The following is a 54,131-nucleotide window of genomic DNA, read 5'->3' as shown; positions in this document are numbered from 1 at the left end:
AATAAAGCCTGGTGGCCGGTTCAGTCAGCTGAACCGGCCACCAGGCTATCTATCGTGACTGGCGTTTGTGGTGGTTCGCCTCATTCAGGCTGGCACATTAGAGGTTTTCTGGACTGCGCTCGACGTTTCAACCGGTTTGACGGCACTGACGGCAGCGGGCGAAATGTTGACTGCATGCAAGCCCTTGGGCCCCTGAATAATCTCAAAATTCACCGGCTGACCAGCCTTGAGTGTTTTGTAACCTTCCATGTTGATGGCTGAATAATGGGCGAACAGATCTTCATCCCTACCGTCGGCAAGGATAAATCCATAGCCTTTTGCATTATTGAACCACTTGACTTTACCACTGAGCATAGCCATATCCCTCTGCAAAGGACTCCGTCTGGAGTATCATCCACCTCAATCCGCCTGACCGAGAAAAAATTTTGGTTGACTGCGCGGACCCTTTTTACCCAATGTGGGCTCTATTGTTTGTAACACCGTTTAGCTGATAGTCAAGGTCATGCGGCAGTCCATGTCATGAAAAACCGGTTGGACGACGGCCAGTTGCTATCAGCTCAATCCGACCTTCTCGAAATGAACGTTCTTTTCCCATGCATGCAATCAGCAAGATTCGACTAACCTTCAGTCAGGATGGTCCTCGGTCAAACGAGGATGCACACGAGGACGATGCGTCGGGCGTAGCGGTACAGGACGCAAAACCGACTCTGCAGGCGCCACCGATGTATAAGGTGGTTTTGTTTAACGATGATTACACTCCGATGGATTTCGTTGTCGAAGTACTGGAGGTGTTTTTCAACCTGAATCGTGAGCTGGCCACCAAGATCATGCTGGCCGTCCATACAGAGGGACGGGCAGTCTGCGGATTGTTTACCCGCGACATTGCCGAGACCAAGGCGACGCAGGTCAACCAATACGCCCGGGAGAGCCAGCATCCGCTACTCTGTGAGATCGAGAAGGACGGTTAAACGCCGACCACTTGGGTATGAGGTGAAGCTATGTTAAACCGTGAGCTCGAAGTCACCCTCAATCTGGCCTTCAAGGAAGCGCGTTCGAAGCGTCATGAGTTCATGACCGTCGAACACCTTCTGCTGGCTTTATTGGACAACGAGGCTGCAGCCACTGTCTTGCGTGCCTGCGGCGCAAACCTCGATAAGCTCAAGCGTGATCTGCAGGAGTTCATCGACTCCACCACCCCGTTGATCCCGGTTCATGACGAGGATCGCGAGACCCAGCCAACGCTCGGGTTCCAGCGCGTGCTGCAACGCGCCGTATTCCATGTGCAAAGCTCCGGCAAGCGTGAAGTCACCGGCGCCAATGTGCTGGTAGCAATCTTCAGCGAACAGGAAAGCCAGGCCGTGTTTCTGCTCAAGCAGCAGAGCGTGGCCAGGATCGATGTCGTCAACTACATTGCCCACGGAATCTCCAAGGTTCCAGGGCACGGCGAACACTCTTCCGAAGGTGAGCAAGATATGCAGGACGACGAGGGCGGTGAGGCTTCTTCCTCAGGCAATCCTCTGGATGCCTATGCCAGCAACCTGAACGAGCAGGCGCGTCAGGGGCGTATCGACCCCCTGGTGGGTCGCGAGCCCGAGGTCGAGCGCGTCGCGCAGATCCTCGCCCGTCGTCGCAAGAACAACCCGCTGCTGGTCGGTGAGGCCGGTGTCGGCAAGACCGCCATCGCCGAAGGCCTGGCCAAGCGTATCGTCGACAACCAGGTGCCGGACCTGCTGGCGAGCAGCGTCGTCTATTCCCTCGATCTGGGGGCATTGCTGGCGGGCACCAAGTACCGTGGCGATTTCGAGAAGCGCTTCAAGGCGCTGCTCAACGAACTGCGCAAGCGTCCCCATGCCATCCTGTTCATCGATGAAATTCACACCATCATTGGTGCCGGTGCGGCGTCCGGTGGCGTCATGGATGCCTCCAACCTGCTCAAGCCGCTGTTGTCGTCGGGTGATATCCGTTGCATCGGCTCGACCACGTTCCAGGAATTTCGCGGCATCTTCGAAAAAGACCGTGCCCTGGCGCGTCGCTTCCAGAAGGTCGATGTCTCCGAGCCGTCGGTCGAAGACACCATCGGTATTCTGCGCGGGCTCAAGGGCCGTTTCGAGCAGCACCACAACATCGAGTACAGCGATGAGGCGCTGCGTGCAGCCGCCGAGCTGGCCTCGCGTTACATCAACGATCGCCACATGCCCGACAAGGCCATCGATGTGATCGACGAGGCGGGCGCCTATCAGCGTCTGCAGCCGGTCGAGAAACGTGTCAAACGCATCGAGGTCCTGCACGTCGAAGATATCGTGGCCAAGATCGCGCGGATCCCGCCTAAACACGTCAACAGCTCCGACAAGGAACTGCTGCGTAATCTGGAACGTGACCTGAAACTGACTGTATTCGGTCAGGATGCAGCCATCGACTCGCTGTCCACCGCCATCAAGCTGTCGCGTGCGGGCCTCAAGTCGCCCGACAAACCGGTCGGTTCGTTCCTGTTCGCAGGTCCTACCGGTGTCGGCAAGACCGAAGCGGCGCGTCAACTGGCCAAGGCGCTGGGTGTCGAGCTGGTGCGTTTCGACATGTCCGAGTACATGGAGCGTCACACCGTATCGCGACTGATCGGTGCGCCTCCGGGCTATGTCGGTTTCGATCAGGGCGGTCTGCTCACCGAGGCCATCACCAAACAGCCGCATTGCGTGCTGCTGCTCGACGAGATCGAGAAGGCGCATCCCGAGGTCTTCAACCTGCTGCTGCAGGTCATGGACCACGGGACGCTGACCGACAACAACGGTCGCAAGGCGGACTTCCGCAATGTCATCCTGATCATGACCACCAACGCCGGTGCCGAGACCGCTTCACGGGCCTCGATTGGCTTCACTCACCAGGATCACTCTTCCGATGCCATGGAAGTGATCAAGAAAAGCTTCACGCCCGAGTTCCGCAACCGTCTGGACACCATCATCCAGTTCGGCCGCCTCAGTCATGAAGTCATCAAGAGTGTGGTGGACAAGTTCCTCACCGAGCTGCAGGCGCAACTGGAAGACAAGCGGGTTCTGCTCGAAGTCTCCGATGCGGCGCGCAGCTGGCTGGCGCAGGGCGGTTACGACGCGGCCATGGGGGCAAGGCCGATGGCGCGCCTGATCCAGGACCGCATCAAGCGCCCGCTGGCAGAAGAAATCCTGTTCGGCGAACTGTCCGATCACGGTGGTGTGGTGCATATCGACATCAAGGATGGCGAGATCACTTTTGACTACGAAACCACCGCAGAAATGGCCTGATGCTGCATGGCCCGCCTCGCAAGAGGTGGGTCGCAGGCCTGCGTAAAGGCAATCTACAGAAACGACAAAGCCCGGCAATGCCGGGCTTTGTTGTCTAAAGCGTGCGTACTTAACGAGCGCGGTAGGTAATGCGCCCTTTGCTCAGGTCGTAAGGCGTCAATTCAACGCGCACCTTGTCGCCGGTCAGAATGCGGATGTAGTTTTTGCGCATCTTGCCGGAGATGTGCGCAGTTACGACGTGCCCATTTTCCAACTCCACACGAAACATGGTGTTGGGCAGGGTGTCGACGACAGTGCCTTCCATTTCGAAGCTGTCTTCTTTCGACATGCAGTAAAGCCCTCGGGTATCAAATGAGTGGCCCGGTGCAAGTGGCGCCAGGCAAAAGCGGCGTGCATTGTGCCCGAAAAATGCCTGTTACGCCAAGGACTTCAATACAGAGTGACCCATCTTTGATTGGTGAGCAGCTCGATGGGGCGATATTGCGTCTTGTAATTCATCTTTTTGCAGTTTTTTATCCAGTAACCCAGGTACACCGCATGCAGATTCAGGCGAGCGGTTTCGGCGATTTGCCAAAGAATGGCATAGCGGCCCAAGCTGCGGCGCTCTTCGTTGGGCTCGTAGAAGGTGTACACCGCCGAAAGTCCGGTGGGTAGCATGTCGGTGGCGGCGATCGCCAGCAGGCGGCCTTCGGCACGAAACTCGTAAAAGCGTGAAAATGGCAGGTCGCGGACCAGAAAAGTAATGAACTGGTCGCGACTGGGCGGAAACATGTCGCCATCGGCATGGCGCTGCTCGATGTAGCGCTGGTAGAGGTCGAAGTATTCCTGCGTGAACGTCGGCTTGACGCTGCGCACCTGCAAATCGGCATTGCGCTTGATGATGCGCTTTTGCTGGCGATCCGGCACGAACAGCTCTACCGGTATGCGCGCCGGTATGCACGCGCTGCAATTCTGGCAGTGCGGCCGGTATAAATGATCGCCACTGCGGCGAAAACCCATGTCCGACAAGTCGGCATACACTTGCACATCCATTGGCTGACTGGGGTCCAGAAACAAGGTTGTGGCTTGTTCGTCAGGCAGGTAGCTGCAAGCGTGGGGTTGAGTGGCATAAAACTTGAGCCGGGCCAGCTCTGTCATGATCGCCCCCCATTCAATTAACCGTTCATCAAGAGTGTAAGCCAGCCTGTCAAACTCGCCTAGGCAACCAGTCGGCGTTATTTTCGACATCCAGGTGTTTGTGCAGGTAATCGGCAAAGGCCTGGCGAGAAATCGAGCGCGCACCCAGGCTTTGCAGGTGCTGGGTCGGCATCTGACAGTCGATCAGTACAAAACCCCAGGCAGTGAGGCGTTCGACCAGGGTGGCAAAGCCGACCTTGGAGGCGTTATCGGCGCGGCTGAACATCGACTCGCCGAAAAACAGCTGCCCCATGGCCAGGCCGTACAGGCCACCGACCAGCGCATCGCCGTCCCAGACCTCGACGCTGTGGGCATGACCTTGCTCATGTAAAAGTCGGTAAGCGTCCTGCATCTGCCGGGTAATCCAGGTTTCCTGCGCATAGCTGCGTGGCTCGGCGCAGGCCTGAATGACCGCAGCGAAATCCTGGTCGAATGTCACCCGGTAACGCTGCTGGCGCAGCAGCTTGCCAAGGCTGCGTGAGACATGCAGCTCCGCGGGAAGCAGTACGGTGCGCGGGTCGGGCGACCACCACAGAATTGGCTGGCCATCCTGAAACCATGGAAAGCAACCATGCCGATAGGCCCGGACCAGACGCTCTGCCGACAGGTCGCCGCCAGCGGCCAGCAGGCCGTCAGGCTCGCGCAGGGCCTTGTTCAGGGGTGGAAAATCCAGGCTGTTGCGTTGTAACCAGGTCAACATGGTGTCAGGGTTTCTCGCAAGGGAAGGGGAGGGCGGCGTCGCCTGTGCAACTCTGTACCGCAAAGACGGTCACAAGCAGGCCATTCTGGATGGGTTGTACGTCATAAGCCTTTGTCACGAAAGAGAATGCATGCTCAAATTAGGCCTTCTTGGCGGTGCCTGACGATGCCTGACAGACCCGCAAGCAGGCAAAGCCGTACAATGCCCACTTTGCGCGTTATCATTCAAGTCTCTGTTCGTGGTCGTTCAATCAGAGTTGTTCGCGCGTTTGCGCAGGAAATAAAGCGTTTTGAAGAAATCCACTCCAGCACCCGCAGCTGTACCCCTCTGGCGGCAGCAGTTGCATTATCGGCTCAAGGAAGGGGCATTGATCGCCTTCGGCTTCCTGTGCCTGTACCTGATGATGTCGTTGCTGACCTACGATCAGAGCGACCCCGGCTGGAGCCATACCAGCAGCAATAGCAGCGAAGTGCAGAATGCAGCAGGTCGCGCAGGCGCCTTCAGTGCCGACATCCTGTTCATGGTTCTGGGCTATTTCGCCTACATATTTCCTTTGCTGCTGGCCATCAAGACCTGGCAGGTGTTCCGTCATCGGCACCAACCCTGGCAGTGGAGTGGCTGGCTGCTTTCCTGGCGGACCATTGGCCTGGTGTTCCTGGTACTGGCGGGGGCTGCTCTGGCGCATCTGCACTTTCATTTTGCCGCAGGCTTTCCGGGGTCCGCCGGTGGCGTGCTGGGCGAGGTTCTGGGTGACCTGGCCAAGCGTGCGCTGAACATTCAGGGCAGCACCCTGTTGTTCATTGCCCTGTTCCTGTTTGGCCTGACCGTGTTTACCGACCTGTCGTGGTTCAAGGTCATGGACATGACCGGCAAGATCACTCTGGACCTGTTCGAACTGCTGCAAGGCGCGGTCAGTCGCTGGTGGGCCGCGCGCGTCGAGCGCAAGCAAATGGTCGCCAAACTGCGTGAGGCCGACCTGCGCGACGCAGTACGTGCCCCGGTGGTGGCCGAGCGCCGTGAACCGCAAGTCAAGGCGCGCGACAAGGTCTTCGAGCGCGAACAGCCGGTCAGCCGTCCTGTGCCGCCCATCTCGATGCCCGCAACCGCTGCTGCGGCCCCTGTCGTTGCGCCTCCAGTGATGGCGCCTGTGGCCGCCCAGTCACTGGCCAAGCCTGCGCCTGTCGCGCAAGAGCTGCCTGTAGAACGCGCCAAGCCTGCACCGGCAATCATTCCGCCGGCACCGCCCAAGCCGCTGGAGCCTGCACCGCGTCCAGCGCCTGCGCCGTCGTTCATCGACAGCGCTGTGGCCGGCACGCTGCCGCCGCTGTCGATTCTCGACCCGGTAGAAAAGAAGCCGCTCAACTACTCGCCGGAATCGCTGGACGCGGTGGGCAAGCTGCTGGAAATCAAGCTCAAGGAGTTCGGCGTCGAGGTCTCGGTGGACTCGATCCATCCCGGCCCGGTGATCACCCGTTACGAAATCCAGCCGGCCGCAGGCGTCAAGGTCAGCCGCATCGCCAACCTGGCCAAGGACGTTGCCCGTTCACTGGCGGTAACTAGCGTGCGGGTGGTCGAAGTGATTCCCGGCAAGACCACTGTGGGTATCGAGATTCCCAACGACGACCGGCAGATGGTGCGCTTCTCCGAAGTGCTGTCGTCGCCCGAGTTCGAAGCGGCCAAGTCACCGGTGCCGCTGGCACTGGGGCATGACATCGGTGGGCGTCCGGTCATCACCGACCTGGCCAAGATGCCGCACTTGCTGGTCGCCGGTACCACCGGTTCCGGTAAGTCGGTGGGCGTCAACGCGATGATCCTGTCGATCCTGTTCAAGTCCGGTCCCGAAGACGCCCGCCTGATCATGATCGACCCGAAAATGCTTGAGCTGTCGATCTACGAAGGCATTCCGCACCTGCTGTGCCCGGTGGTGACCGACATGAAGGACGCCGCCAACGCCTTGCGCTGGAGCGTCGCCGAGATGGAGCGGCGTTACAAACTGATGGCAGCCATGGGCGTGCGTAACCTGGCCGGCTTCAACCGCAAGATCAAGGACGCCGAGGAGGCCGGCACGCCAATCGGCGACCCGCTGTATCGCCGTGAAAGCATTCACGACGAAGCGCCGCTGCTCAGTACCCTGCCGACCATCGTGGTGGTGGTCGACGAGTTCGCCGACATGATGATGATCGTCGGCAAGAAGGTCGAAGAACTGATTGCCCGTATCGCCCAGAAAGCCCGGGCCGCCGGCATTCACTTGATTCTCGCCACCCAGCGACCATCGGTGGATGTGATCACCGGTCTGATCAAGGCCAACATTCCGACGCGCATGGCCTTCCAGGTGTCGAGCAAGATCGACTCGCGGACCATCATCGACCAGGGCGGTGCCGAGCAATTGCTTGGTCACGGTGACATGCTCTACATGCCACCGGGCACCAGCCTGCCGATTCGCGTACACGGTGCCTTCGTGTCCGACGAAGAAGTGCACCGCGTCGTCGAAGCCTGGAAAATGCGTGGCACGCCGGACTACAACGAAGATATTCTGGCCGGCGTCGAAGAGGCCGGCAGCGGCTTCGAGAACGGCGGCGGTGGTGGTGATAGCGACGACAGCGAAAGCGATGCGCTGTACGACGAAGCGGTCAAGTTCGTGCTCGAAAGCCGCCGGGCCTCGATTTCGGCGGTCCAGCGCAAGCTCAAGATCGGTTACAACCGCGCCGCACGGATGATCGAGTCGATGGAAAACGCCGGCGTCGTCACGCCGATGAACACCAACGGTTCACGTGAGGTCATCGCACCAGCGCCTATGCGCGACTGATCCGAGATCTTGCAAGCAGGCTTTACAACGCCGACAGCGTGCTGGCCACGCTGTCGCCATTTCAGCGAATCCAACGAGGAATCCCATGCGTCTTATCCGCATGTTACTGGCCACTGCTCTGACCTTCTCCACCGTGGCGGCGCATGCCGACAGCAAGGACGTGGCACGCCTGACCCAATTGCTGGAAAAATCCCAGACCCTGACCGGGCGTTTCTCGCAAATGACCCTGGACGGCAGCGGTACCCAATTGCAGGAAACCACCGGCGAAATGACCCTGCAGCGTCCTGGTCTGTTCAACTGGCACACTGACGCACCGCAGGAGCAACTGATGGTCTCCGATGGCAAGAAAGTCTCGCTGTGGGACCCGGACCTGCAACAAGTCACCATCAAGACCCTCGACCAGCGCCTGACCCAGACCCCGGCCTTGCTGCTGTCCGGTGACGTCTCGAAAATCAGTGAAAGCTTCGACATCACCGCCAGGGAAGCCGGTGGCGTGCTGGACTTCACGCTCAAGCCCAAGAGCAAGGACACGCTGTTCGACAACCTGCGCCTGTCGTTTCGCAACGGTCTGATCAACGACATGCAACTGGTCGATAACGTTGGCCAGCGCACTAATATCCTGTTTACCGGAGTCAAGGCCAATGAGCCGGTGCCGGCCAGCAAGTTCCAGTTCCAGGTGCCTAAAGGCGCAGACGTCATTCAGGAATAAGAGGCTTTAACCCAGGACCATGGACCTGTTCAGTCGTGAACCCATCGCCCAGCCCCTGGCCGCCCGTTTGCGGGCGACCAATCTGGACGAATATGTCGGTCAGGAGCATGTGCTGGCCCACGGCAAGCCCCTGCGCGAAGCACTGGAGCAGGGCGCGCTGCATTCGATGATCTTCTGGGGGCCGCCGGGCGTGGGCAAGACCACCCTGGCACGGTTGCTGGCCAAAGTTTCCGATGCGCATTTCGAAACCGTCTCGGCGGTATTGGCCGGCGTCAAAGAGATTCGTCAGGCCGTCGAAGTCGCCAAACAGCAAGCGGCGCAATACGGTCGGCGCACCATCCTGTTCGTCGACGAAGTGCATCGCTTCAACAAGTCGCAGCAAGACGCCTTTTTGCCCTATGTCGAAGACGGCACGCTGATTTTTATCGGCGCGACCACCGAAAACCCCTCGTTCGAACTTAACAACGCCTTGCTCTCCAGGGCGCGCGTCTATGTGCTCAAAAGCCTGGACGAAGCCGCCCTGCGCAAGCTGGTACAGCGTGCACTCAGCGAGGACCGTGGCCTGGGCCAGCGGCACCTGCGCCTGAGCGACGAAGGTTTTGCCACCTTGATGGCCGCTGCCGATGGCGACGGCCGGCGCATGCTTAATCTGCTGGAAAATGCCTCCGACCTCGCCGAAGACGGCAGCGAGATCGACAACGAATTGCTGCAAAGCCTGCTGGGCGACAGTCGGCGGCGTTTCGACAAGGGGGGCGAGGCGTTCTACGACCAGATCTCGGCGTTGCACAAATCGATTCGTGGCTCCAGTCCCGATGCCGCGCTGTACTGGTTTGCACGCATGATCGACGGCGGGTGCGACCCGTTGTACCTGGCGCGTCGCGTGGTGCGCATGGCCAGCGAAGACATCGGCAACGCCGACCCGCGCGCCTTGCCGTTGTGCATGTCGGCCTGGGACGTACAAGAGCGCCTGGGCAGCCCGGAAGGCGAGCTGGCCGTGGCCCAGGCCATCGTCTACCTGGCCTGCGCGCCGAAAAGCAACGCGGTGTACATGGCCTTCAAGGCGGCGATGAGCGATGTCGTCGAAAACGGCTCGATGGAAGTGCCGCTGCACCTGCGCAATGCGCCGACCAAGCTGATGAAGCAACTGGGCTACGGTGAAGAATACCGCTATGCCCATGACGAACCCGACGCCTACGCCGCTGGCGAAGACTACTTTCCCGATGAGCTGGAGCCACGCCAGTACTACCAGCCAGTGCCTCGTGGCCTGGAACTGAAAATCGGCGAAAAGCTGCGTCATCTGCATGCTTTGGACGCCTCCAGCCCCCGGCAGCGGAGAAAGTCATGATTCAGACCATTCTTGCGGTGTCGATTGCCGGCATCGCTGGTACATTATTGCGCTTCGCAACCGGCAACTGGGTCAGCGCCCACTGGCCACGGCACTTTTATACAGCCACTCTGGCCGTCAATCTGGTCGGGTGCCTGATTATCGGCGTGCTGTATGGCCTTTTTCTGATTCGTCCGGAAGTGCCGATCGAGATTCGCGCCGGCCTGATCGTCGGTTTTGTAGGGGGTCTGACGACCTTTTCATCCTTTTCACTGGATACGCTGCGCCTGCTTGAAAGCGGGCAGGTACCGCTAGCCTTCGGCTATGCCGGTATCAGCGTATTTGGCGGCCTGCTCGCCACCTGGGTGGGCCTGACTTTGACCCGACTTTGATAGACGAGAGAACGATATGCTCGATTCCAAACTGCTGCGTACCCACCTTCAGGACGTAGCGGATCGCCTGGCGTCCCGTGGTTTCACCCTGGATGTAGCCCGTATTGAAGCGCTCGAAGCGCAGCGCAAGGTCGTCCAGACCCGCACCGAACAGCTGCAGGCCGAGCGTAACGCCCGTTCCAAGTCAATCGGCCAGGCCAAACAGCGTGGCGAAGATATCGCGCCGCTGATGGCCGATGTCGAGCGCATGGGCACCGAGCTCAACGACGGCAAGGTCGAACTGGACAACATCCAGGCCGAGCTGGACGGCTTGCTGCTGACCATCCCCAACCTGCCCGACGCGTCGGTGCCGGTGGGTGAGGACGAAGACGGCAACGTTGAAGTGCGCCGTTGGGGCACGCCTGCCAGCTTCGATTTCCCGATTCAGGACCACGTCGCGCTGGGCGAGAAGTTCGGCTGGCTGGATTTCGAAACCGCCGCCAAGCTGTCCGGTGCCCGTTTCGCCTTGCTGCGCGGGCCTATTGCCCGTCTGCACCGCGCCCTGGCGCAGTTCATGATCAACCTGCACATCAACGAGCACGGCTACGAGGAAACCTACACCCCGTACCTGGTACAGGCCCCTGCATTGCAAGGCACCGGCCAGTTGCCGAAGTTCGAAGAAGACCTGTTCAAGATCAGCCGCGACGGCGAAGCCGACCTGTACCTGATCCCGACAGCCGAGGTGTCGCTGACCAACATCGTTTCGGGTCAGATCCTCGACAGCAAGCAACTGCCACTCAAGTTTGTCGCCCACACGCCATGCTTTCGTAGCGAAGCCGGCGCTTCTGGCCGTGACACCCGCGGCATGATCCGCCAGCACCAGTTCGACAAGGTCGAGATGGTCAAGGTGGTAGCGCCCGAGCAGTCGATGGACGAGCTCGAATCGCTGACTGCCAACGCCGAGCGCGTTCTGCAACTGCTCGAACTGCCGTATCGCGTTCTGGCGCTGTGCACCGGCGACATGGGCTTCAGTGCGGTCAAGACCTATGACCTTGAAGTCTGGGTGCCGAGCCAGGACAAATACCGTGAAATCTCCTCGTGCTCCAACTGTGGCGACTTCCAGGCGCGCCGCATGCAGGCCCGCTGGCGCAACCCTGAAACCGGCAAACCTGAGCTGGTCCACACCCTGAACGGTTCGGGTCTGGCCGTCGGTCGTACCCTGGTTGCCGTGCTGGAAAACTACCAGCAGGCTGACGGTTCGATCCGTGTACCAGAAGTGCTGAGGCCGTACATGGGCGGCCTTGAGGTCATCGGCTAAATGGAATTTCTGCCACTGTTTCACAACCTGCGTGGCAGTTGGGTGCTCGTCGTCGGCGGCGGTGAGATTGCCTTGCGCAAATCTCGCCTGCTGGCCGATGCCGGCGCGTTGCTGCGGGTGGTTGCGCCTGAGATCGAGCCCCAGTTGCGCGAACTGGTTGAACGCGGTGGTGCCGATATTCGTCTGCGCGGCTATCAGCCGGACGATCTCGACGGCTGTGTACTGGTCATCGCCGCCACCGACGACGAACCGCTCAACGCGCAAGTCTCACGGGACGCCCGCCAGCGTGGCATGCCGGTCAACGTGGTCGACGCGCCCGCGTTGTGCAGCGTGATCTTCCCGGCCATCGTCGACCGTTCACCCTTGGTGATAGCGGTGTCCAGCGGCGGCGATGCACCGGTGCTGGCGCGGCTGATTCGCGCCAAGCTGGAAACCTGGATTCCGTCGACCTACGGGCAACTCGCAGGTCTGGCGGCGCGTTTTCGTCATCAGGTCAAGCAGCTCTACCCGGATGTCCAGCAACGCCGGGCGTTCTGGGAAGAGGTGTTTCAAGGCCCGATCGCTGACCGGCAACTGGCCGGGCAGGGTGCCGAGGCCGAGCGCTTGCTGCGCGCCAAGGTCGACGGCGCACCGCCGCATGCGCCGGGTGAGGTGTATCTGGTCGGCGCCGGCCCCGGTGATCCCGACCTGCTGACCTTTCGCGCCCTGCGCCTGATGCAGCAAGCCGACGTGGTGCTTTACGACCGATTGGTCGCCCCGGCGATCCTTGAGCTGTGCCGGCGCGATGCCGAGCGCATCTATGTCGGCAAGCGCCGCAGCGAGCATGCACTGCCGCAAGAGCAGATCAACAAGCAACTGGTGGACCTGGCCAAACAAGGCAAGCGGGTGGTACGCCTCAAGGGCGGCGATCCGTTTATCTTTGGTCGCGGTGGCGAAGAGATCGAAGAACTGGCCGCCCACGGCATTCCGTTCCAGGTGGTACCCGGCATCACCGCCGCCAGCGGCTGCGCCGCCTACGCGGGCATTCCGCTGACCCACCGCGACTACGCGCAATCGGTGCGCTTCATCACCGGGCACCTGAAAGACGGCACTACCGATCTGCCCTGGCAAGACCTCGTCGCGCCGGCGCAGACCCTGGTGTTCTACATGGGGCTGGTGGGGCTGCCGACCATTTGCGAGCAACTGATCGCGCATGGCCGCGCTGCCGATACCCCGGCGGCACTGGTTCAGCAAGGCACCACGGTCAACCAGCGAGTCTTCACCGGCACGCTGGCCGACCTGCCGAAACTGGTCGCCGATCACGAGGTGCATGCACCGACGCTGGTGATCGTCGGTGAAGTGGTGGTGTTGCGTGAAAAACTGGCGTGGTTCGAAGGCGCGCAGGGTTCACTCTAACGATCAAGCGCCCTGCCAGATGCCGTTACCCGGCAACCGCGCCCGGTCATGCCCGACATTGAAATCCTGCTTCGGCCCCTTGGGGACGATGCCGGTCGGGTTGATCGTGCGGTGGCTGGCGTAGTAGTGATGTTTGATGTGCTCGAAATCCACGGTCTGTGCCACGCCCGGCCACTGGTACAACTCGCGCAGCCAGTTGCTCAGGTTCAGGTATTCGTTCAGGCGCCGCAGGTTGCACTTGAAGTGTCCGTGGTACACCGCATCGAAGCGCACCAGCGTGGTGAACAAGCGCACATCGGACTCAGTCAGGTACTCGCCCGCCAGATAGCGTTTCTCGCCCAGCAGAATTTCCAGCTCATCGAGCTTGGCAAACACCGCATCGAAGGCTTTTTCATAAGCGCCTTGTGACGTCGCAAAGCCTGCCAGGTACACGCCATTGTTGACGGCCGGGTAGATCTGCTCGTTAAGCGCATCAATGTCGCTGCGTAAAAACTGCGGATACAGGTCCAGGTGATTGCCGGTCAGCTCATTGAACGCCGAGTTGAACATGCGGATGATCTCTGCCGACTCATTGCTGACAATCCGCTTGAGCTGCTTGTCCCACAACACCGGCACCGTCACGCGCCCGGTGTATTCGGGATCGTCCTCGGTATAACGCTGGTGCATGAACTCCAGGTCATCCAGCGCATCGCCGCTTGAGCCGGTGGCTTTATCGAAGGTCCAGCCGTTTTCCAGCATCAGCCAACTGACGACCGAAACATCGATAAGCGTTTCCAGGCCCTTGAGCTGACGCACGATCAAGGTGCGATGCGCCCACGGGCAGGCCAGCGAGACATACAAGTGATAGCGACCGGCCTCGGCCTTGAAGCCACCTTCACCGCTGGGGCCAGGCGCGCCGTCCGCTGTGACCCAGTTGCGACGCTGGGCGTTCTCGCGCTGGAACGCGCCTTCCTTACTGCTTTGATACCACTGGTCATGCCAGTGTCCGTCGATGAGCAGGCCCATGCTGGACTCCAAAGTTTGTCGGTAAACGTTGGAGCCCAGTCTATCGAGCAGGGTTCGAACTAAAAGCGCAAATAACCACCCCTAATCATCGAACAAGGCGATAGATCAAAGAGAGCGGTCGCGGTTCTCCCAGAATTGCCGGGCCTGCACGAAGGCCGCTTCACGCTCGACACCCAGCCCGCGCAGGGCCAGCGCCATGGTCGACAGCAGCGCCAGCTCGCCATAACTGTCTTCGACCTCGCCGCGCCAGAACGCGACCAAGTGCGCAGGCTCAAGGCTGGCAGGCTTGACATGCCGACGCTCGGACAGCGCTGGCCACTCCTCATCCCATTCCGCGCCGGCAGTGGTGCCGTACAGGTGGCTGATGTTGTCGGGATTGACCTCGATTTCTCCGCCGTCGCCCTTGACCACGATGGCATGGTCGCCCAGCAGGCGGCTGGCTTCGCGGTGCACGCTTTGATAGCCAGGGTGAAAAATGCTCTGCAAGCCGCAACGCGCCTTGAGCGGGTTGAGCACACGGGCCAGCGAATGGATCGGCGAACGCAGCCCCAGAGTGTTGCGCAAATCGATCATGCGCTGCAATTGCGGCGCCCAGTCGACCAGCGGAATAAATGCCAGGTGACGCTGCTGCAGGGCGTTATCCACGGCGTTCCAGTCGCGGCACAGCGGAATGTTCAGCAGCCCGAGCAACTGCTCGGTGTAGAGCCGGCCGGCAGTGTGCGCGCCGCCGCCATGCAGCAGCACGCGCACACCGTTATTGGCCAGGCACTTGGCGGCCAGCAGGAACCACGGCAGGTGGCGCTTCTTGCCGGCATAGCTGGGCCAGTCGATATCGACCTCGATGGCTGGCGCGTTCAGGCGCTCACGCAGGGCTTCGGTAAAGCCCGCCAGCTCTTCCGGGCTTTCTTCCTTGTGGCGCAGCAGCATCAGGAATGCACCCAATTGGGTGTCCTCGACTTTCTCGTCGAGCAACAGACCCATCGCTTCGCGGGCCTCTTCGCGGCTCAGGCCACGGGCGCCGCGCTTGCCTTTGCCGAGGATGCGCACAAACTGGGCGAACGGGTGTTCGGCGGGTGTTTCGGTGACAAGGGGGCTGTAGTCGGTCATATGCAATTCGTCGGTTTGGGCAGGCCCGCCAGCCGGGCCGCCAGTTTGGCGGGCCGGCCATTGAACAGGCGATTGAGGTGCATGCTGTTGCCCTTGTCCGGGCCCAGCTTGAGTGCCGTGTACTTGATCAGCGGCCGGGTGGCCGGCGACAACTGGAATTCGGCATAGAACTGGCGCAGCACCAGCAGCACTTCTTCATGCTCGGCACTGAAGTCGATACCTTCTTCGGCCGCCAGCGCCTTGGCGACCTCCAGCGACCAGTCGGCAAGATCCTGAAGAAAACCGTCCTGATCCAGCGCAATGGCGCGGTTTGCAACGTTCAGATGGGTCATAGCCAGGTATTGACCTTGTCGAAGCGGATGGACAAATCGACAAAGCCCGGATAATCCACCGCGCGTGCATCGGCCAGCAGCGTCAGGCCCCGGGCCTGCAGGTCTTCCTGCAACACGAACAAGCGCTCGCCGAGCGCCGCCAGCGCCGGGTCATCACGGCGCAGGGCGTACGTGCCATCGCCGCACAGCAGCACGCCATCGTGCTCGCCCAGCACCCGCAGGCAACTGTCCAGGCGCGTATCGGTTAAGGGGGAATGGGAAACAACGTGCAAGGTCGCCATCAGATCGTGATCACCTGGTCGTAACGGTCGAAAAGGGCAGCAATGTCGGCGCCGCTGGCCAGTGTGCGGATATCGTCATCCAGCTCGCTGGCGTCGATGCCGCGCTGTTGCAGGCTATGGCCGCAGGCATACAGCTCATTGACGCCGAACATCGGCAGCGCCTTGAGGTTGGCGGTGACATCCTTTTGCTGCACGGCCGCCGCGTGCTGTCCGGCCTGCAACTGGAACACGCCATCGTCGAGAAACAGCAGGCCCACCGGCAGATCGAACGCCCCACCGGCCAGCACAATGTCCAGCGCCTCACGTGCGCCCGGCCCCGACCAGGGCGCCTGACGGCTGACGATCAACATCGATTTGCTCATGTCATGGCCCTCCAAAGCAGATCACCCTATCCGCTGTCTGCGCCGCATCGTGCAACTGACCCAGGCCCGACAATTCCCACGGTGCTTGCAGATTGGCCGCATCGCGCTGATAACGCGTTGCCTCCTCGGCATTCAATATGCCACGGCGCAAGGCCGCAGCAATGCACACCACGCCATCGAGGCCGTGCCCGGTAATGAACGCGCTCCACTGCCGCGGCAGGTCCTGCTCGTCTTGCGGGGTGACCACCGTGGTCGAGGCGCTGTGCACGCCATCCTGATAGAAGAACAGGCGCACAATCTCATGCCCGCTGGCCAGTACCGCCTGGGCGAATTGCAAGGCACGCCGGGAAGAGGGCGCATGGGGTGCGCTAAACAGACAAATAGCGAATTTCATCGTCGGCTCGATCAGCAAAACAGGCTCAATGATAAAGAATTCAGGCGTCAGGGTGTGAATTGACGCTGCGTTCATCCTTGCCGGCCAACAATCCGCGCAACAGCACATCCAGCGCTGCCAGGGCGTGCTCGAGCCGGGTCGGGCCTTCATCACTCTCGGCGATCCAGAACGCAGCTTCGGTCATGCTTCCGTAAATCAGCAACGCCAGGGCTTGCGGGTCTGCTTGAGTGACAAGGCCTTGCTCGATCAACCGCCCGATCAAATCCTGCAACGAGCGCACGCAATGGCGCTGTGCTTGCGGCGATGCAGCACCGAGTACGGCGCGAGCATCACGCAGCACGATGCGCTGAATCTCAGGCTCCAGGGCCATCTGCAGATTGCTGCGGCAGCGCTGGCGCAAACCGTGCCAAGCCTCTTCGTGGGTATCGGAAATGGCCTGCAGGCGCGCGTCCATTTCGGCATCGATCTGCTCGACGACCGCCGCCAACAAGCCTTTCTTGTCGACGAAATGATGATACAGCGCCCCTCGGGTCAGGCCGGCCTGTGCCGTCAGGTCGTCCATCGAGGTGTCGGCATAGCCACGCTCGCTGAACATGTTGCGGGCGGTGTCCAGCAAGGTGATGCGGGTCTGTTCCATGTCGGCGCGGGTGCGGCGAACCATTGAATGCTCCTTACATACACTGCGTATGAATATTTACATACGGCTCGTATGAATGTAGGTTTTATACATACGAGATGTATGTATTGTTCGCGCCCTGCGCCATTCTGGCAAGTGGGGCATGTTCTGGAGAGCACCATGACCCACCCTTACCGCGCACTATTCGACGTCCCGGGCGCCTCAGCGTTTGTGCTCGCGGGGCTGATTGCCCGGCTGGCCTTGCCGATGATGGGCATCGGCATCATCACCATGCTCGCTCAATTGCGCGGCAGTTATGCGCTGGCAGGCGCGGTATCGGGCACGTTCGTGCTGACCTATGCGCTGTTGTCGCCACAGATTTCGCGTCATGTGGACCGGCTGGGGCAAGGCCGGGTATTACCGGTCGCAACCCTGATCAGCGTCGTCGGCGTGTCGATCCTGTTACTGGCCACCTGGTGGCCGGCGCCAGACTGGACGCTGTTTGTGGGCGCCTGCCTGACCGGGTTCATGCCCAGCCTGCCGGCCATGGTTCGTGCCCGCTGGACGGCGATTTTTCGCGGGCAGCCGCGTTTGCAGACCGCCTATGCGCTGGAAACGGTACTCGACGAACTGAGCTTTATCGCCGGGCCGCCGCTGGCGGTCGGCCTGAGCGTGATGACGTTTGCTCAGGCAGGCCCATTGGCCGCTGCTGTGCTATTGGCCATCGGTACCGGCTGGCTGGTCCGCCAGCGCGCCACGCAACCGGCGATTATCGAAGCGATGGTTGGCGTACGGTCTGTCTTGCACCTGGCCAGCGTGCGTCTGCTGGCGCTGTTGATGGTCGCCATGGGCATGATTGTCGGCACCGTGGACATCGTCAGCGTGGCCTTTGCCGAGCAACTGCGGCAACCGGCGGGCGCCTCACTGGTGTTGTCGGCCTATGCGCTGGGAGCGTGTCTGGCCGGGCTGCTGTTCGGCACCTTGAAGCTGCAGATGCCGTTGCACCGGTTGCTGGTACTGGGCGGGCTGGCCACCGCTGCCACCACCCTGCCGTTGCTGTGGGTGACCGACCTGTGGATGCTGGCAGCGGCGGTATTCGTGGCGGGGTTGTTCTTCGCGCCAACCATGATCGTGGCAATGTCACTGATCGAGCGCGAAGTGCCTGAACAACAACTCACCGAAGGCATGACCTGGCTGCTGGCAGGCTTGAACGCCGGCGTCGCGCTGGGCGCGGTGTTATCCGGGCAAATGGTCGATGCCGCCGGTGCCACGGCCGGTTTCAAGGTGGCATTGACCGCCTCGGTGGCCGTGCTGGTATTGAGTTTCTGGGTGAGCCGGCATCTGGCGTGTCACAGCACCATCGCCACCCCCAGCACCGGCCAGCCGATCCCCGGCAACCACACCGACCAACGCGGTGCATAAGGCAGCAATAACACCAGCCCCAAGCCCGCCAACGCCAGCAGGCCGAACCAGCCAGGCCCTGCCATCGCCCAGCCCCAGGCCTGCACGCAGCAGGCAAAGCTGGCGGCCAGCAACGTCCAGCCGCTCCCGCGCAGCAGGCGTTGCAAGCCTGGGCCGGGGGCGCGTTGGTAAAGCTGTTTGTAGTGCCGTTCCAGGCCCAGGCACAAACTCAAGAAACCGCTGTAGGCCAGCAGCCCGCCGGCGATGATCCACAGGTTCATTTCAGTTGGTCTCCAGGGCGGTGTCGGGCGCCCGGCGTGGCGCCCTGGCCTTGATCGGTTGCCCCAGTTTCCAGCGCGTCCATGCCAGCAGCACGCCGATGATCACCACCACCGCTTCCAGCCAGAACGTGTCGGCGCGGGTGCCGCTGATCAGGTTCAGCAGCGGCAGGCCAATGCACAGCGCGGCGGTCAGCCCCAGTTGCTCGCGCCACGCACTCATCCAGGGGCGCACGATGGCGTGGCCCAGGCTGGCCAGCCAGACCAGCAGGAACACGTGCACCTCCCAGTCGCCGCGCCCCGACAAGCCGACCGGCAGCAGGCGGTTGGCCCACAGGTAAGCGACGCAGGCCAGGCTCAATCCGGCAATCACCGCTACGTTGAGGCGTTCGGCGCTGTGATAGAGCAGGGCCGCCACACGACCTTCGGCATCGTGGCGTCGGCGGCGCTTGACCGTGAACAGCACCACACCGGTGGCCAGCATCGCGCAACTGGCCAGCCCGCAGAGAAAGTACAGCCAGCGCATCCAGTAGCCGCCGAACTGGGCAAAGTGCAGGCCCGACATGACCTTCTGGGTCAGCAGCGTCGCCCGGCTGTCGCTGGGCAGGCGCAGCACCTGGCCGCTGACGCCGTCGAACTGCAGGCTCATGCCTTTGGTCAGTTCGATGCGATTACCCAGCAGCGGACGCACCTCGATGCGTGCATCGCTGCGCCCCGGATTCTGAATGCTCAGGCTGGCGACCGGCCCCAGCAGCCGTTCGGCTTCACTGAGGACCGGCGCAAGCGCCGTAAGGTCAGCCGGTTGAACGGGCGTTTTAGCTGGCCCACGTTGCCCGCGCTGCTCGGCCACCGGGCCTTCGCGCAGCGCCCGGTTCATGCTTTCGCGGTCGCCGTCGAACAGTGCATCCATCGCCGCGGGCATATAGATCAGGTAGAAAATCACCAGCCCGGTGTAGGTGATCATCAGGTGAAACGGCAGCACCAGCACCGCCGTGGCGTTGTGTGCATCCAGCCAGGAACGTTGGCCCTTGGCCGGGCGAAAGGTGAAGAGTTCCTTGAAAAACTTCTTGTGAATCACGATCCCGCTGATCAACGCCACCAGCATTGCTATCGCCGCCAGGCCTACTGCCCAGATGCCGATGTTGCGTGGCAGGTTGAGGGTGAAGTGAAAGCGAAAGAAAAACCCGCCGCCAGCGGTTTCGCGCACTTCCAGTGGCTCGCCGGTGTGCGGGTCGAGCAGCGTGCCGCCGCCACGGCGTTGTTCGCCGGCCGACACGCTCAGGTTCGGCGAGCGTTCGGTGGGCAGGCCGATGTTCCAGGCGCTGGCATCCGGGTGGCGGGCCTGCAGATAGTCCAGCGCCACCTGCGTGGCCTGCGCCTGATCGAGGCTGTGCGTCGGAATTTCCGGGCGCATCCAGTTATCGATTTCCTTGTCGAACACCGCCAGCGTTCCGGTCAGGAAAATGCTGAACAGCACCCAGCCGAAAATCAGCCCGCTCCAGGTGTGCAGCCACGACAGCGACTGGGTAAGCGTTTTGGCTTTCATGCGGCGCGCTCCAGCAGTTGCGGCCAGAAGCCGATACCGGCCAACGGTACGGCGGTGGCCAGGCCCGCCCAGGCGCGCCAGGGGTTATGGCAGGTAAACACCCAGAGAATCACCAGCGTGTACACCACAAAAGACAGCAAGGTGGCGCTGACCATCGCGTCGGCCTTGTTCAACGGCAGCACGCGGGCCAGGGCGGCAGTAAAGGCATAGGTAAACAGATAGCCGCCCGGCACGGCGGCCAGAACGCGGGAAACGGTAGGCCAGGGAGAGGATCCGCTGTTCATGCAAAGGTGCTCATCAGACACGCTGGACAAGCAAAAACCCGGACTTGACCGGGTTTTTGCAAACGAGGGTTGAATCAGAACGAAGTAGTTACCGACGCATAGAACGCACGGCCCGGCTCGTTGTAAGTGCTGGCACCGGCGCTGGTGCCCGCGCCTTCGCGGTACACGCGCTTGTCGAACAGGTTGCTGATGCCGGCACCGAACGACAGGTTGTCGTTCACTTCATAAGTGCTGCCGAGGCTCCACAGGTGGTACGGGTCCAGCGTCTGCAACTGGTTGCTGGCGGTGACTGCCGTTTCCTGCAGCGGGTTGGTGGTACGCGGTTCCTGCTTGCCGTACCAGGTACCAGTCAGGTTGAGCGACAGTGCCGGCGTCACCTGCCAGTCGAGCATGCTGTTGACCGTGTACTTGGGCACCACCGACAGCGGGTTGCCGTCGCTGTCTTCGTTGGACTCCATGTAGGTGAGGTTGGTGTTCCAGCTCAACACATCGCCCGCATTGCCGAGCAAGGGCACGCCGACATAGCCTTCCCAGCCCTTGACCACCGCATCGCTGGCGTTGTCCCAGCGCAGAATGGCTTCGTTGGCCGAGGTGCGCCCGGTCAGGTCGTTGGATGAGACGATCTTGTTGTCGTAGTCGTTGCGAAAGTAGGTCAGGCCGGCGCTCCAGCCGTCGCGGGCAAAACTGATGCCCAGTTCCTTGTTGATGCTGATTTCCGGGTCCAGGTCGGCGTTGCCCAGTACATAGCAGCCGTTGGCGCTCAGGCTGGCGGCGCAACCGTTGCCGTTGCTGCGGTACAGGTAGTTGGGGTTGGACTGGTACAGGTTCGGCGCCTTGAACGCACGGGCGATGCCGCCCTTGAGGGTGATGTCGTCGGTGATCTTGTACGAGCTGTTCAGGCTCGGGCTCCAGTTGGCGCCGAACTGGTCATGGTGGTCCAGGCGCAGGCCCGGCGTCAGGTACCACTTGGGCGTCAGCTCGATGTTGTCTTCCAGAAACACCGCCATGATGGTCGCGTCCATGTCGGTGGCGCGGGCACCGGCGGCCGAGTTGGGCAGCGTGGTGCCGATGGCGCGGTCCATGGTGCTCGGGTCGTCGAGTTCCTGGCGGTTCCACTCGGCGCCAACGGTCAGCGTTTGCTGGAACACCAGCTCCAGCGGGATATCCAGCTGGCCCTGGACCAGGTAGCTGTCGTAGGTGCTGGTGCTCTTGTCGCTACCGCTGATATCGCCATCCACCGAGCCGGTCTGGCCTTCGGGCAAGCGGTTATTGCGGGTTTTTTCGTATTGCGCCAGCAACTTGGAAGTGCCGAACGCCCAGTCGCCGCGATGGGTGACCGAGAAGTTCTGCCGGTACATCGTGTTGGTCTCGCGGCCCAGCCAGGTGTTGATGGTGCTGCCGGGTACCAGCGAATCGGTGCCGCCAGTACCGACGTCGCCAGTGTAGATATTGCCCTGACGGCTGTAGCCGGCTTCGAAATCAAGAGTCTGTTGCGGGTCCAGCGCCCAGCTCAACAGGCCGTTGACGTCCTTGTTGCGCACGCCTTCGCGGCCGGCGGCCAGGGAAGCTCCCGAGGCGGTGTCGGTGTGCGCCAGGTTGATGTCGGCGTCGTCGGCGTCGGTCTTGTTCAGGTTGCCGTAGACGCGGAAGGTCAGCGCGTCGGTCAGCGGTCCGGCAAGGCTGAACGAGGTGCGCTTGGTCATGCCTTCGGCGTCGTCTTCCGGCAGGTTGGTGAACGCGGTGATCGAGCCGGTGAGCTTATCGCTCGGGCGCTTGGTGATGATATTGACCACGCCGCCCATGGAACCCGAGCCGTAACGGGCCGCCGCCGGGCCGCGCAGCACTTCGATGCTCTCGACCTGATCGGCCGGCACCCAGTTGCTATCGCCACGGGTATCACGCTCGCCGGAACGGGTGTAGCGCACCGAGTTGCGCGAGGTCACCGGCTTGCCGTCGATCAGGATCAGGGTGTTTTCCGGCCCCATGCCGCGCAGGTCGATCTGGCGGTTGTTGCCGCGCGTGCCGCTGGCGCTGTTGCCGGTCAGATTGACGCCCGGCATCTTGCGCACGATGTCCGACAGGTCATTGACCGGCGGACGCTTCTTGATGTCTTCGGCGGTGATCAGCGACACACCGGACGCTTGCTTGAGTGCTTCTTCAGCGGTAGCGACTACATGCGTGTCGGTGAGGTGCAGCGCATCCGCGGGTTGCGCCGAGTCAGCGGTGTCGCCCAGCGCCAGCGCCGGGCTGGCAGCCATGAGGGCCATGAAAAGGTGACTGAATCTGAATCGCGGATGCATCTGCCTGCTCCTGTTGACGTGTGGACGCAGATGCTACGCATTCTCAAATAAGATTAAATATATTTTACCTTTTATACACTTGGCAGCCGCAGGTGCACGCGCAGCCCTGGCCCGGCATTCTCCGCCCAGATCTCGCCGTTTTGCGAGACCACCACGCTCTGCGCAATCGACAGGCCGAGGCCAAAACCATCGCCACCGGGGCGCTCGGCATTCAGGCGAATGAACGGCTGGAAAATCTGCTGCAGTTGGTCGGGCGGCACGCCCGGACCCTGATCCTCGATCCACAGGTGCCAGTGCCGTTCCTCGCGTTCGCCGTTGAGCTTGACCACGCCGCCCTCGGGGGAGTGGCGCACGGCGTTGCGCAAAATGTTTTCCAGCGCCTGGGCCAGGCCATTGAGATTGCCCAGCACCTTGCAGTCGGCAGGCAGCCCGCACGGCAGTCGCTCGGCGGGCCAGCCGGTCTCGAAGCTGCTGTCCTCACAAAGCATGTCCCACAGATGGGCGATTTCCACCGGCTCGACGGGTAGTTGCGGGCGCTCGGTGTCTAGCCATACCAGTTCCAGCGTGTCGTCGATCAGCCGCTCCATGATCTGCACCTCGTGCTCCTGACGCTGGCGCATGGCATTGATATCCAGCTCGCGTTCACCGGCCACCCGCAGGCGGCTCAGCGGCGTGCGCAGTTCGTGCGACAAGGCGCGTAGCAGCCGGCGCTGGAACGCCACCGTGGTTTCCAGGCGCCCGGCCATCTGATTGAACGAGCGTGCCAGATCGCCCAGCTCATCGCGGCGCCTGGCCACTTTCGGCTCGACCCGTGCCGACAGGTCACCTGTGCTCAGCGCATTGGCCTGGCGGCGCAGGGCGGTCATCGGTGCAATCAGCCAGCGGTAAAGCAGCACGCCTAACAGCAGTGCCAAGGCGGTCGGCAGCACTTGTTGCAAGGCAACTTCCCAAAGCTTGTTGTGCCGCCGCGGGTCCAGGTGCAGCGGTAATTCCATCACCAGCCGGGCGTCGATTCCCGGCAATGGCGCGTAGAAATTCGGCCGTCCGCCCGGACGCCCGACGGGGCTGTCCAGGGCACGGATAAAGTTGAGCCGGGCATGCTCGTCGGGCAGTATCGGCTGTGACGACAAGGACTCATTGTGAGCATCGACTACCACCGCCCAGACCTGCTCGCGCTGGCGTAAATCGCGCAAAAACACATCCAGCCCCACCCGGCCCTGCTCGCGCCAGGTGCTGGCTGCCTGGGCGGCGTAGTCGGTGAACACCTGCTTGGTCGATGCCGGTAAAAGGGCGCTGGCGTCATACATGCGTTTGCCCAGATCCACCTGCAGACTGACCAGCCACAGGCACAACAGCGCCAGCAATACGATCAGTTTCCACAGCAGTGAATGGCGATTGGGCAGGCTCATGACGCCAGCGGGCTCAGCACATAACCGGAACCGCGCACGGTCTGGATATTGCGGCCGTTGTAGCCGATCAGTTGCAGCTTGCGACGGATGCGGCTGACGTGCATGTCGAGGCTGCGATCATAGGGTGACCACGCCCGGTGCATGGCCTGCTGATACAGAAACGCCTTGCTCAAGACCTCGCCGACCTGCGCGAGCATCACTTCGAAAATGCGAAACTCGGTGCCACTCAGGTCGGCCCAGACACCGTTATGGCTGACATCGCAGCGCTCGGTGTCCAGGATCAGTTGCAACTCTTCGTGGCGGGTGTTTTTCGCCTCATGCTCGTAGGCCACCCGGCGCAGCACTGCATCGATGCGCACATCCATCTCGCGCATGCTGAACGGCTTGGGCAGGTAGTCGTCGGCGCCCTGGCTGAAACCGACAATGCGGTCCTGCTCGGCGCCCAGCGCCGACATCAGAATCACCGGCAAGCGCTGATGCTGACGCAACTGGCCAAGAATCTCCAGGCCGCTGCCGTCGGGCAGCATGATGTCCATCAGAATCAGATCGAAACCTTCGCTGTCGACCAGTGGCAACACCTCTTGCGCGGTATGCCGCAGGGTTACCGCAAAGCCACGCTGCTGAAGATGACTTTGCAGGTGGGCGGCGAGCAACGGATCATCCTCGATCGCCAGAATCCGCGCAGGCGAGCGCAGGGAAGGGTGGGAAAGCATGTGGGTACCTGAGCTGAGAATGATTCTTTGTCGCGCATTCTGACGAATGTCAGGAAAGATTCCTACACGCGATATGGCGGCAATCACCCCCGGCTGATCCCGTGCTGGCGCAATTTTCGATACAACGTATTTCGGCTGATCCCCAAACGCACCGCCACCCGGCTCATGTTCCATTGCTCGGCCTGCACCTGCGCCAGCAACGTCTGGCGCTCGGACTGGCGCAATGGGTCCTGCGCCTCAAGCAACGATTGAGCGCTTTGGGGCAGCAATTGCTGCACATCGATCAGGTGAATATGACCATCGTCGGACAGCGCCAGCAGCGTGCGCAGCACGGTGCGCAACTGCCGGACATTGCCCGGCCAGGCATACGCCAGCAACGCTTCGCGCGCCTGCGATGCAAGGCGGACCGGCCTTTGCCCGGCTTCTTCACGCAGCAGCCCATCGAGCAACGCGCCCTTGTCTGTACGCTCGCGCAGTGCCGGCAACTGCACGCTGAACCCTGCCAGGCGATAAAACAGGTCCTCACGAAACAGCCCTTGGGCCACCCGAGCCGTCAGGTCCTGATGCGTGGCGCTGATCACCTGCACATCCAGCGGCCGTGGTGTCGCGCCACCCAGCGGCACCACTTCGCGCTCTTCCAGCACCCGTAGCAAGCGGGTTTGCAAGGCCAGGGGCATGTCACCGATCTCATCGAGAAACAGTAGGCCGCCGTGCGCCTGTTCCAGTTTGCCGACCATGCCATCGCGGCGCGCCCCGGTGAAGCTGCCGCCGCGATAACCGAACAGCTCGCTCTCGATCAGCGTCTCGGGAATCGCCGCGCAATTGATCGCCACGAATGGCCGGGTGCGACGCGAGCCCGCCCGATGCAAGGCGCTGGCGAACGCCTCTTTGCCGGTACCGGTTTCACCACGCAGCAGCACCGGCACATCGCGCTCCAGCACCTGCGCAGCGCGCTCGAAACTGCGCCGCAGCGCCGGGTCTTGCAGGCAGATCCGTTCATCGGGCGATCCAGGCAACGGCGGCGCAACCGCAGGCGCCATGGGCTGTGGCGCGCGCAATTGCGCATGCAGCAGGCGCCCGTCCGCCAGGCGCAACGGCCAGCACAGCCCAGGTTGCGGGCTGGCACGGTCAAGTACCTGTTCAAGCGGCACTTGCACCAGCGTCGTCAGCGACCGCTGCGCCAGTTGCTGGCGTGTCAGGCCCAGCAGGTCGAGGGCCATCTGGTTGGCCGAGGTGATCGTGCCGCGTTCGTCAAAGCCCAGCAAGCCTTCGCCCAGCAGGCCGGTAAACCCCGGCTCCGGGTGAAAACGCAGCAAGAAGTGCTGCGGCTGGTGCTGGAGGAAATAGCAGCTCTCGATCAACCGCGCCGACAGGCTGGTCAGCGACATGGCCTGAAAGCGCTCCTGCAAGGTGCGCTCTTCATGCGCCGATGACACATTGAGCACGGCCAGCAATTGGCCGTGCGGATCGAAAATCGGGCTGGCCGAGCAGGTCAGGCCGGCATGCCGGCCGCGAAAATGCTCATCGCGTCGAATCGTCACGTGCTGGCGCTCCACCAGGCACGTGCCCACGCCGTTGGTGCCTTCGCAGTCCTCGCTCCACATGGCGCCCAGCCACAACCCGGCGCGCTGAAACTCCACCCGCTCGGCTTCGTCGAGCACGCTGTCGATCACCACGCCTTGAGCATCGGTGAGCAGCACCACATGGCCGCTGCGGCCCAGTTGCTGGTGCAGGCTGTTCATCTGCCAGCGCGCCATGCCGATGATGTGTTCCAGCGGCGCGCGATGATCCTGCAGTCGAGGCTGTTCGACGACGCAGGGCGCCTGCCGGCTGGCCGGGTCGAGGTGGTGCTGGTTGAGGCAGCGATGCCAGGAACGGGTGATGGCCAGGCCCGCACCGGCGTGCTGGCTGGCGGGCAGACCGTGTACGGCCTGCAAAACCTGTTGCGCGTGGGCGCTGATCAGGGTCGAGGTCATTATTGTTGTTCTCCGCAGTCACGCTGGGTCTGTCGGCAGCTTAGTTGAAAACGCCCGTGCTGGAAAAATCACCCGCTGGCACACAGTGACACTCTGTCACGGCGCACTGTCCCGAAGGTGGCACACAGGCAAGCACCGAAACCGCTATTGAGCTGCACGGCAACGCTCTGCGCCGCAGCTTTCAGAAAGCTGGCCCGAGCCTTGCGATAGACCGGCTGCAAACAAGAACAACAAAGGAAAGCCCGCAATGACTATCGCTATCCAAACCCCGACCGAACAACTCGCCGCCTGGGTCGAGCACGTTGCCGAGCACCTGGCCCGGCGCGACCTCGATGCGGCGCTGGCGCTGTTCAACGAGGAATGCTACTGGCGCGACCTGGTGCTGTTCAGCTGGAACCTGGTAACCCTGGAAGGCAAGCCGGCCATCCGTGACATGCTTGAACAACGCCTTGAGCAGACCCGCCCCGAACACTGGCAGCTCGAAGGCGAAGCCACGCTGGGCGACGGCGTGATCGAAGGCTGGATCAGCCTGGAAACCGCCACGGCGCGGGGCAAAGGTTATGTGCGCCTCAGGGACGGCAAGTGCTGGACGCTGCTGACCAGCATGCGCGAACTCAAGGGCTTCGAAGAGCCCGCCGGCCGTCGCCGCCCACAAGGTGCGCAACACGGTCACGGGCATGCCGACAAGCGCAACTGGCTGGAACGGCGCCAGGATGAACACGCCGCCCTCGGCACGACCACCCAGCCTTTTTGCCTGATCGTCGGTGGCGGGCAGGGTGGTCTGGGCCTGGCCGCGCGGCTCAAGCGGCTCAACGTACCAACGTTGATCATCGACAAGGCCGAGCGTCCCGGCGACCAGTGGCGCGGGCGTTACAAATCGCTGTGCCTGCACGACCCGGTCTGGTACGACCACATGCCGTACCTGCCGTTTCCCGACCACTGGCCGGTGTTCACGCCCAAGGACCAGATGGGCGACTGGCTGGAAATGTACACGCGCATCATGCAGCTCGATTACTGGCCGCGCACCGAGTGCGTACAGGCCAGCTTCGACGAACAGACCGGGCAGTGGAACGTCGAGGTACTGCGTGACGGCAAACCCCATATCTTGCGCCCCACCCAGTTGATCCTGGCCACTGGCATGTCCGGGGTGCCGAATGTGCCGGTCTATCCGGGCAGCGAGAATTTTAATGGCCAACAGCACCATTCCAGCCGTCATCCGGGTGGCGATGCCTGGCGCGGCAAGCGTGCGGTGGTGATCGGCGCGAATAACTCGGCCCACGACATCTGTGCCGATCTGGTGGAGAACGGCGCTGAGGTGACCATGGTCCAGCGCTCCAGTACGCACATCGTGCGCTCCGAGAGCCTGATGGAATATCTGTTTGCCGGGCTGTATTCCGAGGACGCGCTGGACAGCGGCTTGAGCACCGACAAGGCCGACATGCTGTTCGCCTCGATTCCGTACCGGATCATGGGCGACTTCCACCGCCCGGTGTTCGATGCGATTCGCGCGCGCGACCAGGACTTTTATGCGGGCCTGGAAAAAGCCGGCTTCATGCTCGATTTTGGCGACGATGATTCCGGGCTGTTTCTCAAGTACGTACGCCGGGGCTCGGGCTATTACATCGATGTCGGCGCCTCGCAACTGATCGCCGACGGCACGATACAACTCAAGAGCGGCGCAGGGCTGGGCGTCGAGCACATCGAGGCCGATGCCGTGGTGCTCAACGACGGCACCCGGCTGCCCGCCGACCTGATCGTCTACGCCACCGGCTATGGCTCGATGAACGGCTGGGCCGCCCGGCTGATTTCCCCGGAAGTCGCCGACAAGGTCGGGCCGTGCTGGGGACTGGGCTCAGGCACCACCAAGGATCCCGGCCCGTTCGAAGGCGAACTGCGCAACATGTGGAAGCCTACCGCGCAAACCAACCTCTGGTTCCACGGCGGCAACCTGCACCAGTCCCGGCATTACTCGCTGTACCTGGCGCTGCAACTCAAGGCGCGCTTCGAGGGCCTGGACACGCCGGTATACGCCCCTAAACCCCGGTAGGAGATCACCCGCCGCCACGGCGCCGCGCTGTCGCGCAGCAAACATGGGACCTGTAGGAGGGAGCTCTGCCGGAATGCCGGACCATCGCGATCGGCTGCGCAGCAGTCGTAAAATGTCAGCGTTTCAGAAATTTCTGTGAGCGCTTCGCGCTCAATCGCCAGCAGAGCTCGCTCCTACAAGGTTCAACCCCGGCGTTAGCGTTTACCCAGTTCAATGTCGTTAAACAGGGCAATTCCCTCTGCCGTCCAGTGGAAATTGCCCACCTGCGAGGCCGTTGCCGCCTGGATCAGCCGCTCGGCCACCGGAAAGGTCGACGCTTCATCGATCAGCAAGTCCTGTAAATCGCCATAGGCCTGCCCGCGTTGTTCGGGGCGGGTCGCATTCATCCCCGCATCGAAGAGCGCCTGCGCCTTGATCAGGGTTTCAGGCTCGTAGGTGTTGGTGGCCATCGTGGTGCTGTACGCCACCCGCGGGTCAAGAATGGTTTGCAGGATGATCGGGTCGGCGCGGGTCATGTAGCTGGAGGTCAGGTCGTATTTACCCGACGCCATCGCCTCGGACCATTCGCCACGGGTCACGACATTGAGCTTCAGCTCGATGCCGACCTTGCGCAACTGGTCCTGGATCAGCACATCGCCCGGCGCTTCACTGCCCGCCAGGTTAAAGCCCAGGCTCAAGCGTTTGCCGTCCCTGTAGCGGTAACCGTCGGCGCCTTTGGCCCAGCCGGCGGCATCCAGCAGTTGTTCGGCGCCTTGCGGGTCGTAGGTCAGTTTGTCGCTCTGTTTCTTGTAGAACGGTGTGGTCACGTCATACACGCCACTGACCACCGGAAAGTCCGGGGTGTAGACAGTGCGCGCATAAGTGCCGCGGTCGATGGACTTCTGCAAGGCCAGGCGCAGTTGCTTGTCGCCCAGCAAGCGCCCGTCGCGGGTGTTAGGGTACAGGTTGATCGCCGGTCCCGGCAGCGAGCGGCTCTGGATCGTGGCGCCTTTGGACTGGAAGTGCTTCTGGTCGACCTCGGAGAAGGGCAGGCGCGGCCAGAGGATATCGAGCTTGCCCTGCACGAACAGACCGTTGCGTACGCTTTCTTCGGGCACATAGCTGATGTCCACGCTATCGACGTGCGCATCGCCCTTGTTCTTCACATTGCTCGAGGCCCAGGCGTAGCCGCTGCGCTTGACCAGGCGTGCGCCGACTTCCGGGGTGTAATGTTCAAGCACAAAAGGTCCGGTGCCGATGATCTTGCCCAGCGAGCGCTCTTGCGCGCTGAGTGCGTACGACGCGGGCGCCAGGATCGCCAGGTTGGTGGTGGAGGTGGCCTGCAGAAAACCGGCATTGGGCCGTGACAGCACCAGCTTGATCGTAAAGTCATCGACCACTTCGGCATGGTCATAACCGGCCAGGTAGGTCGCGCCAAAGGTCGCCGGCAGTTGCGTGGCGAACGCCTTGTTGCTGTCGAACGACGCCTTGACCGCCTTGGCATCGAATCGCTCGCCATTGCTGAACGTCACGTCCTGGCGCAAATGAAAGGTGTAGGTCAGCGCATCGTCGCTCACTGTCCAGCTCTTTGCCAGCCAGGGAATGATCGCGCCGCTGTCGGGGTCCTGGTCGGTCAGCGACTCGACCACATTGCGCAACAGCACGCGGTGCTCCAGCCAGTAGACCTGAAAGGGGTCGACACTGACGAGCATGGTGTTGTCGCTGAAAAAGGCGATGCGCAGATTTTTGCCAGAGCCGGTTTCGCCTTCGGTAGGCGAACAGGCCGTGACGCTCAGGGCCAAGGCGCAAGCGGCAAACAGGGGTGTGGCGATTTTGCGCATGAAGTCCTCTCGATTCCAGCCGGCTCGCGCGGTGTGCGCAAGCCATGTGAGAGCGATGAGGTGGTGGTGGGTTCGCTCGGGTAATGATTACCTTGCGACCGTAGTCATATAACCAGCATCCGTAAAAGGCTTTTTGGCTATATGCTAATTATGAAAAATATTGATTTTTGATTTTATTATTTATGTTTAAAAAATATTTAAATGCCGAGCGATTCAGGAATCGCCAAGCAGCGCCAGAATATCTGCCAGGCAGGTATCGATAATCTCGTCTGCCAACGGCGAATCGTCCGGGCAGGCTCTGGACAGCGTGATTGCCCCCACAGCCTGAGCAATCAGGCTGATCATTCTGGCGCGGCGCTCCGGTGCATGTTTGCCCAGCATGCCTTCGATACCGTCGGCAAAAATCGCCTTGATTTCGTCGGGCTGACGCGCCGCATCGCCGCCCAGCGCGGCCATGGTGCAACCCAGGTCCGGCGAGTCGCGGTGGTCACGCGAGAGGTAGTGGCTGAAGCGTTCGGCGGTGCTCATGCCGTCGCTGTTTTGCTGCGCTTTGGAAATCCCGCAGGCCGCCGCTTCCGCGATCAGATCGGCCTTGGACGCAAAATGCTTGTAGAACCCGCCATGGGTAAAGCCGGCCGCCGCCATCAGGTCGGCGACACTCACGCCGTCATAGCCACGTTCACGAAACAGTGCCGAAGCCGTCTCGACGATGTGCGCTCGATTGGCTTGTACCTGGGCTTTGCTGACCCGCATGTTTGAATCCTCTGCTGCCATCCACTGAATCAGGTGCTGAGCATACATTGATGTCGAGCGTCATCAAAGCGGGTTGACAATAAAGATGATGATCGTCATCTTTATTGCCGACTGTTTCCTCGACTTCCCACGGAGAGTTCCATGTCCAGCGACATCCTGTTTACGCCCTTCAAGCTCAAAAGCCTCGACCTGCCCAACCGTATCGTCATGGCACCCATGACCCGTGGTCTTGCGCCAGAAGGTATTCCCGGCACGGCGCACGCCGAGTATTACCGCCGCCGTGCCGAAGGCGGGGTGGGACTGATCCTGACCGAAGGCACGGTGATCGACCGGCCGGCCTCGCGCAATATGCCAGGCATTCCGTTTTTTCACAGTGAGCCTGCACTCAATGGCTGGGCTGGCGTCGCCGATGCCGTGCACAAGGCGGGCGGTCGAATTGGTCCACAGATCTGGCACACCGGCTCGACCCGCGCCCGTGGCGAATGGGTACCCGATGCACCGGTCGAAAGCCCGTCCGGGCTGGTCGGCCCCAATGACCCGCGCGGCGTCGAAATGACCCTGGAAGACATCGCCGACACCGTTGCGGCGTTTGCCCGTGCTGCCGCCGATGCCAAGCGCCTGGGCTTCGACACCGTCGAACTGCACGGCGCCCACGGTTACCTGATCGATCAGTTCTTCTGGGCCGGCACCAATTCCCGCACCGATGCCTTTGGTGGCGCAACGATCGCCGAGCGTGCACGCTTTGCCGCCGAAGCGGTGAAGGCCGTACGTGCCGCCGTGGGCCCGGATTTCCCGTTGATCCTGCGGGTCAGCCAATGGAAGCAACAGGACTACGCCGCGCGCCTGGCCACCACGCCACAGGGCCTGACCGAATGGCTGGCGCCACTGGTCGACGCCGGAGTCGATATCTTGCACTGCTCGCAACGGCGCTTCTGGGAGCCGGAATTTCCGGAAATCGACGGCGAAGACGGCCTCAACTTTGCCGGCTGGGCGAAGAAGGTTACCGGTGCGGCGACCATCAGCGTCGGTTCGGTGGGGCTGGACGGCGATTTCTTTGGCGCCTTCGGCGGCCAGGGCTCGGGCGCAGCCGCGCTGGACAACCTGCATGCGCGGCTGGAGCGTGAAGAGTTCGACCTGATCGCCGTCGGCCGTGTACTGATCTCGGACGCCGAATGGGCCAACAAGGTCCGCACCGGGCAGACCGAGTCGTTGCAAGGCTTCAATGCAGCCGATCTGGCGACATTGGCCTGACGCTATCAGCCGCGCTCAAGCAGCAACGCAACCCCCTGGCCACCGCCGATACACAGCGTGGCCAGGCCTTTGTTGGCGTCGCGCTTGAGCATCTCGTGCACCAGGCTGACCACCACGCGGCAGCCTGACGCGCCGATCGGGTGGCCCAGAGCGATAGCGCCGCCATTGACGTTGACCTTGTCGCTGTCCCATTGCAGTTCCTTGCCCACCGCCAGGGCTTGTGCGGCAAACGCTTCGTTGGCTTCGATCAGGTCCAGTTCATCCAGGGTCCAGCCGGCTTTGGCCAGGCACGCACGGGTCGCCGAAACCGGCGCGATGCCCATGATTGCAGGATCCACGCCGGAGCTGGCATAAGCCTTGATACGCGCCAGCACCGGCAAACCCAATGCCTCGGCTTTTGCCGCACTCATCAGCAGCACCGCCGCCGCACCGTCATTGACGCTGGAGGCGTTGCCGGCGGTGACGCTGCCGTCGCTCTTGAATGCCGGCTTCAGCTTGGCCAGCGATTCTGCTGTGGTGCCGGCGCGCGGTTGTTCATCGGTGGCAAAGGCAACCGGGTCGCCTTTGCGCTGGGGAATCAGGATCGGGGTGATTTCATCGTTGAAGCGTCCGGACTCGATGGCGCTCAGGGCTTTTTCCTGTGACCGCGCCGCGAAGGCATCCTGCGCCTGACGCGAGATATCGAATTTATTCACCAGATTTTCGGCGGTGATGCCCATGTGGTAATCGTTGAAACTGTCCCACAGGCCGTCGCTGATCATGCTGTCGAGCATCTGCGCATGGCCCATGCGCAAACCGGTGCGCGCTTTGGGCAGCACATAGGGCGCCAGACTCATGTTTTCCATGCCGCCGGCAACGATGACTTCGGCATCGCCGCAACGAATGCTCTGCACGGCCAGGTGCAGCGCCTTCATGCCCGAGCCACAGACCTTGTTGAGGGTCAGCGCCGGCACGGTGTGCGGCAAGCCGGCATGAATCGCCGCTTGCCGTGCGGTGTTCTGCCCGGCGCCTGCGGTCAGCACATGGCCCAGAATCACCTCATCGACCTGCTCGCCACCCAGCCCGGTCTGCTCCAGCAAACGGCGGATGACGGCAGCGCCCAGTTCGACGGCGGGCGTATTGGCCAGTGAGCCCTGAAAACTGCCGATGGCAGTGCGGGTGGCGGCGACGATAACGACGTCTTGCATGAAGATGCTCCTTGTTTTTATGTACCGAGCGAACTCCTGTAGGAGCTGCTTTAGCTGCGATCGAGCGCTTAGCGCTCGCAGAAATTGTCGAAACGCTGAAATTTTACGACTGCTGCGCAGCCGTTCCCGGCTAAAGCCGGTCCTACGAGGCCGTTCCGCAGTATTGTCTGTAGCCAGCTTCTGCTTAATCCTGACGTTTGTTAAGTTTGTTTTTCCGTGTCATTGATTTGTAAAGCAAATCAATCCTCACACTGAATGCAATAAAAACTGCTGCACCGCCCTGGCTTCGGCGCTCACCAGGGTTTTCTCGTTCCAGATCAACCCCAGTTCCATGTCCGGCACCGGGTCACTGAGTGTGCGGGTTTCCAGCCGGCGGCCTTCCAGCGACCAATGGCGAAAGACCATTTTCGACAGCACCGTCACACCAAAGCCGTTCGCCACCAACCCGCGCAAGGCTTCCATCGAACTGGTCCTGAACGCCACACGCGGGCTGACGCCACATTGCTGCCAGTAGCGGTTGGTCGAGGCTTCGCCTTCGTCGACGGTAAACATCAGGTACGGCAGCGGCTCGATGTCCTTGAGGCTGATTTTCTCCGCGCGCAATAACGGATGATCCACCGGCAGCCAGATTTCGCGTTTGGACTGCATCAATACCGCCTTGCTCAAGGCCAGGTCCGGCGCCGAGTTGGAGACGATGATCAGCCCCAGATCCAGCGAGCCATCGGAAACCGCCTGTTCGATGGCCACCCGGTCCATGTCCTGCAAATCGAACTCCACATCGGGATAGCTGCGCCGAAAGCGCATCAGCACCGTGGGCAGGTAATAACCCAGCACCGTATAGCTGGCGCCGATGCGTACCGTGCCGCTGATCGCCGCGCCGGTGCTGAGCGGTTCGCTGACCGCATCCTGCACGGCATTCAGAATCGAGCGGGTGCGCTCCAGAAAACGGTGGCCTTCCAGGGTCAGCCGCACGCCATAAGGCAGGCGCTCGAACAGGCTGACATTCAGCGCTTGCTCCAGTTGCGCGATGGCGGCGGTGATCGCCGATTGCGAAATATGTTCGCTGGTGGCCGCCAGCGAGAACTGGCCCGTTTCGGCAGCGGCACGAAAGTAGCGCAGTTGGCGAAGAGAAATATCACGGGAATGAGCCATCTGTTTTTTTTATACCCGATGTCTGTTTTTAGAAATTTACGATAGCGCAAGCGGCGGATAACGTAATTGAAAACCGAGCAACTATAAAAATAACAGCCTGAGGATCCGCCGCATGAGCAGCAAAGCTCCGACTATCGACAGGGCACCGACCCTCGACGACAAGTACCTGCAAGCCTCAGGCACGGTCCTGATGACCGGCGTCCAGGCCCTTGTCAGGCTGCCGATGATGCAGCGCCAGCGCGACCAGGCCGCCGGTCTCAACACCGCAGGTTTCATCTCTGGCTACCGCGGCTCGCCCTTGGGCGGCTTCGATCAGGCGTTGTGGAAAGCCCGCGACCACCTCGATACCCAGCACATCAAATTTCACCCCGGTCTCAACGAAGACCTGGCGGCGACCTCATTGTGGGGCACCCAGCAGGTCAACCTGTTCGAGGGCGCCGAGTACGACGGTGTGTTCGGCATGTGGTACGGCAAGGGGCCGGGCGTCGACCGCTGTGGCGATGTGCTGCGTCACGCCAATGCTGCTGGCACTTCGCAGTTTGGCGGCGTGCTGGCGATTGCCGGCGACGACCACGGCGCGCGGTCGTCGTCGCTGCCGCACCAGACCGAGCACATTTTCAAGGCGGTAATGATCCCGGTGCTGGCGCCCTCCGGCGTGCAGGAATACCTCGACTACGGCTTGCACGGCTTTGCGATGTCGCGCTATTCCGGCTGCTGGGTGGCGATGAAAGCGGTCGCCGACACCGTCGAAAGCGGTGCGGTGGTCGACATCAGCCTGGACCGGGTCAACCCGGTGATCCCCGATTTCGAGCTGCCGGCCGGTGGCCTGAACATTCGCTGGCCGGACCCGCCGCTGGCCCAGGAACAGCGGCTGATGGAGCACAAGCTCTACGCGGTGGCGGCCTATGCGAGGGCCAACGGCCTGGACCGCATCGTGCTGGACGCACCGAAGGCGCGGATCGGCATCGTCACCTCCGGCAAGTCGTACCTTGACGTCTGTCAGGCGCTGAAAATCCTCGGTGTCGACCAAGCGCGCGCCGCACAACTGGGCCTGCGTGTGTACAAGGTCGGCATGGTCTGGCCGCTGGATGCCGAAGGCGTGCGGCACTTCGCCGATGGCCTGGAAGAGATCATCGTGGTCGAAGAAAAGCGCCAGATGATCGAGTACCAGCTCAAGGAAGAACTCTACAACTGGCGCGAAGACGTGCGCCCACGCATCGTCGGCAAGTTCGATGACAAGGGCGAGTGGACCCGGCCGCACACCGACTGGCTGCTGCCGGCAACCAGCGACCTGACCCCGTCGCAAATCGCCCGCGCGCTGGCCAAGCGCATTCTGCGTTACCACCAGAGCGGCGAGTTGCAGGTGTCGCTGGCGGTACTCGAAGCCGGGCTGGCGGCCAATCGGCGCTTCAATACGCTGATGGACCGTCTGCCGCATTACTGCTCCGGCTGCCCGCACAACAGCTCGACCAAGGTTCCCGAAGGGAGCCGCGCGCTGGCCGGCATCGGTTGCCACTACATGGCGGCGTGGATCTACCCGCAGACCAAGACCTTCAGCCAGATGGGCGGCGAGGGCGCGGCGTGGATTGGCCAGGCGCCGTTCACCCGCACCCCGCATGTGTTCGTCAACCTGGGCGACGGCACCTATTTCCACTCAGGCCTGCTGGCGATTCGCGCCGCCGTGGCCGCGAAGGTCAATATCACCTACAAGATTCTCTACAACGACGCGGTGGCGATGACCGGCGGCCAACCGGTCGACGGCTCGCTGAGCGTGGCGCAGATTTCCCGGCAACTGGCGGCCGAAGGCGTGCAGCGCATCGTGGTGGTCACCGACGACACCGAGCGCTACAAAACCATCACCGACCTGGCGCCGGACGTGCCGGTGCTGCGCCGCGACCGCATGGACGACGTACAGAAATCGCTGCGCGAGTATCAAGGCGTGTCGGCACTGATCTACGACCAGACCTGCGCCGCCGAAAAACGTCGCCGGCGTAAACGCGGCAAGTTTGCCGACCCGGCGCGTCGGGTGATGATCAACGAGGCGGTGTGTGAAGGCTGTGGCGATTGCAGCAGCAAATCCAACTGCATGTCGGTGACCACCGTAGAAACCGAATTCGGCAGCAAGCGCGAGATCGATCAGTCGTCGTGCAACAAGGACTTCACTTGCCTTGAAGGCTTTTGCCCCAGCTTCGTCACCATCGAAGGCGGCGCGCTGCGCAAACCCAAGGCACTGGCCGATGCCGACCATTGGGAACTGCCGGCCGCGCAAACGGCCTCGCTGGCGCACCCGTTCAGCATCCTCATCACGGGGGTGGGCGGCACCGGCGTGGTGACTATCGGTGCGTTACTGGGCATGGCCGCGTTCATTGAAGGCAAAGGCACACTGAGCCTGGACATGGCCGGCATGGCGCAGAAGGGCGGTGCGGTCTGGTCGCACATTCGCATTGCCGCGCACCAGCACCAGTTACATGCCCCGCGGATTGCCGAAGGTGAAGCCAACCTGCTGCTGGGTTGCGACCTGGTGGTGAGTGCCAACACCGAAACCCTGCTGAAAATGCGTCAGGGCGTGACCTTTGCCGTGATCAACAGCGAAGAAAGCATCACCGGCACGTTCGTGCGCACCTTTGCTCGCCAGGCTGAAAGCGGCGATGTGCAAGCGCACCCGGACCCGGTGTTCCGCACCGCCGACATGGCCCGGCAGATCACTGAGGCCGTCGGCGAAAAACAGGCGCAGTTTCTCAACGCCAGCCGCATCGCCACCGCCTTGATGGGCGACTCGATTGCCACCAACACCTTCATGCTCGGCTTCGCCTGCCAGAAGGGCTGGCTGCCGGTCAGCGAAGAATCGCTGCTGCACGCCATCGAACTCAACGGCACAGCGGTGGCTTTCAACAAGGCGGCGTTTGTCTGGGGACGTCGCGCCGCCCATGACCTGCCGCGCGTCGAAGCCAGGATCAATGCCGCTCAGGTCAAAAGCGCTGACCGGGTGCTGTCGCTGACCCTGCCAGAGCAGATCGCCCGCCGCATCGAGTTCCTGACCCGGTACCAGAACGCCGCCTTCGCCAAGCGTTACAGCACAACCGTCGACGCCTTTATGGCTGCTGAAACCCGCCTGACCGGCAGCCCCGGCGCGCTGAGCGAAGCGGTGGCCCGCTATTGGTTCAAGGTACTGGCGATCAAGGATGAATACGAAGTGGCGCGGCTGTATACCGACGGCGAATTCCTGAAAAAGATCGAGGCCGGGTTTGAAGGTGACTACCGCCTGCGCTTTCATCTGGCGCCGCCGTTGCTGAACAAGGCGGCGGCCGGCGAGAAGGCGAAAAAGTCCACTTACGGCCCGTGGATGCTCAAGGCCCTGCGCCTGCTGAGCCACTGCAAATCAGTACGCAACACCTGGCTCGACCCGTTCGCCCGTACGCATGAGCGCCAGGCTGAACTGGCCTGGCAGCGTGATTACGAGGCGGTTCTCGATGAGTTGCTCAAGGGTCTGAACGCGGAAAACCTTGGGCTGGCCGTTGAACTGGCCTCGTTGCCGGATGCGGTGCGTGGCTACGGCGCGGTCAAGGATCGCTACCTGCAACATGCGCTACAGCGCAAAGACACGTTGCTGGGGCAGTGGCGCAATCCGGCGCAGTTTCATGATGCGGCCAGTCCGACTGTGCGTATCCCGACGGCTCAGGTGTAGGGCTCATGCGGCGATGCCATTGCCGGTTTTGCGGTCAATCAGGAATACGGCGGCTCGGGCCAGCGGAAAGAATACCTCTGGTAGCACCTTGCCTGCACCAGAGCAAACACTGCACTCACCCAATCCGAAAGTCAGGATGCAACTGCTTCCAGTGAGTGCGTAAGACAGCTTTCTGACTTTCTGCCATCACGCTGTTATCGAGCGCCTTGGGCCATAGGGTGCGAGCCTTTTCCAGCACGACTTTCATATTGTTGAACACCAGACGCCACGGAATATCCCCATACTCGGCCCATCGTTTGAAATGCTCAAAAGACGCCCCATACCAGTTCTTGGCCTGACTCATGTTCAAGGCGTACTGGGTCTCATCTCGCATGTAAACGCGGGTCACAACAATGTCGTAGGCAGGGGAGAGCTGCGCGTTTCGACCGTCCGGGTAGATAATGCTCCAGTTTTTAAGATGGGCATCCCCATTTGCCAACAGAATATTGACCAGCAAACGCACGGCCATCTGTGCCGCGTCCTGTTGGCCCCTTGCAGAGTTCTGGTAAATCAGCTTGCCTATTTGCTCGTAGCTGGCGGCGCGGTATTTCTGATGGGCATAAGCAAAAAGTATCTGGGCAAAATCTTCTGAATGGACACGCTGGTTGCCAGGCAGTCGATCATAGCGGCGTATGCCGTAGGCGAACTTTTCGTTAGGCAGGTTGATGTTTGGCAACGTCTCGATGTCGCCCATGGCAATCAGTTTTATTTCAGGAATCTCGACGCCTGCGAGCGCGGCCAGCGTCATTGCCGTGTATTCATTGAGAGGAACAAAAGGATGAAGGGTCGAGGGGGTCTTGATTATCCAGTCTCCTGGAGCGCCAGGGTCGCCGGTGATATAGCGACCGTCCTGATGACGCATGGAAAACTTCATCTGCACACCGGCCAGGGAAAAGTGGGCTCGGTTGTCGGGGATTTCAATAACCGACGGTTCGATTTTTCCATGGTGCAGGAGGGCCAGTGGCGGGATTTCCGAAACCTCCATCGGCTCGGCGATCAGCGCCCCCGGAAGATCCCGGCCAAGCCAGCCAAGCAATGGGTATTCGTTGTCTTGATGGATTTTCATGGCCTGTGACAGAAAATCGCGCAGCGCACCTTCAGGCAGAAGATTGCTGAGCACGGGATGCAGCTTATGGCTTCGGATATAAGGATGCTTTGTGGCTAATTGCCGGGCAAAGGTCGTTGGATTGGTATGCGACAAGGTCAACGGGTGCCTGGATTCGTTTTGCAAGTACTCAGGCGCCAAGGTAAATACGTTTTTCCCGCTGGAGTAGCCGGCGACATAACCCACCCGTTCGCCCTTGAGCGTCAGCTTCAATGCCGACACGGTTTCCGTGCTCATCAGAGATCCTCCCAAGGATTCTCATTGTCCTCGGCGGTGAAGTAGGGCGGTTGTTCACCGCTGCTGATCTGCGGATAAGCATGGTCTCCCTCCGGTGAGGTATTGCTGGCGAGTAGCCTTTCGACGTCCTTGAGCCTGGATTTGGGCACCAGCACCAGCGCCGCGTCAAGGCCCTCGGCGATCTGGTCGAGGGAATTAAGCCGAGGGTTACCTCCGGCCTCGATCTTCCCGTACTGCTGCCGCGTCAGGCCCGCCAGCAGGGGCATGTCCTGTATTTTTACGCCGAGTGCCAGGCGACGTTTACGGATCTGATCGAGCAGAGTGGTTTTCATGGTTCAGTCCTCTTTGCACGACCTTATGTAATCTATATGGCTCGCGTCAATCTGAATGAGTTATATGGATTACATTTTTTGGATAGTGAGCCATATAGGTTTCATTTCAGGTCTTCCAGCGCCCCCGCAAGTCTGATCGCCCCCGACAAATCCATCTGACTGGAAGCAAACGACTTGATCAACAATGACTCCGGCAGTGCCCAGTCCCATTTCTCCCGATACAGATTTTTCACCTCATGCAATAGCGTCTCGACATCGCTGGCATCCAGCTGTGCCACTTCGCGCAGGGCAATCAGAAGCCGTTCTTTCGACGCGCCGATTTCCAGTACCAGCCCGGAATTCGTACACGCCACCCCAGCACGATTGAGCATCAGGCTCAGTGCATCATTGATGTAGTCGCCGTGCCACGTCAGTAAATAGCTTTTGGAGCCCGAGCCAATGATCGTGCGATCTGCCAGACCCAGTGCCTTAAATGCTTTCCGTGCTTCAGCCAAAAGGTTTTGCGCAGGTATATCAAGAAAGGGGCAGGGCTGCGTCTCCATCAATACAGCACGCATTTCCTCCCTGACTCGGTCGTGGACCATTGCGCCAAGACCGTCAAATTGCGGTGGCGCGCCGCCGCGTGCGGCGTTCACAACAATGACTTTCTTCTCAAGATCCACGTCCAGCACTTGCCAGCGTCGGCCGCCAAAGATAATGCGTTGGCCGACGATTAGCGGACGGCTGACAGGCAAAGAGCCAAGCGGCTTGCCGTCCCGAATCAGGCGGAATTCTTCATCGCTGGTGAAAGCGCTGTAGAACTCGTAATGGTTGACCAGGCGTTCGCCAATCTCGCCCGGCAGCAATAAGCCGGAGCTGTCCTGGACGATGAGTTTCTTTTCACCCAAGGCTTTCAGCAGGGCCAGAAAGTCGGTTTGGGTTACGGCCGCAAAAGTGCCGCTGGCGACCAGCGTATTCCAGAGTTGCGCAGCGCTGGCGCCTCCTTGCTGGGCAATCACTGACAAGCACTGTTGCACCAGTGTGGAGGCGTGCAGCCCGTGGGCTCTGGGCGGCTCGAACCAGTGTTCGATCAACAGACGGATCATGGCGATGGTCTGCACCAGGCCTTGCCTCAGTTGATCGGAGAGATCGGAATCAGGTGTCAACGGGCATTCCTGACAGTAAGCGCGCAGGGTGGCCGGTTCACCTTCACGGCGCCCTGAGCGGCCCAACCGTTGGCGCAGGCTGGCAACTGACGGCGGTGACTGGATCTGGGCGACGGCCTTTATGTTGCCAATGTCGATGCCCAACTCAAGGGTTGTGGTGCAGATGGCGGAGGCGGGCGGGGTGCCGGCTTTCAGCGCACGTTCGGTGTCTTCACGCAGGTCTTTGGACAGGCTGCCGTGATGAGGCAGAAACTCGTTGGGCACACCGTCGTTCTCGCAGAGCTGGCGCAGCCGGTCGGCGTACCACTCCACATTCTTACGGCTGTTGGGGAAAATCAGGTTATTGCTGCCGCGCAGTACCTTGTACAGGTGGGCTGCGATGGCCTGCTTCGTCCCGTCGCCGTTTTGCTCTTCGTCGTTCTCATCCTCTTGCGTATATGCCAGTTTGTTCATGGGCTGCGTGAGGTAACCCCGCACTTGCACCTGGAGGGTATTGCCCGAAGAGTCTGATTTAACGACGGTCACCCGCTGTGCCTGCCCTGGGCGTAGAAACTCCTGCGCCAGGGACATCTCGCCTAACGTAGCCGACAGGCCTACCCGTGGCAGTTGCTTGTCTGCCACCCGTTCGACACGGTGCATCAGCGATTGCAACTGCTTGCCACGCTCACTGCCGATGAAGGCATGCAACTCATCGATCACGATGTAGCGCAAGTTCTGAAACAGACCGGCCAGCGCTGTACCCCGATTGACAAACAAGGCTTCGAGCGACTCCGGGGTGATCAGCAGTATGCCGTTGGGCGATTTGAGGAAACGGTGTTTTTTGCTCGACGATACATCGCCATGCCAGCCGATAACGGGGATTTCCAGACGCTCGCACAAGCGACTCAGCCGGTCCCACTGGTCATTGATCAATGCTTTGAGCGGGCTGATATAAAGCACGGCGCCTGCCGGTTCATCATGGTTGAGCAGATGGGTCAGGATCGGCAAAAAAGCCGCTTCGGTTTTACCCGCTGCGGTTGAGGCCGCAATGATCACATCGCGGTCAGCATTTATCAGAGCTGGTATCGCCCATTCCTGCGCATCCCTGAGCGAGGTCCAGCCTTGTGACCAGACCCACTGTTGCACCTCGGGGTGCAGGCGCTCAAAGCCTGCTGAGTCAGAGCTTGAAGCTGGTGAGTTCATCGTCGGCCTCTACGGCGAAATCCTGTTGTGCGCCGTCATCCCTGGCAATTTCGACGGCGCCCAACAATGTGCGCCAGTCGGACCCCGGGTTCTGCTCCAGCACCGCCAACAGGTTGATGAAGGCGGTGATGGTGGTGCGTGGCGTGCGGAAGTACGCCTCACCGAGTCGTTGGCCGCAATGGTCAATGAAGATGGGCAATGCCTCGTCCGGGAGCAGGTATTTTGCCGGGTCGCCGTAGGCGTAAACGTTGCGCAGATTTTGCAACAGCACGTAGAAGTCTTCCGGTGTCAGGCTGCTCAGGCGAATCACCGGGCCGGAAAGGTCGACATAGCCGGTCTTGGCAAACGTATTTTCAGCCAGCCGCGATTGCAGCGCCGGGTAGCTGTACAGGCCGCGACGGGTGTCCATCAGAAACTCCGGCGTGCCGCCCAGTATGAAGCCCAGACCGTCTGTGGAGCTTTGCAGGGAATCATTGAGAATGCGCAGGATTTGTTCATAGTTGGCGTTGCGGGCCTGGGTGTTGGCCAGCTTATACAGATTGACCAACTCATCGAGGCACACCATCAGCCCGCTAAAACCTGCAAGCCGCACGAAGCGCGAAAGCAGTTTGAGCTGGTCATACACCGAGGCGTCGTCGATGCAGGTGCGTACCCCCAGGGCGGCGCGCGCATCAGTCTTTGTGGTGAATTCGCCTCTGAGCCAGCGAATGGCGTCAGCCTTGAGTTGTTCGTTGCCCTCGTCGAAACCACGACAGTAGGCGGCGATCACTTCGGCAAAATCGTAGCCATTGACCATCTCGGTGAGTTCGGCCAGGTACTGGCGGATCACAGTGTCGCTGTCGATGCCCCGGCTTTTCGCCTCGGTTCTGGCCTGGGCAATAAACTTCTCGACAATGCCTTGCAGCGCACCGCCATCGGGCTTGGTGCGGGTCGACATGTTCTTGGCAAGTTCGGTGTACAGAGAGCGCGCCTGGCCTCCCGACGCATGCAGGCGCCGGTCGGGGTTGAGGTCGGCATGCATTGTCACCAGCTTGCGCTCCATCGCAATGCCGCGAACCAGATTGAGGAAGAAGGTCTTGCCCGCCCCGTATTCGCCGATCACCACCCGAAACGCCGAGCCGCCCTCGGCCAGGCGCTCAATGTCCTTGATCAGTGCGCCCAGCTCGCCCGCTCGCCCGACCTGAATCAAGTGTTGTCCCACGCGTGGGACGACACCGGCGCGCAGTGACTGAATTACCGCGTCGCGATCCTTGGCTCGTATCGTACTCATAGAATTAGCTCACTCAGGATGTCCGGGTTGATTTCGATCGGGTCGTCGCCTTCGGAAATCGGCATGTTAAACGTCTCGAAGCCCATGTCATTGACCTGCTCCAGAGCGCCATCGAGCATCAGTTCCATGTCTGAAGCCGCATCTTCCAGTTCCTGACGGCTCCACTCGCTGCGAGAGACCAGCAGGCGCAGAAATGCGCTGTGCTCGGCATCGAGTCCGTAGAGCTGTGTACCTGCTTCAGAAAGGCTGGATTCAGTGGCCGGTTGCATGACCGGCTCATCGGCATGTTCATCCTGGAATACCTGGGCTAGCAGAGCTGAGACTTGTGCGGTCTCGCGTTGCAGTTGTGCAATTTTGTTCATATCCAGAACGATGCCAGAACCTGACGTGTTGGGCTGAGGAGGGGAAGATGGTTGATGAGCCGGTGTGGCTGCTGCACCGTGCAGATCGCTGTAAAGCGATTGCGGATCGAGTTGCAGCGCCTTGTAGACGCGCTCAAGCAGCCTGACTTCCTCGGGACTGACGATGCCGTCAGCCTGTGCCAGGTGCGCCAGAAAACGCGCAATGGTACGTTTTTCCTCTGGGCTCAGCGGGTCAAGCTTCTTCTTCAGGCTGGCCAGCGTCGGTGGCTGCTGCAACTGAATAAGCAGGTGGGCCTTTAGGCGTTTGCGGTGTGCCACGCACAGGTGATCCCAAGAGTCGATGTGCTGGCCTAGCAACGCTACCTCGGCCTGACAGGTATCGCCATCGGCCGCGGCGACGGCGCTGGCCAGATCGAGGGTGACAACGGCTGCGTGGTAGGCCGCTGTGGTTCGCAAAGTGCCTTCATCAGGCTCTGTAGCAAACAATGCGATTACGTCATCGATTTTGGGAGTACGGCTGCCGGACAATACGTCGGGCTCCATACCAATGCCTAGCGTCTCCAGAGTTTTTGCCAAGGCAGTGACCTGATCACGAGCCAAGCCTCCAGTTGCCTTGAAGTGCTCTGCCAGTTCGCCAAGGCTCATTGAGATCGCTTCATGTCCGACGCGTGATTGCAAGGCGTGCAGCAAACGTCGGGCATGTTCGGGCCATAGTCGCACTGGCAAGTGCAGCAGTCCCTCCAGTGCATCATGACGGTCTGGATTGCGACCAATGTATCTGCTGAAGGAATCAAGCACCGTGGTGCACTCATCAACGAGCAGTTGAAGCTTTTTGCGTGTACCGGACACGGCCGTTACATCTGGAATATCGCCTACGGCAATTTCGGGCACAGTAAGCCGCGATGAAGCTGGCCGGTAAGCAATCCGCAGGCGGGTCTTGTTGTTGGCAAGCATCAGTCCATCGGGAAAGCGTTTGTCATATTCATCCTGAAACAGACGCTCAAACAGATCGGCACATCTGAACACCGGCGTACGCCGCGAGATATTAGGGTCCGAGCGCGCCCAGGCTGAAGCCCAGGGGGCGTTCATGGGGTATTTATCAGCGGCCATCTGACCCAGGGCAACACGTACTGGTATTGGGATTTCATAGCCATCTTCAACGATTGCTGGCAGCGGCTGCGCATACATCCGGGGGCCAATGCTGGCCAGATTCAAGTGTTCAAGCAGTCTGGCGGTATCGTTCTGGAAGTAGGCGTACCCGGCGTAAAGCTTTTGCAGGCGTTGAACCTCGGCGACGATGATTGCCCTCTCGGCGCGCCCTGCATCGTCGTTCGCCATGTCTACCAATGCACGGCGTTCCAGACCGTAGAAGAACATGAATACGTAGCCCGGATCCGCATGCGGCGCGCATCGGCCACCGGCCAGCCATTGAAGATAACCTCGGCGCGCTTCCGGGGTCAGGGTGTCATAGGTAGGCCAGTTGGGCGTCAGTTTGTCTGTTGGGTCGACGGGGGATTTGTGGACTTTCAGGGAGCTGTCTATAAACGACGGCTCGGCAAACCTGAACGCCGAATCATTATTGCCCACGTAAATCATGCCGTGTGGCAGCAGAATGTCGCCCACCGTGATGGGTTCGTCTGCCGCAAGCCATCGGGTTTTAGTCGGGCGATCAGGTGAGCGGGGGATCGTGAACGTGGTGCTACCGGATGAATCCAGGTGCACGGTAAAGAATTCTGGTTTCTCGGGTGTGGTATTCGTTGGGGCAGGCTGTGCAGCGTGTTGGTAGTCATCCGGTGAAGGCACGGTGCCGCCGACCAGATTGGATGACGGACGACTAAAACGAGATTCTCGGGACTCGTTAGTGACTGCATCGACAAGCGTTGCCGCGCGCCGATAGTCATCCGGGTAAGGCACTGTGCCGCCAATCAGGTTGCAGGACGGGCGGCTGTAGCGCTCTCCATGCGCACGCAGATGTTGCGAAGTTTCTATGGGGGTTCGCGCCATTTCTGTCTTCCGTGAGCAAAGGGCTGGCCAAACGGCAGTATCCATAATTTGTCCGGATGGGCCAAGTGCTGGCGCTCGGTGGTCGCAGTACAGATTTATAGGCAGGCACAGGTGATAGCACCCACTCTGCCTGAGGGGCCAGCCAGCGTATGCAGTCCTTTTCCTTGAATGGGCAGGGATTTTTCTGTCAGGCGCAGGACGCGTAATGGGCTGGGTGCTGAAAACCCAAACCCCGGAAACGACAAAGCCCTGAACGATCAGGGCTTTGTGCTATCAAATATGGCGGAGGCATAGAGATTCGAACTCTAGGACCTGTTACAGTCGGCAGTTTTCAAGACTGCTGCCTTAAACCACTCGGCCATACCTCCACTATTGCTGCGGGCGCCATAATACCCGAATGTAACAAGCTGTCAAACTCTCCGGGTGGTGAGTGATGACGCCTCTGTTATGATCTTTGCAACTTGTCATTTCACAGCAAGCTTATCCACAGTAAGGAGCTCGCCATGCGCGAACAGGATTACGTTCTCAAAACCGGTACGCAGGAGGCCGACCAGCTCGAGGTCAGTCGTGTCCTGCGCAATACTTACGGCCTTCTGGCCATCACCCTGGCCTTCAGCGGCGTCATGGCGTTCATGTCCCAGCAGATGGGCGTGCGCTACCCGAACATCTTCGTCGTGCTGATCGGCTTCTATGGTCTGTTCTTCCTCACCGCCAAGCTGCGTGACTCGGTGTGGGGCATCGTTTCGACCTTCGCCCTGACCGGTTTCATGGGTTTCATCCTCGGCCCGATCCTCAACCGTTACCTGGGCATGAGCGGCGGCGCTGAAGTGGTGGGTTCGGCTTTCGCCATGACCGCACTGGTGTTCGGTGGCCTGTCGGCCTACGTGCTGATGACCCGCAAGGACATGAGTTTCCTGGGCGGCTTCATCACTGCCGGCTTCTTCGTGCTGCTGGCGGCCGTACTGGCCAGCCTGTTCTTCGAGATCAGCGGCCTGCAACTGGCGATCAGCGCAGGTTTCGTGCTGTTCTCTTCGGCATGCATCCTGTTCCAGACCAGCGCGATCATCCATGGTGGCGAGCGTAACTACATCATGGCGACCATCAGCCTGTATGTATCGATCTACAACCTGTTCATCAGCCTGTTGCAGATCTTCGGCATCATGAGCCGCGACGACTGATTGCAGTCCTTGCCTCACAAAAAGCCCGCGAAAGCGGGCTTTTTGCTGTCTGGCTCAAGCGCTCAAACGGCAAAGCGATGCAGTGAAAAGGCCGACAGGTCAATCTCGCTGCTGCCCTTCATGCAGCGCTGCGCCAGCGCTTCGCCCAGCGCGGCCGAATGCTTGAAGCCGTGCCCGGAACACGCCGAGACCACGGTGACGTTTTGCAGGCGCGGGTGCTCGTCGACGATGAAGTGGTAATCCGGCGTCACGGTGTAGGCGCACACCGAGGACTTGACCGCGTTGGACCTTAATCCCGCAATCTTGTCCTGAACCTGGGTGCGGTACAGGGCTTCGATCTGTTCGGCATCGATCGTGCGATCCAGCGTCTCGGGGTTGCTGTCGAGGTGGTACTGCTCGGTGGCGATCTTCATGCTGCCCTCGCCAGGCAGGGGCGGGAAGCCGTAATTGACATCGGTAAAGCCCGGCCCGTGAGTGAGGATAAAACTGGGCGAGTCGGGCGCGAACACAGCAGGGTCTTCAATCTCGAACCAGTACAGCGCTTGTCGGCAGACCCGCAGCAGCGAGTCGAACGGTGCGCCGAGCAAACCGGCCGACCACATGCCGGCGCTGACAATCACCTTGTCGGCCACAATCACGCCCTGGTCGGTGCTGATTTTTACCCGTGAACCTTCATTCTCAAGTGTCGTGACCGTTTCGTTGAGGCGTAAGGTCGCACCATGCTGCGCGGCCAGTTGCAACTGCACCGCTATACAGCGCTCCGGCCGCAGGTAGCCGCCATCGGGCTCGAAATAGCCAATGGCGCTGTCCAGCACTGGGGAAAACTGTACAAAACGCCGGCGAATCTCGTCTGCCGTCAGCACTTCATGTTCAATGCCATAAGCCTGTGCCAGGGCGATGGTCCTGTGGGTAAAGTCCTCGGTGTCCTGCGGGTCATAGGTCTTGCTGGAGGTCATCACCAGCACGCCGCACTGCTCAAACAACGACTCCCCAGACAACGCCTCAAGCTCACGCCATAGCTGTTGCGAGCGACGCACCAGCGGCAGGTATTGCGGGCCTTCGCCATTCGACAGGCGGGTGATCCGCGTGTCGCCATGGCTGGAGCCTTGGGTGTGAGGCGGTGCAAAGCGGTCTATACCGACGACTTTCACCCCGGCTCTGGCCAGTTGATACACCGTGGCGGCGCCCATCGCGCCCAGGCCGAGCACGGCCACGTCATAGTGCTGCTGCATGGTCTGTCTGCCTTGAAAAATCAGTCATTTCAGCGGCAGGGCGGCGAAAAATCAACCTTTTATCGGGCCTCAAGATCGATTTGCAGCGGCCTTTTCCATAGTCGATGTGACCATCGGTCGCTTGCTTTTATTTGTCATTTAGGGTTCGAAAAAGCTTCAAAAGTTGTCCACGAAAATCGTGGGTATGTCTGTGGGTAACTTTGCCAAAGCCTTTAAATACGTGGCTTATAGGTGTGTGGTTAATTATTGATCAGTGCTTGCTGGTGCTTATAAAGCAAGGGGGCAATGGAACGTTTTCAACTGCGAAATGGCGCACAGAAATGGATTTTTTGGCATTGGCTGGCATGCGGCCACCTGCTGCGCTGGCGTGCCTGTAAAACAGGCGCCCACAAAAAAGGCGCGACCCTCATCGGGCCGCGCCTTTCGGATTACCCGCCGTCAGATCATGCGATCGGCTGGTCGCTCCACTCACCATTCACCAGGCGACGCAGGCCCAGCGGGTTGGCGTTTTGCAGGGCCGGTGGCAGCAGGCTGTCGGCGTGGTTCTGGTAGCAGACCGGACGCAGGAAGCGGTCGATGGCCAAGGTGCCCACCGAGGTGCCGCGCGAGTCGGAGGTGGCCGGGTACGGTCCACCGTGGACCATGGCGTCGGACACTTCGACACCGGTCGGGTAACCGTTGACCAGAATACGACCGACCTTGTCTTCCAGCAGCGGCAGCAGCCACTGGTAGCCAGTCAGGTCCGCAGGCTCGCCGATCAGGGTGGCAGTCAGCTGACCACGCAGGGCCAGCAGGGCGCTTTTCAGCTCGGCATCATCGGCCACTTCGATGGCGATGGTGGTCGGGCCGAAGACTTCTTCCTGCAGCAGTTCATCGCCGTTCAGCAGCAGGCTGACGTCAGCCTTGAACAGCTGCGACTGGGCTTGCTTGCCTTCCTGGACCTTGCCGGCCAGGTGGGTGACGCCTGGATGCGCCAGCAGGTGCTCGACGCCCTTGCTGTAGCTGCGCAGGCCGCCGGCGTTGAGCATGGTCTGTGCGCCCTGGGCACCGATGTGCTCGCCCAGTTGCTCCAGAAATGCCGTGAAGGCTGGCGAACGCAGGCCGATAACCACACCCGGGTTGGTGCAGAACTGACCAGCGCCCATGGCCACGGAGGCGGCCAGTTCCTTGGCAACGGTTTCGCCACGGGCGTTCAGCGCCTCAGGCAGCACGATGACCGGGTTGATGCTCGACATTTCGGCGAATACCGGGATCGGCTGCGCGCGCTCGGCGGCCATTTTGCTCAGGGCATTACCGCCGTTCAGCGAGCCGGTGAAGCCGACCGCCTGAATGGCCGGGTGCTTGACCAGGCCTTCGCCCACACCGTTGCCGAAGATCATGTTGAACACGCCTTTAGGCATGCCGGTGCGCTCGGCGGCACGGATGATCGCCTGGCCGACCAAGTCGGCGGTGGCCATGTGGCCGCTGTGCGCCTTGAACACCACCGGGCAGCCGGCAGCCAGCGCGGCTGCGGTGTCGCCGCCGGCAGTGGAGAAGGCCAGCGGGAAGTTGCTGGCGCCGAACACGGCCACCGGGCCCACGCCGATGCGGTATTGACGCAGGTCGACGCGTGGCAGTGGCTTGCGGTCCGGCAGCGGCAGGTCGATGCGCGCGCCCAGGTAGTCGCCACGGCGCAGGATTTGTGCAAACAGACGCATCTGGCCGCTGGTGCGACCGCGCTCGCCCTGGATGCGGGCTTGCGGCAGGGCAGTTTCCTGGCAGACAACGGCAACGAAATCGTCGCCCAGTTGGTCCAGTTCATCGGCGATGGCATCGAGGAACTCGGCGCGACGTGCAGGGCTCAGTTGACGGAATTCATGAAACGCGCCTTGAGCGGCTTTGGCAGCGGCGTCGATTTCGCCGTCGGTGGCTTGGGCAAAGGTGTAAGGCAGGGCTTCGCCGGTGGTCGCGTCCAGGCTTTGATGCTGGGTCTGACCAAGGGCGCTGCGGGCGCCGCCGATGAAGTTATGGCCGAGAAGGGTGGACATCGGTATCTCCTGTTGTTTTGACATGGGCGCCGGGATCTTCAACGAACCTGCGTTCCCTTTGGGTTGCCGAATCGCGGATGGAGTGAGGGTGGAACGAGCAAGCTGCACACAGGCCGCTCCGGTGCATCGATAGGTCAGCAGTCATCGTACAACCTCGGTATCGGGTGCGCAACTGCCACTCAGTGTTAAGCTGCGGCCGTCATCTGCTCTGGAGTATGGATATGATCTATGTGTGGCTGGTCGTTGCTGCAATCATGGCGGTGTACGGATTGATCAGGCTGAACCGCTCCTTGACACGTGGCAGACGCTTGCGCCGCGAACAGGTCATTCGCCATTACGTTTTGCCCGCAGGATTGTTCGAAACCCTGCGCCATCGGCATCCGCACCTGACGATCAAGGATTGCCAACTGGTCGCCCAGGGTCTGCGCCAGTTCTTCCTCGCCTATCACCATAGCGGCTATCGCTATATCTCGATGCCCTCGCAGGTGGTCGACGACCTGTGGCACGAATTCATCCTGCATACCCGCTCTTACGAGGATTTCTGCAAGCAGGCGTTCGGGCACTTTCTCCACCATACCCCTGCCGCTGCGCTGGGTGAGCAGGCCGACAAGAAAGGCAACGCTGGCCTGCGCCGCACATGGTGGCATGCCTGCCGCGACGAAAACCTCAACCCGCGCTCGGCCCTGCGCCTGCCGCTGCTGTTTGCCCTGGACGCGAAACTGCTGATCGCCAGCGGCTTCATATACGTGCTCGACTGCCAGGGCATGCGCCGCGCCAGCAGCGACAATGGCAGCAACAGTGGGGTGATTTATTGCGGCGGCGACCTGGTGGGGTCGTTTGGCGACACTGGTTCCGGCACCGGTTCCGGCGATTCCGGTTGTGGCGGCGGTCACGATAGCGACTCCGGCTCGGGCAGTGGAAGCAGCAGTGACAGCAGCGGATGTGGCGGTGGAGGCTGTGGCGGTGGCGGCGGTGATTAGGTCGTACGCAGCGTATTGCTGATAAACGCCAGCAACGCCAACGCCGGCAAGACCGTGCCGGCAATCATGATCCAGCCCCAGCCACCGTGATTGAACAACACACTGGCCATCGCCGAACCCGCCGCGCCGCCAATGAAAATGCTGGTCATGTACAGCGCATTCAGGCGGCTACGGCTGTTGGCGTCCAGGGCGTAGACCGCCCGCTGGCCCAGCACCATGTTCACCTGCACGCAAAAATCCAGGACGATGCCGGTGACCGCCAGGCCGATGACACTGGCGCCCAGTGGACTCAGCGCCGGCAAAAAGCACAGCGCGGCCAGCAGCAACACTGCCAGGCTGGTTTGCCGGGTGTAACCGGCGTCGGCCAGCCGCCCGCTGATGGGCGCGGCCACCGCACCGATGGCGCCCGCCAGGGCAAACAGGGCGATCTGGCTTTGCGACAGGCCATGATTACGCGCCAGTTCCAGTGGCACGGCGGTCCAGAACAGGCTGAAGGTGGCAAACATACAGGCCTGATAAAACGCCCTCTGGCGCAGCACCGGTTGATCGCGCAGCAAGTGCCACAGCGAGGCCAGCAGTTGCGGATACGTCGCGCTGTGCTGTGGCTTGCGTTGCGGCATGGTGGTCGCCAGCACGATGCAGATGCCGATCATCACCAGCGCTGCCATGGCAAACACCGCCCGCCAGCCAAAGTGATCGGCGACCAGACTGGCAAGCGGCCGGGCCAGCAGAATACCCAGCAGCAAGCCGCCCATGATGCCGCCGACGACACGGCCACGCGATTCTTCCGGCGCCAGATGCGCGGCCAGTGGAATCAGGATCTGCACCGACACCGAACTGAAACCCACCAGCAACGACAGCAGCAGAAACAGGTTCGGTTGTTCGACCATGGCTGCGCCGGCCAGGCTCAGCACCGCCAGCAAGGCGGTGGCGATCATCAGCCGGCGGTTTTCCAGCAGGTCACCCAGCGGCACCAGAAAAAACAGGCCCACCGCATAGCCGATCTGGGTCAACGACACGATCAGCCCGGCCAGGGTCGGCGACAGGCCAAGGTCCGGGGCGATCAAGGCAATGATCGGTTGCGCGTAGTAGATATTGGCGACGATGGCGCCGCAGCAGAACGCGAACAGCAGCACCAGGGCGCGGGTCATGGGAGTGGCGGGGGAGGTAGAAGACAGGCTCATGATCGAGAAGGGCTCTGGAACGTTCGTAGGACCGACCGGGCGGTGACAAGGACCGACTTTAGTCGGGAACCGCAGCGCCACCGTTCCCGACTAAAGTCGGTCCTACTAGCTGTGTACACATTCACGCCAGCGGCGTACCCGGCCCGCACGCCAGGATCAGATTGGCTCCACCGTACGGGCTGTTGTCGATTCGCAATCCAAACCCGTGCAGTTCGACGATGGCGGCCACCAGCGACAATCCCAGCCCGAAGCCTTGCTCGTTGTCCTGCTCGCTGCGGTGAAAGCGCTGGAATACTATCTGGCGTTCCGCTTCGGGAATACCGGGGCCGGAATCCTGCACTTCAATGCATGGCGTGCCTTGCCAGGCGTTGGCGCTCAAGGCCACCGTGCCGCCGGCCGGGGTGAATTTGATCGCGTTGTCCAGCAGGTTGGCCAGCGCCTCGAACAACAGCGCGCGGTCACCGACTACCGCCGGCAGTGGCTCGTCCAGGTTCAGCAGCAGGGTCATTTCGCCTTCTTCGGCCAGCGGCAGGTAGAAGTCATGCACCTCACGCAGCAAGGCGCCAAGGTCGAGCGCCACAAAGGCCGAGCGGCGGCGCTGGTCCTGCAGTTCGGAGATGCGCAGCAGGCCGCGAAAGCGTGCCATCAGCGAGTCGGCTTCGGCGATGACCTGGCTGATTTCCGGGCTGTGCGGCGAGTCCGGCGCCTCTTGCTGAATGCGATACAGGCGGGCGCGCAGGCGGGTCAGCGGGGTGCGCAGGTCGTGGGCGATGTTGTCGCACACACCCTTGACCTCGTTCATCAGCCGCTCGATTTGCCCCAGCATGTTGTTGACGATCAGCGCCAGCATGTCGACTTCGTCACGGCGGGCCGAGACCGGCAGG

45 protein-coding genes and 1 tRNA gene (1 of these 46 cut by a window edge) are annotated in these 54,131 nt (G+C 61.2%); 14 read left to right on the top strand and 32 right to left on the bottom strand.

The window, feature by feature from the left end; all coding sequences use genetic code 11:
* Window positions 1–84 precede the first annotated feature (84 nt).
* On the bottom strand, window positions 85–354 hold the full coding sequence (gene cspD / locus ACYP2A_RS10470) for a cold shock domain-containing protein CspD (protein ID WP_459744922.1): 270 nt from the start codon (window positions 352–354) through the stop codon (window positions 85–87).
* A gap of 239 nt (window positions 355–593) precedes the next feature.
* On the opposite strand from cspD, the gene clpS reads away from it, so the two are divergent.
* Window positions 594–968 carry an ATP-dependent Clp protease adapter ClpS gene (gene clpS / locus ACYP2A_RS10465; RefSeq protein WP_459744921.1) on the top strand — a complete coding sequence of 125 codons (375 nt, stop codon included), beginning with the start codon at window positions 594–596 and terminating at the stop codon, window positions 966–968.
* A 30-nt stretch (window positions 969–998) separates the two neighbouring features.
* Entirely contained in the window at window positions 999–3,272 is a 2,274-nt protein-coding gene (gene clpA / locus ACYP2A_RS10460; protein ID WP_459744920.1) for an ATP-dependent Clp protease ATP-binding subunit ClpA, read from the top strand.
* Window positions 3,273–3,381: 109 nt separating this feature from the next.
* On the opposite strand, the gene infA is transcribed toward clpA, so the two are convergent.
* The 3 genes from infA to aat all read right to left on the bottom strand — a co-directional run bounded on the left by infA (window position 3,382) and on the right by aat (window position 5,148).
* Window positions 3,382–3,600, bottom strand: coding sequence for a translation initiation factor IF-1 (infA, locus tag ACYP2A_RS10455; RefSeq protein ID WP_002553999.1), 219 nt, complete (start codon window positions 3,598–3,600; stop codon window positions 3,382–3,384).
* A gap of 101 nt (window positions 3,601–3,701) precedes the next feature.
* Window positions 3,702–4,409: an arginyltransferase gene (locus ACYP2A_RS10450; protein WP_459744919.1), complete on the bottom strand. Its 708-nt coding sequence runs from the start codon at window positions 4,407–4,409 to the stop codon at window positions 3,702–3,704.
* A gap of 49 nt (window positions 4,410–4,458) precedes the next feature.
* Window positions 4,459–5,148, bottom strand: a complete 690-nt coding sequence (gene aat, locus ACYP2A_RS10445; protein WP_459744918.1) for a leucyl/phenylalanyl-tRNA--protein transferase — start codon at window positions 5,146–5,148, stop codon at window positions 4,459–4,461.
* A gap of 289 nt (window positions 5,149–5,437) precedes the next feature.
* Here aat and ACYP2A_RS10440 point away from each other — a divergent pair, with 289 nt between their 5' ends.
* The 6 genes from ACYP2A_RS10440 (at window position 5,438) to cysG (ending at window position 13,071) form a co-directional block, all read left to right on the top strand.
* Window positions 5,438–7,954, top strand: a complete 2,517-nt coding sequence (locus ACYP2A_RS10440) for a DNA translocase FtsK (protein WP_459744917.1) — start codon at window positions 5,438–5,440, stop codon at window positions 7,952–7,954.
* 85 nt (window positions 7,955–8,039) lie between these two features.
* Entirely contained in the window at window positions 8,040–8,663 is a 624-nt protein-coding gene (gene lolA, locus ACYP2A_RS10435; RefSeq protein WP_459744916.1) for an outer membrane lipoprotein chaperone LolA, read from the top strand.
* A 19-nt stretch (window positions 8,664–8,682) separates the two neighbouring features.
* Window positions 8,683–10,008, top strand: coding sequence for a replication-associated recombination protein A (locus ACYP2A_RS10430; RefSeq protein WP_459744915.1), 1,326 nt, complete (start codon window positions 8,683–8,685; stop codon window positions 10,006–10,008).
* A complete protein-coding gene (gene crcB, locus ACYP2A_RS10425; protein WP_459744914.1) occupies window positions 10,005–10,379 on the top strand; it encodes a fluoride efflux transporter CrcB in 375 nt (124 codons plus the stop codon). Before ACYP2A_RS10430 ends, crcB begins: the two co-directional genes overlap by 4 nt.
* A 16-nt stretch (window positions 10,380–10,395) precedes the next feature.
* Window positions 10,396–11,676, top strand: a complete 1,281-nt coding sequence (gene serS / locus ACYP2A_RS10420) for a serine--tRNA ligase (protein WP_459744913.1) — start codon at window positions 10,396–10,398, stop codon at window positions 11,674–11,676.
* Window positions 11,677–13,071 (top strand): siroheme synthase CysG, encoded by a 1,395-nt coding sequence (cysG, locus tag ACYP2A_RS10415; RefSeq protein ID WP_459744912.1) that lies wholly within the window; start codon window positions 11,677–11,679, stop codon window positions 13,069–13,071.
* A 3-nt stretch (window positions 13,072–13,074) separates the two neighbouring features.
* Here cysG and ACYP2A_RS10410 read toward each other — a convergent pair whose 3' ends face one another.
* From ACYP2A_RS10410 to ACYP2A_RS10380, 7 genes are all read right to left on the bottom strand, one after another.
* Window positions 13,075–14,076, bottom strand: coding sequence for a glutathione S-transferase family protein (locus ACYP2A_RS10410; RefSeq protein ID WP_459744911.1), 1,002 nt, complete (start codon window positions 14,074–14,076; stop codon window positions 13,075–13,077).
* Window positions 14,077–14,181: 105 nt separating this feature from the next.
* On the bottom strand, window positions 14,182–15,183 hold the full coding sequence (locus ACYP2A_RS10405) for a glycosyl transferase family protein (RefSeq protein ID WP_459744910.1): 1,002 nt from the start codon (window positions 15,181–15,183) through the stop codon (window positions 14,182–14,184).
* On the bottom strand, window positions 15,180–15,515 hold the full coding sequence (locus ACYP2A_RS10400) for a TusE/DsrC/DsvC family sulfur relay protein (protein ID WP_459744909.1): 336 nt from the start codon (window positions 15,513–15,515) through the stop codon (window positions 15,180–15,182). The genes ACYP2A_RS10405 and ACYP2A_RS10400 overlap by 4 nt, the downstream gene beginning before the upstream one ends.
* Window positions 15,512–15,796: a sulfurtransferase complex subunit TusB gene (gene tusB / locus ACYP2A_RS10395; RefSeq protein ID WP_459744908.1), complete on the bottom strand. Its 285-nt coding sequence runs from the start codon at window positions 15,794–15,796 to the stop codon at window positions 15,512–15,514. Before tusB ends, ACYP2A_RS10400 begins: the two co-directional genes overlap by 4 nt.
* The gene (tusC, locus tag ACYP2A_RS10390; protein WP_459744907.1) at window positions 15,796–16,158 is read right to left on the bottom strand and encodes a sulfurtransferase complex subunit TusC; all 363 of its coding nucleotides are present in this window, start codon (window positions 16,156–16,158) and stop codon (window positions 15,796–15,798) included. The genes tusB and tusC overlap by 1 nt, the downstream gene beginning before the upstream one ends.
* A 1-nt stretch (window position 16,159) precedes the next feature.
* On the bottom strand, window positions 16,160–16,552 hold the full coding sequence (tusD, locus tag ACYP2A_RS10385; protein WP_459744906.1) for a sulfurtransferase complex subunit TusD: 393 nt from the start codon (window positions 16,550–16,552) through the stop codon (window positions 16,160–16,162).
* A gap of 40 nt (window positions 16,553–16,592) precedes the next feature.
* On the bottom strand, window positions 16,593–17,213 hold the full coding sequence (locus ACYP2A_RS10380) for a TetR/AcrR family transcriptional regulator (protein WP_459744905.1): 621 nt from the start codon (window positions 17,211–17,213) through the stop codon (window positions 16,593–16,595).
* A gap of 135 nt (window positions 17,214–17,348) precedes the next feature.
* On the opposite strand from ACYP2A_RS10380, the gene ACYP2A_RS10375 reads away from it, so the two are divergent.
* Complete coding sequence (locus ACYP2A_RS10375; RefSeq protein ID WP_459744904.1) at window positions 17,349–18,590, top strand: MFS transporter; 1,242 nt, start codon at window positions 17,349–17,351, stop codon at window positions 18,588–18,590.
* Here ACYP2A_RS10375 and ACYP2A_RS10370 read toward each other — a convergent pair.
* The 7 genes from ACYP2A_RS10370 to ACYP2A_RS10340 form a co-directional block, all read right to left on the bottom strand.
* On the bottom strand, window positions 18,518–18,850 hold the full coding sequence (locus ACYP2A_RS10370; protein WP_459744903.1) for a DUF3325 domain-containing protein: 333 nt from the start codon (window positions 18,848–18,850) through the stop codon (window positions 18,518–18,520). The genes ACYP2A_RS10375 and ACYP2A_RS10370 overlap by 73 nt on opposite strands.
* A 1-nt stretch (window position 18,851) precedes the next feature.
* Window positions 18,852–20,393, bottom strand: a complete 1,542-nt coding sequence (locus tag ACYP2A_RS10365; protein ID WP_459744902.1) for a PepSY-associated TM helix domain-containing protein — start codon at window positions 20,391–20,393, stop codon at window positions 18,852–18,854.
* Window positions 20,390–20,677: an iron transporter gene (locus tag ACYP2A_RS10360; RefSeq protein WP_459744901.1), complete on the bottom strand. Its 288-nt coding sequence runs from the start codon at window positions 20,675–20,677 to the stop codon at window positions 20,390–20,392. The genes ACYP2A_RS10365 and ACYP2A_RS10360 overlap by 4 nt, the downstream gene beginning before the upstream one ends.
* Window positions 20,678–20,751: 74 nt before the next feature.
* On the bottom strand, window positions 20,752–22,977 hold the full coding sequence (locus ACYP2A_RS10355; protein WP_459744900.1) for a TonB-dependent siderophore receptor: 2,226 nt from the start codon (window positions 22,975–22,977) through the stop codon (window positions 20,752–20,754).
* Between the two features lie 71 nt (window positions 22,978–23,048).
* On the bottom strand, window positions 23,049–24,386 hold the full coding sequence (locus tag ACYP2A_RS10350) for a HAMP domain-containing sensor histidine kinase (RefSeq protein WP_459744899.1): 1,338 nt from the start codon (window positions 24,384–24,386) through the stop codon (window positions 23,049–23,051).
* The gene (locus ACYP2A_RS10345; RefSeq protein ID WP_459744898.1) at window positions 24,383–25,099 is read right to left on the bottom strand and encodes a response regulator transcription factor; all 717 of its coding nucleotides are present in this window, start codon (window positions 25,097–25,099) and stop codon (window positions 24,383–24,385) included. Before ACYP2A_RS10345 ends, ACYP2A_RS10350 begins: the two co-directional genes overlap by 4 nt.
* An 83-nt stretch (window positions 25,100–25,182) precedes the next feature.
* The gene (locus ACYP2A_RS10340; protein WP_459744897.1) at window positions 25,183–27,075 is read right to left on the bottom strand and encodes a sigma-54-dependent Fis family transcriptional regulator; all 1,893 of its coding nucleotides are present in this window, start codon (window positions 27,073–27,075) and stop codon (window positions 25,183–25,185) included.
* 247 nt (window positions 27,076–27,322) lie between these two features.
* On the opposite strand from ACYP2A_RS10340, the gene ACYP2A_RS10335 reads away from it, so the two are divergent.
* The gene (locus tag ACYP2A_RS10335; protein ID WP_459744896.1) at window positions 27,323–29,122 is read left to right on the top strand and encodes an NAD(P)/FAD-dependent oxidoreductase; all 1,800 of its coding nucleotides are present in this window, start codon (window positions 27,323–27,325) and stop codon (window positions 29,120–29,122) included.
* A 194-nt stretch (window positions 29,123–29,316) separates the two neighbouring features.
* Here ACYP2A_RS10335 and ACYP2A_RS10330 read toward each other — a convergent pair whose 3' ends face one another.
* The gene (locus tag ACYP2A_RS10330; RefSeq protein ID WP_459744895.1) at window positions 29,317–30,942 is read right to left on the bottom strand and encodes an ABC transporter substrate-binding protein; all 1,626 of its coding nucleotides are present in this window, start codon (window positions 30,940–30,942) and stop codon (window positions 29,317–29,319) included.
* A gap of 213 nt (window positions 30,943–31,155) precedes the next feature.
* Complete coding sequence (locus ACYP2A_RS10325; protein ID WP_459744894.1) at window positions 31,156–31,695, bottom strand: TetR/AcrR family transcriptional regulator; 540 nt, start codon at window positions 31,693–31,695, stop codon at window positions 31,156–31,158.
* A 141-nt stretch (window positions 31,696–31,836) separates the two neighbouring features.
* Here ACYP2A_RS10325 and ACYP2A_RS10320 point away from each other — a divergent pair, with 141 nt between their 5' ends.
* Window positions 31,837–32,946, top strand: a complete 1,110-nt coding sequence (locus ACYP2A_RS10320; RefSeq protein ID WP_459744893.1) for an NADH:flavin oxidoreductase — start codon at window positions 31,837–31,839, stop codon at window positions 32,944–32,946.
* 5 nt (window positions 32,947–32,951) lie between these two features.
* Here the strand turns inward: ACYP2A_RS10320 and ACYP2A_RS10315 are convergent, their stop codons facing one another.
* Together ACYP2A_RS10315 and ACYP2A_RS10310 are read right to left on the bottom strand one after the other, a co-directional pair.
* On the bottom strand, window positions 32,952–34,133 hold the full coding sequence (locus tag ACYP2A_RS10315; protein WP_459744892.1) for an acetyl-CoA C-acetyltransferase: 1,182 nt from the start codon (window positions 34,131–34,133) through the stop codon (window positions 32,952–32,954).
* A 246-nt stretch (window positions 34,134–34,379) separates the two neighbouring features.
* Complete coding sequence (locus ACYP2A_RS10310) at window positions 34,380–35,285, bottom strand: LysR family transcriptional regulator (RefSeq protein ID WP_459744891.1); 906 nt, start codon at window positions 35,283–35,285, stop codon at window positions 34,380–34,382.
* Window positions 35,286–35,397: 112 nt separating this feature from the next.
* Between ACYP2A_RS10310 and ACYP2A_RS10305 the strand changes: the two genes are divergently transcribed.
* A complete protein-coding gene (locus ACYP2A_RS10305) occupies window positions 35,398–38,970 on the top strand; it encodes an indolepyruvate ferredoxin oxidoreductase family protein (protein ID WP_459744890.1) in 3,573 nt (1,190 codons plus the stop codon).
* 115 nt (window positions 38,971–39,085) lie between these two features.
* On the opposite strand, the gene ACYP2A_RS10300 is transcribed toward ACYP2A_RS10305, so the two are convergent.
* From ACYP2A_RS10300 to ACYP2A_RS10275, 6 genes are all read right to left on the bottom strand, one after another.
* Window positions 39,086–40,351, bottom strand: a complete 1,266-nt coding sequence (locus ACYP2A_RS10300; RefSeq protein WP_459744889.1) for a type II toxin-antitoxin system HipA family toxin — start codon at window positions 40,349–40,351, stop codon at window positions 39,086–39,088.
* Entirely contained in the window at window positions 40,351–40,683 is a 333-nt protein-coding gene (locus tag ACYP2A_RS10295; protein ID WP_459744888.1) for a helix-turn-helix transcriptional regulator, read from the bottom strand. Before ACYP2A_RS10295 ends, ACYP2A_RS10300 begins: the two co-directional genes overlap by 1 nt.
* Window positions 40,684–40,784: 101 nt before the next feature.
* Window positions 40,785–43,010, bottom strand: a complete 2,226-nt coding sequence (locus tag ACYP2A_RS10290) for a DEAD/DEAH box helicase (protein ID WP_459744887.1) — start codon at window positions 43,008–43,010, stop codon at window positions 40,785–40,787.
* Window positions 42,985–44,280 (bottom strand): ATP-binding protein, encoded by a 1,296-nt coding sequence (locus ACYP2A_RS10285; protein ID WP_459744886.1) that lies wholly within the window; start codon window positions 44,278–44,280, stop codon window positions 42,985–42,987. The genes ACYP2A_RS10290 and ACYP2A_RS10285 overlap by 26 nt, the downstream gene beginning before the upstream one ends.
* Window positions 44,277–46,646: a tellurite resistance TerB family protein gene (locus ACYP2A_RS10280; protein ID WP_459744885.1), complete on the bottom strand. Its 2,370-nt coding sequence runs from the start codon at window positions 46,644–46,646 to the stop codon at window positions 44,277–44,279. Before ACYP2A_RS10280 ends, ACYP2A_RS10285 begins: the two co-directional genes overlap by 4 nt.
* Before the next feature lie 280 nt (window positions 46,647–46,926).
* Window positions 46,927–47,014, bottom strand: a tRNA-Ser gene (locus ACYP2A_RS10275).
* Between the two features lie 135 nt (window positions 47,015–47,149).
* On the opposite strand from ACYP2A_RS10275, the gene ACYP2A_RS10270 reads away from it, so the two are divergent.
* Window positions 47,150–47,824: a Bax inhibitor-1/YccA family protein gene (locus ACYP2A_RS10270; protein ID WP_459744884.1), complete on the top strand. Its 675-nt coding sequence runs from the start codon at window positions 47,150–47,152 to the stop codon at window positions 47,822–47,824.
* A 62-nt stretch (window positions 47,825–47,886) separates the two neighbouring features.
* Here ACYP2A_RS10270 and solA read toward each other — a convergent pair whose 3' ends face one another.
* Both solA and ACYP2A_RS10260 read right to left on the bottom strand, forming a co-directional pair.
* Window positions 47,887–49,056 (bottom strand): N-methyl-L-tryptophan oxidase, encoded by a 1,170-nt coding sequence (solA, locus tag ACYP2A_RS10265; RefSeq protein WP_459744883.1) that lies wholly within the window; start codon window positions 49,054–49,056, stop codon window positions 47,887–47,889.
* 443 nt (window positions 49,057–49,499) lie between these two features.
* Entirely contained in the window at window positions 49,500–51,083 is a 1,584-nt protein-coding gene (locus ACYP2A_RS10260) for an aldehyde dehydrogenase (NADP(+)) (RefSeq protein ID WP_459744882.1), read from the bottom strand.
* A 221-nt stretch (window positions 51,084–51,304) separates the two neighbouring features.
* On the opposite strand from ACYP2A_RS10260, the gene ACYP2A_RS10255 reads away from it, so the two are divergent.
* The gene (locus ACYP2A_RS10255) at window positions 51,305–52,063 is read left to right on the top strand and encodes a glycine-rich domain-containing protein (RefSeq protein ID WP_459744881.1); all 759 of its coding nucleotides are present in this window, start codon (window positions 51,305–51,307) and stop codon (window positions 52,061–52,063) included.
* Here ACYP2A_RS10255 and ACYP2A_RS10250 read toward each other — a convergent pair.
* Window positions 52,060–53,247 carry an MFS transporter gene (locus ACYP2A_RS10250; RefSeq protein WP_459744880.1) on the bottom strand — a complete coding sequence of 396 codons (1,188 nt, stop codon included), beginning with the start codon at window positions 53,245–53,247 and terminating at the stop codon, window positions 52,060–52,062. The two genes, ACYP2A_RS10255 and ACYP2A_RS10250, sit on opposite strands and share 4 nt — an antisense overlap.
* Window positions 53,248–53,368: 121 nt before the next feature.
* Window positions 53,369–54,131, bottom strand: the 3' portion of a protein-coding gene (locus tag ACYP2A_RS10245; RefSeq protein ID WP_459744879.1) for a sensor histidine kinase. The gene runs 623 nt beyond the window's last position; only the last 763 of its 1,386 coding nucleotides appear in the window; its start codon lies off the right edge, out of view — the gene reads right to left on this strand; the stop codon is at window positions 53,369–53,371.

The organism is Pseudomonas sp. 3A(2025) (assembly GCF_054589175.1).
This window is presented reverse-complemented; position numbering and strand designations above follow the sequence as displayed.

Excerpts from the sequence above, each read along its gene's own strand:
- ACYP2A_RS10380 (WP_459744905.1), bottom strand. The coding sequence starts at position 17,213 with ATGGTTCGCCGCACCCGCGCCGACATGGAACAGACCCGCATCACCTTG.
- ACYP2A_RS10355 (WP_459744900.1), bottom strand. The coding sequence starts at position 22,977 with ATGCATCCGCGATTCAGATTCAGTCACCTTTTCATGGCCCTCATGGCT.
- ACYP2A_RS10295 (WP_459744888.1), bottom strand. The coding sequence starts at position 40,683 with ATGAAAACCACTCTGCTCGATCAGATCCGTAAACGTCGCCTGGCACTC.
- infA (WP_002553999.1), bottom strand. The coding sequence starts at position 3,600 with ATGTCGAAAGAAGACAGCTTCGAAATGGAAGGCACTGTCGTCGACACC.
- ACYP2A_RS10290 (WP_459744887.1), bottom strand. The coding sequence starts at position 43,010 with ATGAACTCACCAGCTTCAAGCTCTGACTCAGCAGGCTTTGAGCGCCTG.
- ACYP2A_RS10345 (WP_459744898.1), bottom strand. The coding sequence starts at position 25,099 with ATGCTTTCCCACCCTTCCCTGCGCTCGCCTGCGCGGATTCTGGCGATC.
- cspD (WP_459744922.1), bottom strand. The coding sequence starts at position 354 with ATGCTCAGTGGTAAAGTCAAGTGGTTCAATAATGCAAAAGGCTATGGA.
- solA (WP_459744883.1), bottom strand. The coding sequence starts at position 49,056 with ATGCAGCAGCACTATGACGTGGCCGTGCTCGGCCTGGGCGCGATGGGC.
- tusB (WP_459744908.1), bottom strand. The coding sequence starts at position 15,796 with ATGGCGACCTTGCACGTTGTTTCCCATTCCCCCTTAACCGATACGCGC.
- ACYP2A_RS10255 (WP_459744881.1), top strand. The coding sequence starts at position 51,305 with ATGATCTATGTGTGGCTGGTCGTTGCTGCAATCATGGCGGTGTACGGA.
- ACYP2A_RS10350 (WP_459744899.1), bottom strand. The coding sequence starts at position 24,386 with ATGAGCCTGCCCAATCGCCATTCACTGCTGTGGAAACTGATCGTATTG.
- aat (WP_459744918.1), bottom strand. The coding sequence starts at position 5,148 with ATGTTGACCTGGTTACAACGCAACAGCCTGGATTTTCCACCCCTGAAC.
- ACYP2A_RS10280 (WP_459744885.1), bottom strand. The coding sequence starts at position 46,646 with ATGGCGCGAACCCCCATAGAAACTTCGCAACATCTGCGTGCGCATGGA.
- serS (WP_459744913.1), top strand. The coding sequence starts at position 10,396 with ATGCTCGATTCCAAACTGCTGCGTACCCACCTTCAGGACGTAGCGGAT.
- cysG (WP_459744912.1), top strand. The coding sequence starts at position 11,677 with ATGGAATTTCTGCCACTGTTTCACAACCTGCGTGGCAGTTGGGTGCTC.
- ACYP2A_RS10405 (WP_459744910.1), bottom strand. The coding sequence starts at position 15,183 with ATGACCGACTACAGCCCCCTTGTCACCGAAACACCCGCCGAACACCCG.
- ACYP2A_RS10305 (WP_459744890.1), top strand. The coding sequence starts at position 35,398 with ATGAGCAGCAAAGCTCCGACTATCGACAGGGCACCGACCCTCGACGAC.
- ACYP2A_RS10310 (WP_459744891.1), bottom strand. The coding sequence starts at position 35,285 with ATGGCTCATTCCCGTGATATTTCTCTTCGCCAACTGCGCTACTTTCGT.
- tusD (WP_459744906.1), bottom strand. The coding sequence starts at position 16,552 with ATGAAATTCGCTATTTGTCTGTTTAGCGCACCCCATGCGCCCTCTTCC.
- ACYP2A_RS10375 (WP_459744904.1), top strand. The coding sequence starts at position 17,349 with ATGACCCACCCTTACCGCGCACTATTCGACGTCCCGGGCGCCTCAGCG.
- ACYP2A_RS10400 (WP_459744909.1), bottom strand. The coding sequence starts at position 15,515 with ATGACCCATCTGAACGTTGCAAACCGCGCCATTGCGCTGGATCAGGAC.
- clpA (WP_459744920.1), top strand. The coding sequence starts at position 999 with ATGTTAAACCGTGAGCTCGAAGTCACCCTCAATCTGGCCTTCAAGGAA.
- ACYP2A_RS10300 (WP_459744889.1), bottom strand. The coding sequence starts at position 40,351 with ATGAGCACGGAAACCGTGTCGGCATTGAAGCTGACGCTCAAGGGCGAA.
- clpS (WP_459744921.1), top strand. The coding sequence starts at position 594 with ATGCATGCAATCAGCAAGATTCGACTAACCTTCAGTCAGGATGGTCCT.
- ACYP2A_RS10450 (WP_459744919.1), bottom strand. The coding sequence starts at position 4,409 with ATGACAGAGCTGGCCCGGCTCAAGTTTTATGCCACTCAACCCCACGCT.
- ACYP2A_RS10325 (WP_459744894.1), bottom strand. The coding sequence starts at position 31,695 with ATGCGGGTCAGCAAAGCCCAGGTACAAGCCAATCGAGCGCACATCGTC.
- ACYP2A_RS10330 (WP_459744895.1), bottom strand. The coding sequence starts at position 30,942 with ATGCGCAAAATCGCCACACCCCTGTTTGCCGCTTGCGCCTTGGCCCTG.
- ACYP2A_RS10250 (WP_459744880.1), bottom strand. The coding sequence starts at position 53,247 with ATGAGCCTGTCTTCTACCTCCCCCGCCACTCCCATGACCCGCGCCCTG.
- ACYP2A_RS10360 (WP_459744901.1), bottom strand. The coding sequence starts at position 20,677 with ATGAACAGCGGATCCTCTCCCTGGCCTACCGTTTCCCGCGTTCTGGCC.
- crcB (WP_459744914.1), top strand. The coding sequence starts at position 10,005 with ATGATTCAGACCATTCTTGCGGTGTCGATTGCCGGCATCGCTGGTACA.
- tusC (WP_459744907.1), bottom strand. The coding sequence starts at position 16,158 with ATGAGCAAATCGATGTTGATCGTCAGCCGTCAGGCGCCCTGGTCGGGG.
- ACYP2A_RS10410 (WP_459744911.1), bottom strand. The coding sequence starts at position 14,076 with ATGGGCCTGCTCATCGACGGACACTGGCATGACCAGTGGTATCAAAGC.
- lolA (WP_459744916.1), top strand. The coding sequence starts at position 8,040 with ATGCGTCTTATCCGCATGTTACTGGCCACTGCTCTGACCTTCTCCACC.
- ACYP2A_RS10370 (WP_459744903.1), bottom strand. The coding sequence starts at position 18,850 with ATGAACCTGTGGATCATCGCCGGCGGGCTGCTGGCCTACAGCGGTTTC.
- ACYP2A_RS10340 (WP_459744897.1), bottom strand. The coding sequence starts at position 27,075 with ATGACCTCGACCCTGATCAGCGCCCACGCGCAACAGGTTTTGCAGGCC.
- ACYP2A_RS10315 (WP_459744892.1), bottom strand. The coding sequence starts at position 34,133 with ATGCAAGACGTCGTTATCGTCGCCGCCACCCGCACTGCCATCGGCAGT.
- ACYP2A_RS10260 (WP_459744882.1), bottom strand. The coding sequence starts at position 51,083 with ATGTCCACCCTTCTCGGCCATAACTTCATCGGCGGCGCCCGCAGCGCC.
- ACYP2A_RS10285 (WP_459744886.1), bottom strand. The coding sequence starts at position 44,280 with ATGAGTACGATACGAGCCAAGGATCGCGACGCGGTAATTCAGTCACTG.
- ACYP2A_RS10270 (WP_459744884.1), top strand. The coding sequence starts at position 47,150 with ATGCGCGAACAGGATTACGTTCTCAAAACCGGTACGCAGGAGGCCGAC.
- ACYP2A_RS10430 (WP_459744915.1), top strand. The coding sequence starts at position 8,683 with ATGGACCTGTTCAGTCGTGAACCCATCGCCCAGCCCCTGGCCGCCCGT.
- ACYP2A_RS10320 (WP_459744893.1), top strand. The coding sequence starts at position 31,837 with ATGTCCAGCGACATCCTGTTTACGCCCTTCAAGCTCAAAAGCCTCGAC.
- ACYP2A_RS10365 (WP_459744902.1), bottom strand. The coding sequence starts at position 20,393 with ATGAAAGCCAAAACGCTTACCCAGTCGCTGTCGTGGCTGCACACCTGG.
- ACYP2A_RS10335 (WP_459744896.1), top strand. The coding sequence starts at position 27,323 with ATGACTATCGCTATCCAAACCCCGACCGAACAACTCGCCGCCTGGGTC.